The sequence below is a fragment of the Knoellia subterranea KCTC 19937 genome (assembly GCF_000768685.1).
Lineage (GTDB): Bacteria > Actinomycetota > Actinomycetes > Actinomycetales > Dermatophilaceae > Knoellia > Knoellia subterranea.
The window spans coordinates 1-55,274 of the sequence record NZ_AVPK01000009.1; the positions used below are offsets into that span (position 1 = coordinate 1).

The window sequence follows — 55,274 nt, forward strand, 5'->3', positions numbered from 1 at the left end:
CCCGGGACTTGACCGACTGGGTCCCGCGGCCCTGAAGACAGCAGCGGTCTTGGGGCATCCGACCAGCCGGAAGGCCACAGCGACCTCTTAGCCAGCCAGGCACCCAGTCAACCGGCCGGGTCTGGGGCTCCGCGCCCCAGTCGCAGACCCACGGCAGCGGGTACAGGCCACAACGCATCGCCCGACAGTCCCGACGCCTCGCGCATGACGGTTCTCGATCGCCTGGAGCACGCCCTGCCCGGCGCCCATCGCGATCCGTTTCGCCGTCTCCCGCATCCAGCGCTCGATGCTCGAGGCTGACCGCCGGAAACGCGGAGTGTCCGCGGATTGGCAGGCGCGGGAGCATCCCCAGACGGACCCAGTCCTCCAACAGGGTTCCGAAGGCCCTTCAACCGACTTTGCCGTTCGGCAAGCAATGATCGCGGCGCTGCGGCTGGTCGCTGCTGCGGCGGCCGGGCTCGGTCTGGATGGGGCGTTTCCAGGGCTCGGCTGGTGGCCCTTGGCACCGGTCAGCTTGGCCGTGCTGTTCCTCCTCCTGCGCGGACGTGGGGTGGCCCTGGCGAGCCTGGTCGGCCTGGTCTTCGGTCTGGCCTTTTTCGTGCCTCATCTGTCGTGGTCCGGGATCTACGTCGGCCCCGTCCCGTGGCTGGCCCTGTCTGTTCTGCAGGCGCTGTACGTCGCGGCGTTCGGCGCGACGGTCGCTGTCCTGGGTCGCCGGGTACGGACACCGTCGCTTCAGCTCCTTCTGTGCCCCCCGTTGTGGATCGCCCAAGAGGCTGCCAGGGGGAGTACGCCTTTTGGTGGATTTCCGTGGGGACGCGTGGCGTTCTCTCAAGCGGACAGTCCTGCCCTCGGCTGGGCGTGGCTCGGTGGCGCACCGCTCGTGACCTTCGTTGTCGCCGCGGCGGCGGCCCTGTGTGCGATAGCGATGCTGCAGCTGCGGCCTCATCGGTGGGGCGGGCCCGGACAGGTCCGTGCCGGGCTTGCACTGCTTGTGGGCGCGGTAACGCTTGTGGCGGCGGGCGCCCCGCTTCTCGCACTCGGGCAGGATGTGGGCGCCGACGACCTGTCCGTCGCGGCCGTGCAGGGCAATGTCGCAGAACCTGGCCTGGAGTTCAACGCCGAACGCCGAGCGGTTCTGGCCAATCACGTCGACGGCACGCTTCGGCTGGCCCAGGAGGTCCGGGAGGGACGACGTGCCAAGCCCGACATCGTGCTGTGGCCGGAGAACTCCAGCGACATTGACCCCACCCGGGACGCGGTGGCCGAGCGTGAGATCACCAAGGCAGCAGCATCGGTGGGTGTACCGGTGGTCGTCGGAGCGGTCCTAGCCGAACCGGCGCCGAAGGTCTCCAATTCGACGCTCGTGTGGGGCCCGACAGGCCGGGTTGTCGACCGGTACGACAAGCACCGGCCGGTCCCCTTCGCTGAGTACGTCCCGTACCGATCCTTCTTTCGGGCCATCACGCGCACCGTCGACCTGGTTCGCACCGATTTTGCCGCGGGCAACGGCGCCCACATCGTCGACACCGGTCCGGTGCGCCTCGGGGTGGCGATCTGCTTCGAGGTGGCGTTCGATGACCATTTGCGCACGGCAGCGAAACAAGATGCGCAGCTTCTGTTCGTCCCCACCAACAATGCCACCTTTGGCCGTACCGATGAAAGCGTGCAGCAGCTCGCGATGTCACGCCTGAGGGCGGTGGAGCTCGGCCGTTCCGTGGCTCACGTGTCCACCGTCGGAGTCAGCGCCCTCATCCGGCCGGACGGACGGCTCGCCGCCAGAGGTGGTCACTTCACCACGGAGGTCCTGAGCGCATCACTGCCTCTGTCGACGACGATCACCCCGGCCGTGCAGATCGGCCGCGCACTTGAGATCGCGATCATCGCCTCCGGCCTCCTGCTACCTGTTCTGGCCCGCAGCCGGCGCTTACGACCTCGCAGTAGCGCGTCCTGACTCTGTCAGCCTGGTAGGCCACCTGCACGACGGCGATCCTCATCGCTCGCCCCGCTCTCCTTGGTCTCGTCGCTGAGCCGGCCGAGCCGCGCGTTGTAGGCGCGGAGCGCGGCGTCGTCGTCGCGGTCGGCCTGACGGTCGAGCCGCACCGTCTCCTGACGGTCGCGGCTGAACCATTGTCGCGCGACGAGGATCGCGAGGATGAGGGTCGGCGCCTCGCCGAAGCCCCAGGCGATCTCACCCGCCCGCTCCTGGTCGGCGAGCAGCTGCGGCCCCCAGGGGAGGTTGATCTGCTCGAAGAACCCGGGCGCGAGGACGAACTTTGTGCCGGTGAGCGCCACCCCGAAGAAGGCATGGAACGAGATCGTCGCAAAGAGAATGAGGAGCAACATCGCGGGAGACCACTTGGGGGGCCCGGGGTCGATGCCGATGAGCACCCACGTGAAGAGATATCCGGTGATGAAGAAGTGGGCGAGCATGAGCAGGTGCCCGGAGTGGGTCGTCAGGGCCTGCTCGAACAACGGCGACCAATAGAAGGCCGCGAGGCTGCCGAAGAAGAGGGTGGCGGCGACGACGGGGTTGGCGAACACCTTCATGGCTCGTGAGTGCACGACCTGGAGGATGACCTCACGCAGACCCCACGTGCGGTCCGGTCGGGACGGCAACGCCCGCAGCGCCAGGGTCAACGGAGCGGCCGGGACGAGCAGCAACGGGACGATCATCGCGACGACCATGTGCATGACCATGTGCACCGAGAACAGGACCCGACCCCAGATGTCAGGGGCGCCACTCGTGGCCCAGACGAACGCGAGCCAGCCCAGCGTCCACAAGATCGTGCGGTGGACCGGCCACGCGTCACCGCGGCGCCGCAGCTTGGTGACGCCCACGGCATACAGGGTCACGGCGAGGACAGCGATGGCGAGCATGAGCCAGTTGGGGCGCCATGCCGTGAACCAGTCCGCGGCCACCATCGGGCCGGGGTCGGGGAAGCCGGTGAGGGAGAGCACCGCACTGGGTGCGAGCTCGACGTCGGGCACCGGCGGAGGGGTCCGGCTGAGGACCGCCCCGAGCCCGAACGCGGCCCCCATGAGGGCGAGCTCGACGAGAACGAGCCGTGCGAAACCGCTGCCGTCGCGCTCGATGCTGGCGATGACGCGGCGGCGCTGTTGCCAGCCCAGGACACCGAGGGTGACGAGGATGAGGGTCTTGGCGGCGACCATGGCGCCGTAGGCGGAGGCGATGCCCTCGATCGATCCCAGGCGGATCACCGCCTGCTGCAGGCCCGTGAGGGCGACGGCGGCGTAGGCCCACCCGGCCAGCACGGAGTAGCGCGCGACGGTGGCACGGAGGTCGGCTCCGATGCGCGGCTGCATGACCGCGATCGCGAGCAGGCCCCCGACCCAGACGGTAACGCCGACGAGGTGCACACCGAGCGAGTTCACCGCACCCTCATGGCTGGCGCTGCCCGCGGAGTGCCCCGTGAGCGCGACGACGGCGATGCCGGCCAGTGCCAAGGCGGCCAACCAGGCGTATGCCACCCGCGACCGTGCCAGTAGTGCCCCGGTCGCGACGACCAGGGCGGCCCCCGTGGTGATCGACAGGACCCGCGTCACCTCGAGAGACCAGACGAACGTGAGGAACTGACGCGCCAGCTCGGGGTCACCCAGGCGCAGGCCCGCGAGGGACGCGAACGTGAGGTAGGCGCCAAGGCCAGAGGCGACGAACCAGATCACACCGGTGACCGCGGCGAGACGCGAGGCCTGCTCCCGGCGCTCGGTGGTGCGCCGCTCGGGCACGAGGAAGCCTGCGAGCAGCAGCAGGCCCAGGGTCGTTGCGGAGGCGAGGTCACTGACCACGCGGGCGAGAGGCAGCGCCCAACGCACGAGCGGCCCCGGGTCGTCGAGCACCAACGGCGCGACGACCCCCGAGAGGGATGCCGCGACCAGGGTGACGACCAGGGCGCTCAGCGTGACGACCGCCACCGGTCCGGTGGCGGTCCGCGTCTCGACGTGGGTGGAGCTCATGCCCGACACTCTAGGCACGGGACGCGGGCTCGGCCGGCTGCCCCGGCGCCCCGCCGGCCCCGGCGAACACGCCGCACGCAGCGGCGAGCGACCGCCGCGTGACCGACTGTGGCACCGCCTCGGCTGGCTTGAGAGACTGCGACGCATGACCGTTGTGAAGTCGCTGCTGCTGTTCGCGTTGGCCGCCCTCGCCGAGATCGGAGGCGCCTGGCTTGTGTGGCAGGGCGTTCGTGAGCACAAGGGCTGGATCTGGATCGGTGCCGGCGTCGTCGCGCTCGGCCTGTACGGGTTCGTCGCGACCCTGCAGGCCGACGCGAACTTCGGGCGCATCCTCGCTGCCTATGGTGGCGTGTTCGTCGCCGGATCTTTGGCGTGGGGCATGGTCGCGGACGGGTTCAAGCCCGACCGCTATGACATCACCGGCGCGATGATTTGCTTGGTCGGTGTCGCCGTCATCATGTACGCCCCCCGATCAGCGTGACGCGACGCCGAAGCGGGCAGAACACGCCAAAACGGTTGAGAGGTGGCCGATCAGTTGCCAAGCGTCACCCAGTAGTCCCAGAACCGGACGGCGATGAGTCCGGCGATGACCACGAGCCACACGGTGATCACGCTGGGACCGTAGGACACGATGGCGCGCAGCCGTGATGGCAGCGGGATCTGTCCGGTTTTGACGTTGTGGGCTGTGGTGGAAACGAACGCGGTGATGGCCGCGACCCAGACGATCATGCAGTAGGGGCACAGGGCGCCGATGCGGTACAGGCTTTGGAAGATCAGCCAGTGCACGAACACGACTCCGAACGTGGTCCCCGCCTGGATGCCCCACCAGAACCACCCCGGCATCTTGGCGCGGGTCAGCAGGACCACCCCGATGGTCAGCAGGGCAGCGAACCCGGCGACCCCGAGGACGGGGTTGGGGAACCCGAACGCGGCAGCTTGGTCGGTGTTCATGACCGACCCGCAGGACAGCACCGGGTTGATGCTGCACGAGGGCACATATGTCGGGTCCGCGAGCAGGGCGACCTTCTCGACGAGCAGCACGAACGCTGCGATCAAACCGATCAGGCCGGCGAGGGTCAGCGCCCACGCTGTGCCCCGCCCGACAACTCCCGCAGGTTGTGCTGTTGGTTGAGTTGCGGGTCGGGCGGGTGCCGGTTCAGCCATTGAGGGCGGCGTCGATCTGGTCGCGGAAGTCCTGGACCGAGGAAGGTTGAACCTTCTTGCCGTTGAGGAAGAAGGTGGGGGTGCCTTCCACGCCGAGGTCGAGGCCGTCCTGCCGGTCACGCTCCACCCGCTCAGAAGTGGCCTTGGCTGCGACGGCCGTGTCGTAGGCCGCCACGTCCAGACCCAGCTCCTGGGCGAAGCCCCGGAACAGGCCCGCCTTGGAGTCCTGCTGCTCACCCCAGGTGGCTTGGGTGTCGTACATGCGCTTGTACATCTCTTCGAACTTGCCCTGCTGCCCAGCCGCTTCAACAGCCAGAGCGGAGTTGATCGCGTTCGTGTGGCTGGGGATCGGGAAGTAGCGCACGACGAAGTCGACCTTGCCGGCATACGTGGTGCGCAGCTCCTCCACGACGGGGTATGCCGCCCGGCAGGATTCGCATTCGAAGTCCAGGAACTCGACCAGTACGACCTTGCCCGTTCCGGCGGCTCCGAGCCGGTGGCTGTCGTCGCGGATGAGCTTGCCCGTCGCTGGCCCGGTGGCGGCGTCGGCGGGGTCGGCCTTCTTGGGGGCCAGTGCCACGGCGCCGGCGATGAAGGCTACGAAGAGGGCGATCACGACACCGGAGACGATGGCGTTGCGTTGCACGGGTTTCACAGTGGGTCAGCTCCAAGGCAGTCAGGGAAAGGGATGGGGGCTTGCTGGGGCGAACGGGCAGCGGCCCGGTCAGGTTCCGCGGCCGGTCGAGATGTGATTCGGCGTCAGCGGTGGTCGAGGAGTTTGGCGAGGTCGTCCGGGACAGGCATCGGTTTCGTTAGCGGGACGGTGGCGCGACCGGTGTTGCCTTCGGGGTATCGGCCAAGCGCGGATCCGGGCGCGGCGATGAGGAGTCGGAGGACCTGCCCGGCGGCTTCGCGGCGGTCGTGTTCGCTCCATGCGACTCGAAGCATGATGGCGTGCGCGCGGGTGTGCGGCCAGGCCCACGGCTGGGAGAGGATGTGTGCCCGTTCCAGTGCGGCCCACCGCTGCTCACCGGTCGTCGCAGTTCGCGCTGCCCGCAGTTCCGCGTCGAACGCCGCCCGGATCGTGGTGGGCATGCGGCGGCTCACGAGCGGTCCTCGCCCCGCGTGAGTGCCACCGGAGTGGGTGCTGCCTTATCGGTGACATCCTGGTCGACGTCGGTGGCAGAGGGGGTGCAGCAGTCGTCTGCAGCGCAGTCCGTGGACATGGTGACCGGAAGGTCCCCGTCTGCCAGCCCTCGCGCGCGGCGACGGCAGCAATGATCAGGGCCGCGACAGGGTCGGCCCAGAACCAGCCCAGGGTGGCGTTGAGGACCAGCCCGAAGAGCAGTACTGCGGACAGGTAGGTGCACAGCCGGGTCTGGGTGCCGTCGCCTTCGACGGCACCGGAGCCGAGCTCTTTGCCGGTGCGGCGCTGCCACAGGCTCAGGAACGGCATCACCGCCAGGGACGCCAGAGCCAAGCCGATGCCGATGGGGCTGCTGTCCGGTTGGGCGCCGGTGATCAGGGCGTGCCCGGCCTCGACGGTGAGGTATGCGGCGAGGGCGAAGAACGAGATGGCGATGAGGCGTTGCGAGGTGCGTTCCCGGCTCTCGGGCATGGGGTGGCGGAACTGCCACAGGATCACGAGCCCTGAGGAGACCTCGACGATGGAGTCCAGGCCGAACCCAACCAAGGCGGAGGAGCCAGCGATGTTCCCGGCGGTGATGGCGATGACCGCTTCAGCCGAGTTGTAGGCGACCGAGGCTGCGGCCAGGAGCTGGGCTCGGCGCATCAGGGTCGCTCGCCGCTCAGGGGTCGCCAGGGTGGTCCATGCGGTCACCAGGTGACCTCCTTGCATCCGGTGTGGCTGTTGGGTTCGACCTGCAGGGTGGCGTGCTCGACGCCGAAGTTGGTGCGCATCACCGTGCGGGCGTTGTCCAGGACGGCGTGCGCGTCGGCACCTTCATCGGTCATCAGGTGCGCGGTGGCCACGTTCATCCCCGAGGTCAGGGTCCACACGTGCAGGTCGTGCACATTGCTGACACCCGGAACGGCCGACAGTGCTTGCTCGACGTCGTCCGGTGCCATGTCCGCGGGGGCGTGCTGCCCAAGAACGGTGAGGACCTCGCGGCCCAGGATGACGGCACGTACGGCGACGAAGATCGCGATGGCCAGGGCGATGCCGGTGTCCCACCACGCGTTACCGGTCGCACTCACCATGACGCCGGCGACGATGACGCCAACGGATCCGACGGTGTCGGCGACGACCTCTAGGTAGGCGCCCTTGACGTTGAGGCTGTCGCTGGCTCCCCCGCGCAGCAGCAACAGGGCAATGATGTTGATCACCAGTCCGATGCCGCCGACGATCAGCATTGGCCCGGAAGCGATCTCTGCCGTGTCGCCGATGCGCCCGATGGCCTCCACCGCGATGTAGACCGAAACCCCGAGCATCAGCAACACCGCGAGCCCGGAGGCGAAGACCTCGGCGCGGTAGGAACCGAACGTGCGACGACCGGTGCTGTCCGGGCGGGTGGCGATCCGAGTGGCGACCAACGCCGCACCCAGGGCGACCACATCAGCGGCCATGTGCCCGGCATCGGAGAGCAGCGCCAGCGAGCCGGACAGCAAGCCCGCGACGAGCTCGACGACGAAGTAGCCAGCGACGAGGATGAACGCCAACCTCAGCCGCCACCGGTGCGCACCGCCCGCGCTTCCGTGACCGTGCCCGCCACTCATCGGATCACCCCGGCTGACGTCGCAACGCCACCGGCAACACCAGTTGCGTCGTGGGCGATGTGCTCCCGAGTCAGGTCGAGCAGCATCCGCACATGCGCATCCGCAAGCCGATAGAAGACCAGGCGTCCCTGCCTGCGACCCGTCACCACACCAGAGGCGCGCAGCATCCGCAGCGACTGCGACACGGTTGCCTCCTGCGTTCGTGTCGCCGCCGCGAGATCACACACGCACAGCTCACCGGCCTCCAGCAGCGCGAACAACAGGCGCGACCGCGTCAGGTCGCCCAAGAGCTTGAACATGCTCGCCGCCCGAGCCAGATCATCCACCGGCAACGTCGCGTCCAGCACCAACTGCACCTTCTCCGGGTGGACGCACTGATCCGAGCAACCATCCAAACCAACGACCTTCTCATCTGAGCGCATGATCAGATAATAGGCGATGAACGGGTGCTAGACATCGCGGTCTTCAACGCGATCTTCAAGAGCCTGAAGGAACACCTGCTTTGACGCCCACGGCGGACCGGCTGAAGGTCTTCCTCATGACGGTCCAACTCATGGAAGAGGACCTGGACGCGGTCGAGAAAGAGCTAGCCCTGGACCTCGGCCGGGCGCGGGACGCCGCCGCAGATGAAGCGGCCGAGTACTACCCGCAGATCGAGCACGCGTTCCGCGCCGAGGCGAAGAACATGGCCCCGCACTACGAGATCTTCTACTCGCTGGAGCGCACCATCCGCGCGCTGGTCAGGGACTCACTCGCGGACGCGGACGGCCCGGCGTGGTGGGAAAACGCGGCGCGCGTGACGCCAAAGATCAAGGCGGACTGCGAGGCGAGGCTGCAAAAGGAGCAGGACTCCGGTGTGACGGTACGCTCAGACGACCCGCTCGACTTCTCGACCTTCGGCGAACTCGGGCAGATCATCACGGGCAACTGGGACGTCTTTGGGTCTCTGTTCAAGAGCGATAAGGCCGTCGCGCGCATCATGGCGAACCTGAACACGCTCCGCGGGCCGATAGCCCACTGCACGCCCCTCGCGGAGGACGAGGTGGTCCGGCTCCGACTGTCGGTCCGCGATTGGTTCCGCCAGATGGAGTAGCCAGCTCCTCACCCTCGCCAGACGACCTCTAACCGGTCCGGCGTCCAGCGCGCGCCGCGCTCAAACGCAGGCGCGCGGTGTGCCTGCGGCGTGTTTAAGGCCGTCGTGATGCCAGGTCGTCCATCGCGGGGGTCTCCGCCGATGAAACGCACTCATCTGCCGCTGGTCACGCGGTTCAGCGGTGCGTCTATCCGCCGCCAATGACTCACCGTTCAGACCCCAGACTTTCCCCAGATCGCGTTGCCGACCCTCTCTGCCGCCTCGACCCGCATGGTGTCGATGACGTGTTGGTAGCGGGTGAGTAGCGCGGCTTGGCTCCAGCCCATCAGGCTCATGACGACCCGGCCGTCGACGCCTTGGGCGAGGAGGAGGGTGGCGGCGGTGTGGCGGGCATCGTGTAGCCGCGCGTCTCGGATGCCGGCACGCGCGAGCAGGCTCTTCCAAGCGCGGTGGTCGCTGCGCGGGTCGGCAGGGGAACCATCGGGTCGGGCAAAGACGAGGTCAAGGTCCCGCCACGCGGACCCAACCTTGAGGCGCTCCTCGGCCTGGGCGCGGCGGTGTTCAACGAGTTGAGGGACCATCTGTGGGGGAATCGCTAGAACTCGACGGCCGGCCCCGGTTTTGGTGTCGTCGAACCCCAGGCCTCCGGAGTGGCGACGCGGGCATAGTGCGGGGCTATGGCTGGGGTCGGCTTCGTTGCAGCCGTGTTCCCATGGGTGGCGCTGAAGCTGACGGCGGACTGCGAGGGTGCCGCTGTCGAGGTCTATGTCGTCCCACTTGAGTGCCAGGGCCTCGCCTTGGCGCAGCCCCAGCGCGAGCGCGACCGACCACCTGGCCGCGTTGCGGTCGCTCGCGGCAGCCTCTAGGAGGCTCTGCACCTCCGGAAGGGTCAGTGGCTGTACCTCGGCGTGCGGCACCCGTGGGACGGTGGCGTACCTGCACGGATTCGCGGTGATGAGTCCGCGGCGCAGCGCTACCGAGAAGGCGGCGCGCAGGGTGCGGTGCAGGTTGCCAGCCGTGGTCGGGCTAACGGTCGTGGCGACGCGGTCGAGGAGGTCATCGATTTGCCGGACAGTGACGTCGCGCAGCTTGACGTCCCGCAGTTGCCGGCAGTGGGTGCGGATCAGGGCGCCGTATGTAGTGAAGGTCCTCGGTTTCCGGCCTCGCTTGATCTGCACGAGCCATTCCTCGAGCCAGTCCCCGAGGGTTTGCCGACCATTCGCCGCCGAGACGCCCGAACTGCTAGCGCGCTGGTTCTCCAGATCCGCGACGCGCTCGGTCACAGCGGCTCTCGTGCGATCCCGCACGTGCTTGCGCACCGGCCTGCCGTTCTCGCCGCGACCCATGGTGACCCACCCGTGCCAGGTCCCAGCGGAGTCTCGGTAGATCGAGGAGCGGCCGTTGGCGGACCGGGTCCGGCTCATGAGGCGACCTGACGCGCCGCGTAGCTGCGCAGGTCGTCGGGGCGGAAAAGGGTGCGCTTGCCGACCTTGACGTGGCGAAGATGGGTGTCCGTACGCAGCAGCCGGAACATTGTGGCCCTAGACACACCGAGCCATTGCGCGGCGGCGGAAACGTCCAAGAGGTGGTCGTCGGCTGCGGGTGAGGTCAGCGACGCCAGGGCCTCTAGGTCGATACGGATGGCCGCCTCGTGCTCGGCGATCGACTGCAACCGGGCTTCGATGCGCACGGCGATCGAACGAACCTCGGAGTTGGTCATCTCGGTCACACCCCCCAACGCCATGGGCGCGGCCCTGGTGGTCACCAAGAGCGGTACTTGATGGTCCCTGCGACCAGCGGAGACCCTTTGCACCCGAGGGGACCGCACACTGTCTAAACAGCTCAGCGAGTCTCTCAAATGCACCGCCAACTGCACCAAATCCGACCCTCGGCCGTCCATCGGTCCTCTCAATCCCGACCGAGAAACCGTCTGACCTGCGGTGATGCTTGGTGGGCCCCGTGGGACTCGAACCCACAACCTACGGATTAAAAGTCCGCAGCTCTAACCATTGAGCTAGAGGCCCGTGACGAGGCGAGCCCCGCACGACGGCAGACGATACCGGTCGGACGTCAGAGGCGTTCGACCGTCGCGAGGTCCTCGGCTCCGTCGAAGTACGTCTCGAGCACGCCGATGAACAGATCACGGTCCAAAGGCGCCTCGGCGGCACGTGCGAAGAGCGTCATCGACGACCGGAGCTTCATCGCATCGATCGCTCCGAACACGGCAACCGCATCCGACTCCGGCAGCTCCAGCAGCACGTGACAGCACTCCCGCAACCGGTGTCCGAGAACGGAATCGGCGAGATAGGCGCGGGCCTCCGCAAGGTCGCGGACGGCATACAACTGCGCCGTTGCGCTGCGCCCCAAACCCGCGATCTGCGGGAAGACAAACCACATCCAGTGACTCGTCTTGCGCCCGTGCCGCAGCTCGGCCAAGGCGGCGGCATACGTGCCACCGGCGTCCTGGGCAGCGATGAACCGGCTCAGGTCAGAGCGCGCGGTCATGTGTCCCAACGTACGGTGCACCATGGAGGCCATGACAGACAGCGGCCGCAACGTCCCTCGACGACCCATCGCGTTCGGCCCCGACGCGCTGGAGGCCAACGGCGGCACCCTGCCCGGTCCGGCGGAGGTCATCGAGATCGCGCACCAGACCGCAGCCGTCCTCGTCGGCGCCGGCCGCGCGGCCGACGACCCGGAGGTCACGGCGCGTCTGGTCGCGCTCGTGGACGAGCTGGGCCTGTCCACGGTCGCCGACCTCTGGGCCAAGAGGCCGGCCCGCACCCTGCCCGGGGCGCTCTGGCGTCTCTACGCGCTGCGCGAGTGGGTGCGCCGGCAACCCGTGGAGGCGAGTCGGCAGTACGGCGCCGGCATCCGCTTCACCGACGTCGCCCACGCGGTCGCCGGGGTGGCCGAGCCCCCGGGACCCGACGAGGTTCGGGCCCTGGCCGACGAGATCCTCACCGGCGTCTTCGACGGCGACCTGGCGGTGGCACTCGAACGGGCCGCAGCCTTTGCCGCTGTCATCGCCGCCGGCCGTGCCGAACTCGCCCACGACCGAGACCCCCATGACCCCGCCACGGCGGGCGCCCTCACCACGAGCGGCGCAGCCATGCAGCGCACGGGGGAGGACCTCATCGCCAGCGCGAACCTTTGGCGAGACGGCGAACTCGACTGAGACTGGATACCGCAGAGGCGCAAGGCACACGCGGACGGCGAGCACACGGCATACCGAGGGATTGGAAGTCGGGAACACAACGCACCCGCAGCGGCGTTAGGCTTCTCGGTGGTGCCGGGCCGCGGCAGCCCCGGGTCCCAAATTCAGCCGCTACGAGCGGCCACGCGCCGTGAGGCGCTCCCGGCCCGGCACCACTGTCCCCGTTCCGTCACGGTCTCTCCAACGACGGGTGAACCGTCGATGACGACGAGATGGCCGAGAGGCCTTAGCCTTGTCCACGACATCTGTAATCGAGCCGTTCGGAGCGACTCCCGTGGGCTTCAGCCTCACCCCCAAGGACAACGGGTTCTACGAACTCTTCTCCAGTTCCGCCGCACACCTCGTCGAGGGTGCCGCCGAGCTCACCGCGATCCTCGGCGCACAGTCGCAGGAGGAGCGCGAGGCCATCGCCAAGCGCATCGGCGAGATCGAGACCTCGGCCGACGAGGCCACCCACGCGCTCCTGCGCAAGGTGAACTCCTCGTTCATCACCCCGTTCGACCGCGAGGACATTCACGGCCTCGCCAGCGCGCTCGATGACTGCATCGACCACATGGACGCGGCCGCCGATCTCGTGGCGCTCTATCGCATCGACGTCCTCCCCAAGGGCGTCACCAAGCAGGTCGAGATCCTGTCGCGCATGGCCGAGCTCACCGTCGACGCCATGCCGAAGCTGCGCTCCATGAAGGACCTCAGCGACTACTGGATCGAGATCAACCGTCTCGAGAACTCGGCCGACAAGGCCTACCGGCGCATGCTTGCCGAGCTGTTCAACGCCGACGGCGCCGACCCCATCCTCGTGATGAAGCACAAGGAGCTCATCGACGAGCTCGAAGCCGCAGCCGATGCCTTCGAGACCGTGGCCCACAAGGTCGAGGGCATCGCCGTCAAGGAGTCCTGACCACTGTGGAGAGCTGGATCCCGGTGGCCCTCGTCGTCGCGCTGGCGATGGGCTTCAACTACACCAATGGCTTTCACGACGCCGCCAACGCGATCGCGACCTCGGTCTCGACCCGTGCCCTGACGCCGCGCATCGCCCTCGGCATGGCGGCGGTCGCCAACCTCGCCGGCGCGTTCCTCGGCACCAAGGTCGCCAAGACCGTCGGCAGCGGCATCATCGACGCCCCCGCCGGCAAGGTCGGCCTGATGATCTGTGCCGCCGGCCTCGTCGGTGCGATCGCCTGGAACATGCTGACGTGGTGGTACGGCCTGCCGTCGTCCTCCTCGCACGCCCTCATCGGCGGCCTGGGCGGTGCGGCGCTCGCGGCGTCGAGCGTCGTGCACTGGGGCGCCGTGTTCGAGAAGGTCATCATCCCGATGGTCGCCTCGCCCGTCGTCGGCCTGATCGTCGGCTTCCTCGTCATGACCGCGATCCTGTGGCTGTTCCGCAAGGGGCACCCGGGCCGCGTCAACCGCGGTTTCCGCTACGCCCAGACCGTGTCCGCCGCGGCCATGGCCTTCGGGCACGGCATGCAGGACGCGGCCAAGACCGCCGGTGTCGTCGTCCTCGCGCTGACCGTCGGCGGCTTCCACACCGATGGTGACCACGGCATCCCGCTGTGGGTCCTCGTCATGAGCGCTGTGGTCATCTCCGCCGGAACGTATGCCGGTGGGTGGCGGATCATGCGTACGCTCGGCCGCCGCATCATCCACCTCGACCCGCCCCAGGGTTTCGCGGCGGAGACGACGGCTGCGGCCGTGCTCTATGTCGCGACAGCCACGGGTGCCCCCATCTCGACCACCCACGCCATCACCTCGGCGATCATGGGCGTCGGGTCGACGAAGTCGGTCAAGGCGGTCCGGTGGGGCGTGGCCAAGAACATCGTGGGCGCATGGGTCTTCACGTTCCCCGGTGCCGGCATCGTGGCGGTGCTGGCGTTCATGCTCCTCAAGCTTGCCATCGGCGTCTGACCACCCCGCCCCGCTGGGGCCGTGACACGAAATCGTGGGTTGACCCGGTTGCAACCGGGCTAACCCACGATTTCCGCGTCATGCGGCCAGACCAAGCAGCAGGGCACGCCGTGCGCCCCCCTGCCCGCACGGCGTGCCCTGTGCCCGGGCCCCTGCGCCCGGTCCAGCGTCCCTCTGCTCAGCCGAAGCGGCCCGAGATGTAGTCCTCGGTGGCCTTCTCGGTCGGGTTGCTGAAGATCTTCTGCGTGTCGTCGACCTCGACGAGGCGGCCCGGCTGCCCGGTCGCCTTGAGGTTGAAGAACGCGGTCTGGTCGGAGACGCGCGCCGCCTGCTGCATGTTGTGCGTGACGATGACGACGGTGAACTGCGACTTGAGCTCGTTGATGAGGTCCTCGATGGCGAGCGTCGAGATCGGGTCGAGCGCGGAGCACGGCTCGTCCATGAGCAGCACCTGCGGGTCGACGGCGATGGCCCGCGCGATGCACAGACGCTGCTGCTGGCCACCCGAGAGGCCGGCGCCGGGCTTGTCGAGGCGGTCCTTGACCTCGTTCCAGAGGTTGGCGCCCTTGAGCGACTTCTCGACGACCTCGTCGAGCTGCTTCTTGTTCTTGAGGCCGTTGAGCTTGAGACCGGCGGCGACGTTGTCGCGGATGGACATCGTCGGGAACGGGTTGGGCCGCTGGAACACCATGCCGACGGTGCGGCGCACGGCCACCGGGTCCATCGACGGGGCGTAGAGGTCCTGGTCGTCGAGGGCGACCTTGCCCTCCACGCGGCCGCCGGGGATGACCTCGTGCATGCGGTTGAGGGTGCGGAGCACGGTCGACTTGCCACAGCCGGACGGGCCGATGAAGGCCGTCACGGAGCGGGGCTCGACCGTGAGGGAGACGCCCTCGACGGCCTTGAAGTCGCCGTAGAAGATGTTGAGGTCCTTGACGTCAATGCGCTTGGCCATGAGTTGTCGTTTCTCTCGTTTCCAGAAAATTCAGGGGTATGCCGGGTGCTCGCCTGTGCGTGTCCGCTTCAGGCGTCAGTTCTTCACCTTGCTGAACCGTCCGATGAGACGGCCGGCGATGTTCAGCACGAAGATGATGAGGATGAGGGTGAGGGCAGCGCCCCAGGTGCGGTCGATGGCCGGCTGGAGGTTCTCCGTGTAGTTCTGATAGATCATCGTCGGCAGCGTCGGCATGAGCCCGTCGAAGAGATTCGTGGCGATGACCGCGGTGTAGGGGCCGAGGATGATCAGCGGCGCCGTCTCACCCATGACGCGGGCCAGGCCCAGCAGGATGCCGGTGATGATGCCCGAGAAGGACGTCGGGATCACGATGCGCAGGATGGTCTTCCACTTCGGCACGCCAAGGGCGTACGACGCCTCGCGCAGCTCGTTGGGCACGAGCTTGAGCATCTCCTCGGTGGAGCGGACGACGGTCGGGATCATGAGCATCGTCAGAGCGAGGCAGACCGCGATCGGCAGGCGCTGCAGCCCGAACGTCGTCACCCACATGGCGTAGATGAAGAGTGCCGCCACGATGGACGGGATACCCGTGAGGATGTCGACCATGAAGGACACGGCCTTGGCGAGCCGGCCACGGCCGTACTCGACGAGGTAGACCGCGGTGAGGACGCCGATCGGCACCGAGATGAGGGCCGTGACGAGGGCCTGGATGAGCGTGCCCTGGATGGCGTGGACGGCGCCGCCGCCCTCGCGACGGGCGGTGATGCCGGACTGGGACTTCGTCCACCAGTCGATGTCGAGCAGCATGTGGCCGCCCTTGAGGAGGGTGGCTCCGAGGATCCACACGAGCGGGATCAGGGCCACGACGAACGCGACCCACATGACCACGCGGGCGGCTTGGTCACAGAAGGCGCGGCCGCCGGACTTGCCACCGAAGTCGTCGTTCGTGCGAGCGGCGGGCAGGGCCGACTCGTCGACGGTGCTGAGGGTGCTCATTCGCTGAAGGCCTTCCGACGCTCGATGACGACCCGCGCGGCCGCGTTGACGATGAAGGTGAGGATGAAGAGGACGAGTCCGGCGGCGATGTACGCGCCGGTCTTCTGCGCCGAGTCGAACTCACCGGCGTCGTTGGCGATGCGGGATGCGAAGGTCTCGCCGCCACCGAAGATCGACAACGAGAAGGCAGCGCTCGCGTTGAGAGCCGAGAGGAGCATGGTCACCGCGAGGGTTTCACCGAGTGCCCGACCGAGACCGAGCATGGCGGCCGAGATGACGCCGGGCTTGCCGAAGGGGAGCACCGCGGTGCGGATCATCTCCCACTTCGTCGCACCGAGGGCGAGGGCGGCTTCCTTGTGCGCCGTCGGGACCTGGGCGAAGACCTCGCGGGAGATGGCGGTGACGATCGGGAGGATCATGATCGCGAGGATGACCCCGGCGAAGGCCAGGGTGCTCTTGGCGATCGGCGATCCGTTGAACTCGAACACGGGGATCCAGCCCAGAACAGCATCGATGGCCTTCGCGACCGAGTCGAAGTACTGCCCGGCCACACTCAGGCCCCAGAAGCCGTAGACGATGGACGGCACGGCGGCGAGCAGGTCCACGAGCGTGGCGGCCGGCTTGCTCAGCCAGGCCGGCGCGTACTGCGTGATGAACAGGGCCACCGACACCCCGAGCGGCACGGCGATGGCCATCGCGAGGATCGAGGTGATCACCGTGGCCCACAGCAGGTCGACGATGCCGAAGCGCGGGTCGGCGCCGCTGGGCACCCATTCGCGCGAGGTGAGGAAGTTCGCGTTGTTGTTGAGCAGCGACGGAACGGCCTGGATGACGAGGAAGACCCCGACGAGGCTGACGAGGACGATGACGAAGATGCCGGAGCCGGTGGCGAGTCCACCGAAGATCCGGTCGCCGAGGCGCCCGGTGCCGGCCTTGTCCGCATCGAGTGGCGGGCGACCGTCGCCGCTGGGCAGCTCGTCGATCGCGCTGTGCCCGGTGATCGATGACACGAGGTCAGTTCCTCTCAGGGGTGGTGACAGGGGAGAGGGGGCGGGGCCGGTGCGGCCCCGCCCCCTCAGTTGACCAGAGGGTCAACGGTTCTGCTCAGTTCCGCGATCAGGAGATCGCGTCGATCGCCGTGGCGACCTTGGTCTGGACCTCGGCGGGGAGCGGCGCGTAGCCGATCTCCTCGATCGTCTTCTGGGCCTCCTCGGAGGCGAAGTACTTGAGGAACGCCTTGATGTTCTTCTGCTTGTCGGCGTCCTTGCCCTTCGAGCAGACGATCTCGTAGGTCACGAGGTTGATCGGGTAGGCACCCGGCTCCTTCGTGGCGTAGTCGAGCTTGAGGGCCAGGTCGTTGCCCGTGCCGGTCTGCTCGGCGGTGGCGACGGCCTTGCCGACCGACTCCGAGTTGAGCTCGACGGCGCCGGCGCCGTTGTCGATCGCGGCGACACCGAGGTTGTTGTCCTTGGCGTAGCTCCACTCGACGTAGGTGATGCCACCGTCGGTGCTCTTGACACCCTCGGCGACACCGGCCGACTTGGCCTTGCCCTCGCCCTTGCCGTCCCACGTCTTCGCGGGCTCGCCCGGCCAGTTGGCCTCGGCGGCGGCCTTGAGGTACTTGGTGAAGTTCTCCGTGGTGCCCGACTCGTCGGAGCGGAAGAAGACCTTGATGGCGGTGGCCGGAAGGGTGACGCCCGAGTTGATGGCGGCGATCTTCGGGTCGTTCCAGGTGGTGATCTTGCCCTGGAAGATGTCGGCGGCGACGGCCGGCGTCAGGGTGAGCTTGTCGACACCCTTGACGTTGTAGGCAACGGCGATGGGGCCGGTGACCATGGGGATGTTCCACGCGGGCGAACCGCAGGCGGTCTCGGCCTCCTTGGCCTCGATCTTGCCGTCCTTCTCGACCGTCTTGAGGGCGGAGTCGGAGCCGGCGAAGTCGACCTGGCCGCCGATGAACTGCTTGATGCCCGCGCCGGAGCCGGACGGGTTGTAGTTGACCGTGGCACCCGAGCACTTCGCCTTGAAGCCGCTGGCGACCTCTTCGAAGGCGTTCTTCTGAGCCGAGGAGCCCTCGGCGTTCAGGGTGCCCTCGAAGCAGTCCGAAGCGGCCGAGGAGTTGGCCGTGGTGTCGCCGGACGAGGTGGTCTCGCCGGTGTTGTCGGAGCCGCAGGCGGTCAGGGCGATCGAACCCACGAGGGCGAGCGACGCCATCGCGCCGAGACGCTGAATCTTCACTGTGTGTACCTCTCACAAGGAAATGAACTGGAGCCGGACGCAGCGCACGGTGGTGGCCCGACACTGTGAAGGTAGGGACGCCCGGTGTCCGGTCGGCCCGTCGTGGGTGAACGACGCGTGAACGGTGTTCGGCCATTGGCTTTCGCGTTGTTCAAGTGAGAGTCAGGTCACTCGCGCTGAGAGGCTTGTCAGGTGGGGAGGTGGCGCTCGACGGCGACGATGCGCGCTTCGTCGCCCGTCCCGGCCACATGGCACACCAACGCCTCACCCTTGGCGAGGTTCTCGTCCCTGGCCTCGACGAACCGCTCGAGCATCTCGACCGACCCCTCGCCGACGAGTTCGAGGCGGGGGCTCAGCGCGTCGAGGACGGCACCCATGACCGGCCCGTGCGTGCAGATTGCGACCGCCTCGCCGCGCTCGAGGGCCCGTTCGACGTGCTCGCCGGCTCTGTCCGGAGCCGCCTCGTGTCCCTCCTCGGAGAGGCCGCGCTTCGCGCGCGGCGCGATTCCGGACCACACGGCATACGGAGAAATCGTGTCGAGACACCGCAGGGACGGTGACGTGAGAATCCGGGAGATCTGGTATGCCGTGAGCACCGGGATGAGGGCCTCGGCCCGTTCTCGTCCCCGCGCCTCCAGGGGGCGCTGCTGGTCGTCCTTCTTCCAGTCGCCACGGGGGAGCGCCTTGGCGTGACGGACGACGACGAGCGGCCAGGTGTCGAGAGTGCCCTCACCGTGGGCTCGGACGAGGGCTCGCAGCTGGTCGCGGTCGCGGGCGTAGTCGAGGCGGTCATGAGCGACCGCGACGTCGAGCCATTCGATGGCGTCGATCTCGTTCTCGAGTCGACCGTGGCCACCGGTGACCGTCGACGCCCAGTAGCGGACCACCTTCTCTCCGCGGTCACCGGTCTTGGTGAGCATGAGGTAACGCGCGTCGGGCAGGGGACGACCGAGGCGGACCTTGAGCCCGGTCTCCTCGAACGTCTCCCGCGCGGCGGCGGGGGCCCACTCCTCGCCCGGGTCGAGCTTGCCCTTGGGCCACGACCAGTCGTCGTAGCGCGGACGGTGGACGAGGGCGACTTCGAGCACGCCGTCGTGCACCCGCCACGGCAGGGTGCCTGCCGCGGGGATGATCTCGGTGCGAGCCTGGGTGCTCAGCGCCGCCGAGCCTTGCGTCGACGCTTGGCGTGCATCTCGATGAGGTCGGCCTGGATGTCGGGCAGCGGCGCGCCCTGGGCATCGAGGTGGTGTCGGCTCCACCGCCCGTCGCCCGCGAGGGACCAGTGCGAGTAGTCGCCGCTCATGCCCTTGCCCATCAGCGAGGTGAGGTCGGCGATGTGGCGCGGGTCCTCCAGGCGGACGAGGCACTCGACGCGACGGTCGAGGTTGCGGTGCATCATGTCGGCGCTACCGATCCAGGCCTCGACGTCGTCGCCGGTGCCGAAGAGGAAGACGCGAGAGTGCTCGAGGAAGCGACCAAGGATCGAGTGGACCGTGATCGTCTCCGACAGGCCCTCGACGCCGGGACGGATCGAGCTGATGCCGCGCACCCAGACGTCGACCTTCACACCGGCCATGGAGGCGCGGTAGAGGGCGTCGATGATCTGCTCATCGACGATCGAGTTCACCTTGATCCCGATGTAGCCGCTGCCCTTCTTGGACCGCTCTGCTTCCACCTGTCCCTCGATGCGCTCGATGAGTCCGGTGCGGACCGATCGGGGGGCGACCATGAGGCGCTTGAACTTGCTGCGCGGCGCGACGCCGGAGAGCTGGTTGAAGAGGCGGGTCAGGTCGTCGCCCACCTGCGGGTCGCAGGTGAGGAGGCCGAAGTCCTCATAGATGCGGGCGGTCTTGGGGTTGTAGTTGCCGGTGCCGATGTGGCAGTAGCGGCGCAGCCCGTCCTCTTCCTGGCGCACGACGAGGCTGAGCTTTGAGTGGGTCTTGAGGCCGACGATGCCGTAGACGACGTGGACGCCGGCGCGCTCGAGTTTGCGGGCCCAGGAGATGTTGTTCTGCTCGTCGAAGCGGGCCTTGATCTCGACGACGGCGAGGACCTGCTTGCCGCTGTCGGCTGCGTCGATGAGGGCGTCGATGATCGGTGAGTCGCCACTCGTGCGATAGAGCGTCTGCTTGATGGCGAGGACGTTCGGGTCGCCGGCGGCCTGCTCGATGAACGCCTGCACCGACGTCGAAAACGAGTCGTAGGGGTGCTGGAGCAGCACGTCCTGCTTGCGGATGCTCGCGAAGAGGTCGCGGGCCTTGGCGCTCTCGGTCGGGGCGAGGTCGCTGTTGGTGCGCGCGACGAACGCGGGGTAGTGCAGGTCGGAGCGTTCGAGGTCGGCGATGATGTTGAGGCCGCGCAGGTCGAGCGGTGCCGGGAGGCGATAGACCTCGGCGGCGGTCACCCCGAGCTCGCGGACGAGCAGGTCCATGACGTGGTCGTCCATGTCCTGGTCGACCTCGAGGCGCACGGGCGGGCCGAAGCGGCGGCGGGTGAGTTCCTTCTCGAGCGCCGTGAGGAGGTTCTCCGCGTCGTCCTCCTCGACCTCGAGGTCCTCGTTGCGGGTGACCCGGAACGTGTAGTGCTCGTGCACCTCCATGCCCGGGAAGAGCTGGTCGAGGTGCGCGGCCATGACGTCCTCGAGCGGCACGAAGCGCACGTCGTAGACGTCGTCGCCGTCGGTGGCCTCGTCGACCCGGAGCAGCCGGGGGAGGAGCGGCGGCACCTTGACGCGGGCGAAGTGCTCCTTGCCCGTCTTGGGATTGATGAGGAGCACCGCGAGGTTGAGGGAGAGCCCGGAGATGTAGGGGAACGGGTGCGCCGGGTCGACGGCGAGCGGGGTGAGGACGGGGAAGACCCGGTCGGTGAAGAGCTGGCCGAGACGAGCCTGCTCGTCCTCCGACAACTCGTCCCAACGCACGACCTGGATGCCCTCGGCCTCGAGCGCCGGCTGGACGAGGTCGTCGTAGACGCGGGCCTGCATGTCGAGCAGTTCGTGGCTCACCGTCGAGATCTGCTGGAGGACCTCGCGCGGCTCGAGCCCCGAGGCCGAGCGGACCGCCAGGCCCGTCGCGATGCGCCGCTTGAGACCGGCCACGCGCACCATGAAGAACTCGTCGAGGTTCGACGTGAAGATCGCGAGGAACCGAGCCCGCTCGAGCAGCGGCACGTTCTCGTCCGCGGCGAGCTGGAGGACCCGCTCGTTGAACTGGAGCCACGAGATCTCGCGGTCGAGGAACCGGTCCGCGGGCAGTCCGGCCTCGTCGGCAACCCCGCCGGGGCCGGTCACCGGTCGAACGAACCGACCGTTGCTGGCTCGCGGCTGCGAAGCCCGCGCCTCGGTGGCGGAGGCGCTCGCGATGGAGACTTCCTTGACGAAGCTGGCCTCAGCGGCAGCCTCGGCCGCGGCGTCGGCGGCCTCGAGTTCGAGTTCGGTGTCCTGGCTCATGGACGTCGTCATACCTGCATCGTCGCAGCGTCAGGTGAACAGCAGGAGACGAATCGGTGCATCAGGACTCACCGCCCGTCGGCCCCACGCAACCGCCCTCCGGCGAGGGTGACCGTGCGGGCAGCCAGCGCGTCGAGCGAGTCGATGACGTCGGCGTCGGTGACCTCGAGGTCGGTCTGGAGGATCGACAGTTCGGTGCAGCCGAGCACGATCGCCTGGGCACCCTTGGCGCGCAGATGGTCGACCGCCGCGTCGAAGCGGTCGCGCTCGACCGGCATACCGGCTTTGACTCCGTCATAGATCATCGACATGACGTCCTTCTGGACGACCTCGTCGGGCTCGACCGGCGTGAGGCCGCGCTCGATCGCGGTGTCGTGATAGATCCGGGAGCGGAGCGTGCCGTCGGTGGCGAGGATGCCGATCGTCGTCAGGTCGGGAACGGCGGCCTGTGCCGCGCTGGTGGTCTCGGCGACGATGTCGAGGACGTCGATGTCGACCGCTGCCCGGACCTCGTCGAGGAACGCGCGGGCCGTGTTGCAGGGGATGGCGATGAACGTCGCTCCGGCGCGCTCGAGCTGGCGCGCGTCGTCGGCCATGACCGGTCCCGGGGACTCGTCGCTGTCGCCGACGATGTATGCCGTCCGGTCCGGGATGCTCGCGTGGTTCCACACGAGCATGTCGACGTGGTCCTGGTCGCGGCTGGCATCGGTGGCCTCGAGGATGCGCTGCATGAAGTAGACGGTGGCCATCGGGCCCACCCCGCCGAGGATCCCGACCGGTTCGTTGCGCACCCATCGAGCGTAACCGCGCCACAACTTTCCCGCCGGAAGTGGGTTTCTCTCACCTCGCCTCATCGCCGCGATCAAGCGAAGTGAGAGGTCCTGGTCCCCAAACCTGCTCGACGAACCCCCGACGGACTGGCCGATAGACTCCGAGACGATCCCTGACCGGCCTGACGTAGGAGTTCCGTGGCCCTGGCTGCCCTCGACCTCACCGACCGCGAGCACGACGACTTCGTTCGCGACCACCCCAACGGTCACCTCATGCAGACGACTCCGTGGGGTCGCGAGAAGGAGCACACCGGCTGGACCTGGCGCACGGTCGCCGTCGGCCGCAAGGGTGCCGGGCCGGATGGCACGGACGAGATCGCCGGTGCCGCGCTCATCCTCTTCCGCCGCACGCCGGTCCTCCCGATGGCCCTCGCCTACTGCCCGCGAGGGTTCGTCGTCGACTGGGCCGACGGGGAGGCCGTCGACGCTCTCCTCGCCGAGGTCACGAAGGTCGCCAAGGCCAACCGCGGCGTCCTGCTCCGCATCGACCCGGCCGTGCGCATCGACAACCCCGACATCCGCCCCGCCCTCGAGTCGCGCGGCTTCACCCGCACCGACCCCGGGGATGACGCCGCCAAAACGCTCGCCCAGCCGGCGCTGCGCATGGTCACTGACATCGGCGACCTCGACCAGCTCCACAAGGACCTCTCGCAGGGCACCCGTCAGTCCATCCGCAAGGGTGAGAAGTCGGGCCTCGTCTACGAGTCGGCGGGTCGTGAGGGCGTCGACGCGTTCTACGAGCTGATGCGCATCACCGGCGAGCGCGACGGCTTCGGCATCCGCAGCAAGGACTACTTCACGACCCTTGTCGACGTCCTCTCGCCGACCGACGACATCGTCATCTCCCTCGTCAAGCTCGACCACGGCGCCGCCGCCGACAAGGCCCGCGCGGCCGTCGCGGACACGCGGGGCCAGCTCGAGAAGGCGCAGGCCAAGCGCGAGAAGTACCCCTCCGACAAGGCCGACCGCCAGGTCTCCCAGCTCGAGGAGCAGATCGCGGCCAAGGAGAAGTCGATCGCCGAGTTCGATGCCGAGCACGCCAAGCACCCGGACGGCCAGTACCTCGCCGGCTCCGTCTTCGCGACGTGCGGCACACGCGGCTCCTACCTCTACGCCGCGTCGTCGAACGAGCACCGCAACCTGCGCCCCAACTACCTCATGGTCTGGCGGATCATGCAGGACGCCGCGGCCAAGGGTGTGAAGACCTTCGACTTCGGCGGCATCGATGCCTCCGAGGGCCTCGAGGAGTTCAAGCGCCAGTGGAACCCGGAACGACGCGAGTATGCCGGTGAGTTCACCAAGCGCGTCCGTCCCCTCTCGGGTCGGCTCATCGACCTGGTCGTCAAGATCTACAAGCGCCGCTGAAAGGCCGAATTCCGTTGTCCCAGAACCTTTCTGCGTCCAAGGCTTCGTACGAATCGATCGCCGACCAGCCGTTCGTGCCGGTCATCGTCGGTGCCCATGTGGGCGGCTATTCGCTCGTGCGCGCCTTTCACGAGGCGTATGCCGTCCGCTCCCTCGTCGTGACCGGTGCGACGTCGTGGGTGGTCGAGGACTCCGCGATCCTCGAGGTGGTCAATTGCGCCGACGCGCACGACCCCGAGGTCCTCGCCGCGACCCTCAAGGCGTCGCCCTTCGCTGAGCTGTCGCAGCCGAAAATCCTTCTCGCGACGTCGGATTCGCTCGTCGACGTCATCGCGCTCATGCGCGACCAGCTCGACGACTCGTGGAAGGTGCCGTACGCCGGCGCCGACGCGCTGGCCCGCGCCACGCGCAAGCACACCTTCGAGGAGGCGGCGCAAGCCGCCGGCGTCACGACTCCGGCGACGACGTTCATCGATCTGGGCGACCCGGCATACGACGTCGTGTCGGCCGATCTCCCGACTGACGGCTACCCGCTCATCGTCAAGCCAACGGCTCCGGCCGCGTGGAACCGCGTGAAGTTCGACGGTCAGGCCAAGGTGCACACGGTCGCGACTCAGGACGAACTGCGCGACCTCGTCGGGCGCGTGCAGGCAGCGGGCTACCGCGAGACGCTCATCGTCCAGGACATGATCCCCGGCGACGACACGGGCATGCGGATCCTGACGTGCTACTGCGACAAGGACTCTCGCGTGCGGTTCGCCTCCTACGGGCGCACGCTCATCGAGGAGCACTCGCCGGGTCTGCTCGGTGTGCCGGCGGCGATCCTCACGGGGCAGAACCGCGAGATCGTCGACGAGGCGGTGCGGTTGCTCGCCGAGCTCAAGTGGGTCGGCTACGCCAACTTCGACCTCAAGTACGACCCGCGTGATGGCAAGTCGAAGTTCTTCGAGCTCAACCCGCGGCTCGGCCGCTCGAACTACTACGTCACGGGGACGGGCTTCAATCCGGTGACCTGGTATGTCGACGAGTACGTCCACGACAACCTGCCCGAGGACTTCGAGCTCCTCGAGGCCAACACCGAGACGGTCTATTCGGTCGTACCGGTGCGCACGATCAAGTGGGCGATCAAGCGCCACCCCGACCTGTGGGAGCGGACGCGTCGGGTCATCAAGGCCGGTGGGCTGCGCAACCCGCTGCACTACAAGGTCGAGAAGAACCCGAAGCGCTGGGCCAAGATCCTCGCAGCCGGCGTGAGCTACGACCGCAAGTTCCACCAGTACTACGACCCCGAGGCGGCCTACCACCCCGGCGGCGAGCCCGCCGACAGCGACATCCCCCGCTGACCAAGGGCAGAGTCGGTCAGCGGGCGCCGGGGATGGGGAGGCGGCGCAGGATCGGCGCGAGCACGTCGTCGACCTCGCGGATCCGCAGCACCTTGGCCAGGACGAGGAACACCAAACCCAGCACGGCCCCGCCGACCAGGAGCGCCAGAGCGTGTCGACCCAGCGAACTCGACGGGTCGAAGACCAGCGTCGACGCGGCCCACGCGGCAAGGCCCGCGACGCCGGATGCCACGGCAAGCCGCACCCACAGCCGGACCACCTCGCCCATGCCCAGTCCGTTGAGCTGGCGTCGGGCCACGACGAGGAACGCCGCCGCCGAGACGATGTTGGCGATGCTGGCACCCGCAGCAATGACGGCCACGATGTATTTCGTCGGGGTCATCCAGGCCGCCACGGCACAGGCCGCGAGGTTGATGACGGTCATGACGGCCACGAGCCAGAAGTTCATCCAGCCATCCCCCCGGGCGAAGCAATAGCGCTGCTTGAGGGCGGTGATGCCGAAGGGCATGAGCCCAATGGCCATGAGCGCCAACACGAACGCGATGTTGCCGGGCTCGTCGATGCCCCGACTGGGGTTGTAGCGCGTGCCCCAGAACAGGGTCTTCGCGATCGGCCGCCCCAGCGCGATGAACGCCGCAACCGCCGGCAGCAGCAGGACCGCCGGGCTCTTGAGCCCGCTCACAACACGCCGCCGCATCTCGGCGAGGTCACCCGACTCGTGGGCCCGCGACATCGCCGGGAAGAGCGCAGTGACGATCGACGTCGTGATGATCGAGTGGGGGAGGATGTAGAGGCTGTAGGCATACGAGCTGACGGCGTTGCCCGCGACCGAGGGCCCGTCGGCGTTCTCGGGCGACATGACCGCCGTGCTCACGAACCCGTAGAACTGCGAGATGAGGAGCGCGGCGACGGTCCACCCCGTCATCCGCGACATGTCGCCGAACCCATATCCGCGCCACCCGAACCGCGGACGGTAGCGGAACCCCGACCGCCACAGCGGCACCGCGAGGCTCAGGCCCTGGATGATGATGCCGAGCGTGGTGCTGATGCCCAGGACGAGGATCATCTCGGTCGTCCACGGCGCCACGTCCGGCTGCTTGCCCCACTGCCAGATGAACCAGCCGAGACCCGCGATCTGGATGATGTTGGCCCACGCCGGCGCCCACGCGAACGCGAGGAAGTTGCCGCGCGCCTGCAACACCTGGCCGAGGACGGCATACAGGCCGTAGAAGAACAGCTGCGGCATGCAGATATAGGCCATGAACGTCGTGAGGTTGATGAACGCCTGTCCGGCGTTGTCCTTGGTCAGCCACTGGACGATCCACGGCGTCGCCGCGACCGATAGGAGCGTCGCGACGCCGAGCACGAGCAGGCACAGCGTGATGAGGCGGTCGCTGAAGTCCTGTCCGCCGTCCTTGCGCAGCATCGCCTTGGTGAGCTGCGGGATGAGCAGCGCCGAGATGAGGCCGCCGTTGATGAGGACGAACAACTGCGTCGGAAGCGTGTTGGCGATGGTGAACGAGTCGGCCGCCACGCCCGCGCCGATCGCGGCGGTGAGCATGGCCGCGCGCACGAACCCGAGGATGCGTGACCCGAAGGTCCCGATCGCCATGACCGCACTGTTGCGGGCGACGTTGTCGACCTTCGCGGCGATCCCGGGCGGGGCCGCGCCTTCGGGGTCGGCCTCTGCGCCCTCGGGGCGGATGTCGGTCACGGGTGGTGCTCCCTCGCGGGTTGCCGTCGGCTGGACCGGCCCACTCTACGGCGCGGTCGGCCGCCCGTAGACGACGTGCACGGCCACGTCCTCGAACCCGGCTCGCCGGTACGTCGCCAGCGCTCGCGTGTTGTCGCCATCGACGTAGAGCTCGACTTCGGTGCAGCCCTGACGGGCCAGGTATGCCGTTCCGAGTCCCGTCAGCGGTCCGGCCAGTCCCTTCCCTTGGTATGCCGGGTGCACACCGACGACGTAGACCTCGCCTGTGTCGGGTTGGCTGGGTTCGCGCTTCGTCCAGTGGAACGCGGCGAGCGGGTGCTGGCCCTCGTCGTCGGTCTGCGTGGTGTCCTCGACGAGGAAGAAGCCTTCGGGGTCGAACCAGTCCTGCTCCATGCGCTGACGCAGATCATCGAGGGTGATCGAGCCCTGCTCCGGGTGGGTGGCGAACGCGAGTCCATTGACCTCGAGCCAGGCCTGCTCATCGCGGCCCGGCTTGAACGTCCGGGCCGAGAAGCCCTCTGGCAGAACGGGATTGGTGCCATCGGCATCGGTCAGAGGTCGTTTCATGACGTGCAACTCACGCGTCGAAACCAGCCCCGCGTCTGCGGCGAGCGCGCGGGCGGCTGGCAGGTCCCCGTGCGCCCACACCCCGGTTGCCCCGGCCTCGAGGACCGCATCGAGGAGCGCGCGGCCGACGCCCTGCCGCCTCGACCCGGGTTCGACGACGAGCTCGGCCGAGCCGGAGGAGTCCACGGCCGCATAGCCGAGCAGGTCCGCGGAAGGCGACTCACCGGCATACGCGACGAAGTGGGTGACCCCGGACCGAGGTGAGACGAGCGCGAGGCGAAACGCCTCCGAGATCGCCTCGACCCCATCCTCCTCGACTGCCCGACCGACGACGGCCCGGATGTCGTCGACCACTGCCTCGTCGAGTTCGGCGAAGACCTCCACCGTGGGACTCACGACGGCACAGCCTCGGTGTCCACGTCCTCGGCCTCCTCGGGCACGAACCGGTAGCCGACGTTGCGCACCGTCCCGATGAGGCTCTCGTAGTCGACGCCGAGCTTGGCGCGCAGCCGTCGCACGTGGACGTCGACGGTGCGGGTGCCTCCGAAGTAGTCGTAGCCCCACACCTCCTGCAGCAGCTGGGCCCGGGTGAAGACACGTCCGGGGTGCTGCGCGAGGTACTTGATGAGCTCGAACTCCTTGTAGGTGAGGTCGAGCGCCTTGCCGCGCAGCTTGGCCGAATACGTCGCCTCGTCGATGACCAGCGCGCCCGCGGTGATGCGGACCTCCTCGTCCTCGCCGTCGCCGTCCATGGCCCGGGCGATGGCCAGCCGCAGCCGAGCCTCCACCTCGGCAGGACCGGCGCTGTCGAGGAGGACGTCGTCGATGCCCCACTCGGGCGTGAGCCCGGCCAGTCCGCCCTCGGTGAGCACCGCGAACAGCGGAGCCGACAGCCCCGTCGTGCGGATGACCCGGCACAGCGAACGAGCCATTGCCAGTTCGCGGCGGGCGTCGACGAGCACCGCGTCCGCCGCGGGTGCGTCGATCAGGGCGGTCGGCTCGGCCGGGAGGATGCGAACATGGTGGCTGAGCAGGCCCAGAGCTGGCAGCACCTCGGCGCTCGGCGCCAGGGCGTTGGTCAGCAGCAGGAGATGGGCCATCCAGCACAGAATAGGTGGACATGACCACGATGGACGGCTCTCACCGGCCCCTGAGACCGGTGACACTGCGCTACTGGGCCGGCGCGCGCGACGCCGCCGGCGTCAGCGAAGAGACGTTCGACGCAGGGCCGAGCGTCGGCGACATCCTCGACGCAGCCGTTGGGGCGCACCCGGCGCTGCGACCGGTGGTCGCCGTCTGCTCCGTCCTCGTGGACGGTCGCGCGGTCGGACGTGACGTCGTGGTCGGCGACGACCAGGTCGTCGAGCTCCTGCCGCCCTTTGCCGGGGGCTGACGCGCGTGGACGATCGCACTGCCGAACGCGTCGCCGATGACCGCAGGGATGGCAGGATGCCGACCGTGGATGCGACCGAACCCGTGAGTGAGTCGCGCGCCGCCCGGCGTGCGGCCCGTGAGGAGCGCCGTCGCCACCCGGTCCTGCCGCCCATCGCGACCGAGCGCCGGATCACGCTCGTGCTGGGGACTGTCGTCTTCGCCTTCCTTCTCGCCGTCGCGATGATCGCCGACCCCGTCATCGGCGCTGCTGCCATCGCCTGGGGCGCACTCGTCGTGGCCTGGGGCTGGCCGGAGCTGCTCGGGTCGCCGAGCTCGTTCGGCTCCTCGCTCGCCATCGGCATCGGCGGAGTTCTCGCGCCCACGGTCGTCGCCCTGACCTCCGACGAGCCCTTCCTGCGGCACGTCCCGGTCGTGGTCGTCGTGGCCATGTTCGCGATGTTCGCCCACCAGTTGGTTCGCAAGGACGGGCGCGCTCACCTCACTCAGTCCGTCGCCATCAGCGCCGCCGGGATCGCGATCGCGACGATCGGCGCGACGTGGGTCCCGTTGGGCCGCACCGTCGGCGGCTCGGCCACGGTCGTTGTCGCCTGCATCGCGCTCGCGGTCTCTGCGGCAGCCGACATCGGAGCCCCCTTCAAGCAGCTCCGCCCGTTCATGCTGCCTGCCGCCGGTCTGCTCGGTGCGCTGTCCGGTGGCGTTGCCGGCCTCCTCTCCGACGAGGTCGGCGTGCTCGCCGGCTTCCTCGTCGGCGGGGTTGTCGGTGGGCTGGCCCATATCACCCGACGTGCGCTCGGCACGCTGACACCGATCCGCGGCATGCGCGGCCAACTCACGGCGGCCGCCGCATCGGTCCTGGTCGCCGGCTTGCCCGTCTATCTCCTCGCGCGCGTTCTCGTCGGCTGACCCATCCGACCGGGAAGGCGAGTCGTCCGCGCAGGGCGGGCGGACGGCATACGGGATGGGTCAGTTCGTCAGTAGACGATCGCCTGGGCGTTCGGCCGCAGGATTTCTTCCACGTATGCCGCGGCGCCCCGGATCGTGGCCCCCTCCAGGAGGTCGTTGGGCGTGAGTTCACGGCGGGCCGCGCACTGGCCGCAGACCGTGACCGTGGCATCCGTCAGGAGGGCGTCGCGCAGGTCCTCGAGCGGGGCGCCGTGGGGGAGCGCCAGCTCCTCCGCTCGACCGGCCACCGCCATCCACGTGGCGTCGCCGGTGAGCCACACGCTCACCTCTGCGCCTGCCGCCAACGCCGTCGACGCCACAGTCATCGCCTGGTTGAGGCGTTCGAGGGCCTCGGCGCCGCAGGTGATCTTGACGACGAGCGGTCGGAGGCCAGGGCTGGTGCCGGCCTCAGAGCTCTCGGCGGCTGCCGGGCTGCTGGTCATTGGGACTCCCTTCGCGTGCGACTACGATCCCATCCGTGGCATTCCACCTCGACACAGACCTTCCCAAGGAGCTCGCTCCCCTCGCTTGGCTCATCGGCAAGTGGGCCGGTGCGGGCGTCGTCGGCTACCCGACGATCGAATCCGCCAACTTCGGGCAGGAGATCGTCTGCTCGCACGACGGCCGCCCGTTCCTCGAGTGGCGGAGCAAGACGTGGCTGCTCGACGAGGCCGGCGAGAAGGTGCGACCGCTCGCGACCGAGGTCGGCTTCTGGCGACCCGTCCCCGAGACGCCCGACGGCACCAACGTCGAGCTGCTCCTGACCCACCCGACCGGCATCGTCGAGATGTATGCCGGGCACGCCCAGCCCGCCAAGGTCGAACTCCGCACCGACGGCGTGATGCGCAGCCCGCACGCGAAGGAGTACACGGCGGGGCACCGCATGTACGGCTACGTCCAGTCCAACCTCATGTGGGTCATGGACATGGCGGCGGTGGGTCAGCCGCTCCAGTCGCACCTCAGCGCCGAGCTCAAGCGCGTCGAATAACCCCCGCCGCGCTGCACCAACATTTGCTCCCCATGAGGGAACCTGAAGGGTCCGGAGGCTTCATAGCCCTCCGGTCCCTTCATCTTCCCTCCGGTCGCCGGGCCAAAGCCCCTGCGTCAGGGGGTGACGGACACGTCGGCGTAGTCGTCCATCTTGTCGTTGCGGAGCGCATCGCCGAGCGCCTTCATCCCGGGCTCGTCGACGATGTCGATCGATGCGCCTCCGGGCGAGGTGCCGAAGCCGGTGAACGGCGCCGTGATGAAGACGACGTCGCCGCTGCGCAGGTTGCGCAACGAGATCGCCTCGCTGCGCATCGTGCCCACGTCGAGCGCGTTGTCGACGGTGAGGTTGCTCGTCGCGGCGTCGATGAACTTCGTCAGCGTGATCGGGTTGGTGATGACCTCGCGGCTCAGTGTCTTGAGCATGAGCGCCTTGATGAAGGCCTGCTGGCGCCGGCCACGCGAGATGTCGCCCTCGGAGAGGGTCTTGCGCTCGCGGACGAAGGCGAGGGCCTCGGTGCCGTTGAGGTCGTTCCAGCCCTCGCGCACCTGGAAGAAGCCCTCGTCGCTGGCTTCCTCGGCATAGACCCGGACGCCACCGACGGCGTCGGTCATGTTCTTGAAGCCCTCGAAGTCGGTCTTGGCGACGTGGTCGATCTTGATGCCGAGGAGGGTCTGGAGGGTGTCGACGAGGAGCGGGGCGCCGCCATAGGCATACGCCGCGTTGATCTTGTCCTTCCCGCGCCCGGGAATGGTGATGTAGAGGTCGCGCGGGAAGTGGATGAGCTGGACCGCCGACTTGTCCTCGGGGACGTGCGCGATGACGATGACGTCGGAGCGGCTGGCCGTCTCGCCGGGGCGGGCGTCGGAGCCGACGATGAGGTAGTTCTGGCCGGCGTTCGTGGGCACCGGCTTGCCGTCGGGGCCGGTCGGTTGCGTCGTCGGCAGGAGGTTCTCGTGCGTGATGTTGCCGGCGACCTTGCGGTCGAGGAAGACGACGAACCCTCCCGCAGCGGCCACGGCGAGGGCCACGAGCGCGGCCACGATGATGAGGAAGCGGCGTCCCCAGCCGCGCTTCTTCTTGGGGCGGCGGTCCGCTCGGGGCGCGTCCTCGGAGGCGAAGTCGTCTAGCACCCGGTCAGTCTAGGTGGGTCGTCCGAGTGAGCCCGCCGAGCGGCATACATTGGAGGGGTGAGCGATCTCGGCACGCGACTGCGAGCGTCTGGGCGGCGGCTGACGCCGCAGCGCCAGGAGGTGCTCGACGCCGTCGAGCGCCTCGGTCACGCGACGCCGGAGCAGATCGTCGAGTCGGTCGCGACGACGGGCGGCGCGCCGATGGCGCTCTCGACCGTCTATCGCTCGCTCGAGGCGTTGCAGGACCTCGGCCTGGTCGGCCACACCCATGTCGACCACCGCGTGCCGAGCTATCACCTCGCGTCGCACGCCACCCACATCCATGTCGTATGCCGTGAGTGCGGGTCCGTGGGCGAGGCACCGATCGAGGTGGCCGAGGAATTCGTGGCGCACCTTGATCGTTCCCTCGGATTCGAGGCGGACGTCACGCACGCCGCCATCCACGGCCTCTGCCGCGAGTGCAGGAACCCGTCCAGGAAGAAGTCATGACCGACACGACGATCGCCCCGCCGAACTCCCCCCTGCTGGCCCGCCCGGGCGCGGTGGCCGCCGAGGGGCTCGATGCCGGGGTGGCCGCGCACTACGGCGACCCGGGGCGCGAGCAGCGGCTCCTCGAGGAGGGGCTGGCGGTCGTCGACCTGTCGCACCGCGGCGTCGTGCGCGTGTCCGGGCCGGACCGGCTGTCGTGGCTGCACTCGATCACGTCGCAGCAGTTGACCGGACTCGCGCCACGCGTCTCGACCGAGTCGCTCGTCCTCTCGCCCAAGGGTCACGTGGAGCACGCCCTGCACATCGTCGACGACGGCGAGGCCACGTGGATCACGGTCGAACCGGGCACGGCGCCGGCGTTGGCCGCGTGGCTCGATTCGATGCGGTTCATGCTGCGGGTCGAGGTCGCCGACGTGACCGACGCGTATGCCGTTCTCGGAGAACCGCTGTCGGCCGCCAGCGCCGAGGGTGAGCACCTCGCCTGGGTCGACCCGTGGCCGAACCTCGTGGGCGACACCGCGGCATACGGGCCGGAGACCGGGCACCCGGGTGAGGCGCGTCGCTGGCGCGAGTTGATCGTCCCTCGCGACGAGCTCGAGGCTGCTGTGGGGGACCGGCCGCTCGCGGGCATCTGGGCCGCCGAGGCGTTGCGGGTCGCGGCCTGGCGCCCCCGGCTCGGCCTCGAGACCGACCACCGGACGATCGCCCACGAACTCGACTGGCTGCGCACCGCCGTGCACCTGCACAAGGGCTGCTACCGCGGGCAGGAGACCATCGCGCGGGTTCACAACCTCGGCCGACCGCCGCGGCGCATCGTCTTCCTGCACCTCGACGGGTCGGGGCACGTGCTGCCTGAGGCCGGTGCGGAGCTGTTCGTCGCCGGCGCCGATGGTGCCGAGGGGCGCGCGGTCGGGCGGCTCACGACCGTCGCCCGGCACCACGAGGACGGCCCGATAGCGCTCGCGGTGGTCAAGCGCAACATCCCCACCGACGTCGATCTTGTCGCCGGAACGGTTGCTGGCGCCCAAACCGTCATCGTCACCCCCTGACCCCACCTCAACTTGCCCACGCAGAGCGTGGGACCCGCCGCCTGAAGTGGGTTCCTCTCACTTCGCTTGGTCGCGGCGGTCAAGCGAAGCGAGAGCCCGTCAAGCGAAGTCGTCTGCGGCTGACACACTGACGCCATGGCCACCGCATCGTCCGCGACCCTCATCACCGTCGCGCCCACCGGCGCCGAGCACGCGAAGGCCGATGTGCCCCAGCTGCCGACCACTCTCGACGAGCTCGTCGAGACCGCGCGCTCCTGCGAGGCCGCGGGCGCCGCCCTCATCCACCTCCACATCCGCGACCACGAGCACCGGCCCACCCTCGATGGCGGCCACCTCAAGGCAGCGGTCGACGCCATCCGCTCCGAGACCGACCTCATCGTCCAGCTGTCGACGGGTGGGTCTGTCCACGATCCCCTCGAGCAGCGGCTCACCGTCCTCGACGCCGAGCCGGACTCGTGCTCCCTGACGTGCGGCACGACGAACTTCGGCGACGACGTGTTCCTCAATCCGTGGGGCTTCATGTCGGACCTCTACGTCCAGGCCCAGGAGCGCGAGGTCGTGCCCGAGTTCGAGTTGTTCGAGCTCGGTCACGTGCACGCGCTGCGCCGGCTCATCGACACCCACGGGCTGCCGTTCGGTGGCAAGGTGCACGTCGACTTCGTCCTCGGCGTGCCCGGCGCGATGCCCGGCACGGCGGCTGCGCTCATGGCCGGCGTCGCGATGCTGCCCGAGGAGGTCACGTCGTGGTCGGCCACCGGTATCGGCCGCACCCACCTGCCGGTCCTCGCTGCGGCACTCTCTGCCGGTGGTCACCTGCGCGTCGGCATGGAGGACAACATCGTGTTCGCCCGCGGTCAGCAGGTGCAGCACAACTCCGAACTCGTGGCCCGCGCCGCCGAGCTCGCGACGACGATGCAGCGCCCGCCGATGTCGACCACCGACGCCCGCGAACTGCTCGGCATCAAGCCCCGCCGCTGAGCGAGCCCCGGGTCAGACGGGCTGCGCGACCTTCTGCCGAAGGGTGATGTCGTTGCAGGCCGCGCAGGTCTCCTCGGGGATGACGCCCAGGCGCATGAGCTGACCGAACGCCCAGCAGCCCGCGCAGAACCCGAGCGCCGACTCGAGCAGCGCGAAGACGACGAGCACCGCGAGCAGCACACTCGCCACGGTCGTCGCCCCGAACCCGAGGGCCGCCACCGCCGCCACGCTGCTCACGACGAGACCGACCGTCTGGGCGAACCGCTTCGGCGGCCCCGGCACGAGCCGCGCCTCCCCGAACAGCGGCGCGACGACATGCACCGCGAGCCGACCGAGCGGGCTGTAGCGCGGCCCGCCCGCGACGCGCAGCGCAAACCCCAGCGCGAGAACGGCCGCGAGCCACCACCACTGGGTGAGCAGGGTGAGTCCGGCGAGCAGCACGACGCCGCCCGCCACGGAGCGGGCGGCCTTTTCGTTGACCGGGTTTGGGAAGGTCAGGAACTCAGCCACAGACATAACGAGAGATTATCGCAGTACCAAGCACACGGCATACGCGATCTTGTATGCCGGTCGCTCGCCGAACGCCGTGTGTTCACCGTCACGCTTGCCCCAGTTTGCATTCTGCTAACTAGAGCAAGCACAATGGATGCATGAGCCGGAACCCGCTGAACGACCTCGCCGGACTGGGCGACTACCTGCGTGAGCAGCGTCTGTCGCACCGTCTGTCGCTGCGTCAGCTCTCCGAGCTCGCCGGGATCTCGAACCCCTACCTTTCGCAGATCGAGCGCGGCCTCAAGCGCCCGAGCGCCGAGATCCTGCAGCAGTTGGCCAAGGGGCTGGAGGTGTCGGCCGAGACGCTCTACGTCAAGGCCGGGATCCTCGAGCACCACCCCGAGGCCGAAAGCACGACCAGCACCGTCCGGGACGCCATCGCCGCCGACCCGAACCTCACCGATCGTCAGCGAGCAACCCTCCTCGACATCTATGAGTCCTTCACCGGCGCGGACCCCCAGCGCTGATCGCACCCCCACCACCTTTCGCAACCAGCACCACCAAACATCAGGAGTGAACATGGCCACCAAGACCGCCACCCAGACCCCCGCCACCCCGTTCTTCGCCGTCGTCGGCGCCACGGACCTCGCCGTCGAGCGCGCCCGTGAGGCCCGCACCACCGCGGACAAGGCCGTTGCCGACGCCCGCGCCCGCGCCGACAAGGCTGTTGCCGACGCCCGCGTCCGCGCCGACAAGACCGTCGCCGACGTCCGCACCGAGCTCGCCCCCGCCGCCGTGCAGAAGCGCGCCGAGATCGTCCTCGACGACATCAAGGCCCTCCCGACCAAGGCCCTCAATGAGGGTGTCGCCCGCGTCGACGCCGTGACGAAGTCCTACGAGGGTCTCGCGACCCGCGGCGAGAAGCTCGTCACCCGCATCAAGAACCAGAAGGCCACCAAGGACCTCGTCGAGCAGGCCGAGACCACGATCTCCCTCGGCAAGGGTGCCGTCACGACCGCCCGCAAGGCCGTCCTCGACGTCCGCAGCTCGGCCCTGGCCACCTTCACCACCGGCCGCAAGGAGGCCGTCAAGGTCGCCGAGACCCTCGTCGACACCGTCGAGGACACCACCGAGGTCGCCGCGACCGAGGTCAAGGCTGCCGCGAAGCGCACCCGCACCGCCGCCAAGCGCACCACCACGACGGCGACGAACGCTGCCAAGCGCACGACCACCTCCGCCAAGGCCACCACCACGTCGGCCCGCAAGACCGCCGCCACCTCGACCAAGGCCACGAAGAAGGCCGCTGCCAAGGTCGGCGACTGATCACACCCCCCGCGGACCTAGTCTGGAGCGCGTGAGCACCCAGACCTTCCGCACCCCTGCAGTCCTCGAAGCCGCCCCGGTCCTCGCCCACGCGATCCGGGGCGGCTTTGTCGAGTCCGTGCACCGGGCGAGCGTCGCCGTCACCGCCCCCGACGGCAGCGTCGAGCTCGAGCTCGGCAGCGCGACCGACCCGATCTTCCCGCGCTCGTCGAACAAGCCGATCCAGGCGCTGGCCATGGTGCGCCACGGCCTCGACGTCGCGCCCCACCACCTCGCCCTCGTGTGCTCGAGCCACTCGGGTGAGCCGTTCCACCTCGACGCGGCCCGGGAGATCCTCGACGGCGCCGGCCTGACCTTGCGTGACCTCCAGAACACGCCCGACTTCCCGTACGACGACGCCGCCCGCCTCGACTGGATCCGGGCCGGCCACGACAAGGAGTCGCTGGCGCAGAACTGCTCGGGCAAGCACGCGGGCATGCTCGCGACGTGCGTCATCAACGGCTGGGACCACACGGCATACCTCGATCGGGACCACCCGCTGCAGCGCGCCTGCGACGCGACGCTCGCGGAGCTCGCGGGGGAGTCCGTCGCCGCGGAGGCGGTCGACGGCTGCGGCGCGCCGGTCATGGCCGTCTCGCTCGCGGGTCTGGCGCGTGCTTTCGGCCGCATCGCGAGTGCCGAGGCGGGCACCGACGAGGCGCGCATTGCCGACGCGATCCGCAGCCACCCGCAATACCTCGGCGGCACCCGCCGCGACGTCACCACCTTCATCCGGGAGACTCCCGGAGCGATCGCCAAGGACGGTGCAGAAGCCGTGTATGCCGTGGGGCTGGCCGACGGTCGCGGCATCGCCCTCAAGGTCGCGGACGGCGGGCAGCGGGCTCGCACGGTGATCCTCGCCGCCGTCCTGCGTCGCCTCGGCGTCGAGACCGGCGCCCTCGAGGCGCTTGAGGACGCGCCGATCCTCGGTCACGGCGAACCCGTGGGTTCCGTTGTGGCAGTGGGCATCTGAGCTTCGGAGGAAGCCAGTGCGCGCTGTCATCCAGCGGGTCCGGCGCGCTGCTGTGCGCGTTGAGGATGCCGTCGTCGGGGAGATCACGGACCCCGGGCTCTTCGTCCTTGTCGGTGTGGGGCACGACGACGGCCCGGCCGAGGTCGAGTTCATCGCCCGCAAGATCGCCGACCTGCGCCTGCTCGACGGCGAGCAGTCCGTCACCGACGCACGCGCGCCCGTGCTCGTCGTCAGTCAGTTCACCCTGCTCGCCGACACCCGCAAGGGACGGCGCCCGTCGTGGAACGCGGCGGCTCCCGGCGATGTAGCGGAACCCGTTGTGGCACAGGTGGTTTCGGCGCTGCGCGCTCGGGGTCTCACCGTGGCGACGGGGCAGTTCGGTGCGCACATGGACATCGACCTCGTCGCGGACGGGCCCGTGACGATCGTCGTCGACACCGAGTCCCCGTAGGCTAGGGGTCATGTTCGGACTCGGCTCAGCCCAGTACTACGTCACCCTGGTGCTCACCATCGCGGCACTCGCCATCGAGGTGTTCGCGTTCATCCACGCCGCCCGGACGCGCCCCGACGCCTTCGCGGCGGCGAGCAAGCGCACGAAGAACTTCTGGATGGCCGTGACCGGCGTCGCCGCGCTGCTCGGCTTCGTCTCGCTCGGCGGGCTCGGGTTCCTCGCAATCATCGGTGTCGTCGCGGCCGGGGTCTACCTCGCCGACGTGAAGCCCGCGGTCGAGTCGGTCCAGGGCCGGGGCCGCGGCAACAACCTCCACCAGGGACCCTACGGACCCTGGTGACGCAGGCTCCCTGACGCCGGAGCGACTGCGCTCCAGTCGACGGTGAGCTCGCCGAGTCGCCATCGGCTCGGTCCGTCGAGGAGTGGCCAGCCGCTGTCGCGCATCGCCTGCGCCGTGGCCAGGAACCGTTGTCGCACACCGTATGCCGCGTGCCCGGCGCTACGTTCCCAGTGCCGATCGAGGTCGGCCAGGTAGCCGTGGACGGCTTCCCCGGGGATGTTGCGGTGGATGAGCGCCTTGGGCAGTCGCTCGGCAATGACCGAGGGCTGGGCCAGACCGCCTAGGTGCCAGGAGAGGGAGAGGCTGACTGGTCCCGCGTCGGGTTCGACGGCGACCCACGTCGAGAGCCGGCCGAGTTCGTCGCAGGTGCCGTCGACGAGCAGCCCGTCCGGATTCAGCCGATCGCGGACCGTGGCCCAGGCATCGGCGACCTCCTCCTCGGCGTATTGCCGGAGCACGTTGAACGCGCGGACCACCGTCGCGCGTCGACCTCCCTCGAGGGGCACCTCGAAGCCGCCACGGCGGAAGGTGAGTCCTGGGCGTTCGAGCGGTCGACCCGCGGCGACCCGCTCGGGGTCGATCTCGATGCCCACGACCTCGACGTCCGGGCGGACGCGCCGCAGCCGGTCGTGGAGCTCGACCGCCGTGACGGGAGAGGCGCCGTAGCCGAGGTCGACCACGACAGGAGGTCTCCCCGTGGCTCGGCGCAGTCGCCAGGCCGCAGGACCGGCGAGCCAGCGGTCGCAGCGGCGCAGGCGGTTGGGGTTCGTCGTACCGCGGGTGATCACCCCGATCGGTTTGCTGCTCGCCACCCGGCCAGCCTACGAGGCAGTCGAAGCACGCAGCGGGGCCTTGTTGCGGTCCCTGTGGGTGTGCTGTTTCGACTGACAGCGCCGGTCGGTCGGGAGGATGCTGAGCCCGTGATGCTCGTGGAGCGTGACACGCAGCTCCAGACCCTGATGTCCTACCGCGACGAGGCCGCCGACGGCCACGGTCGTGTCGTCTTCGTCTCGGGTGAGGCGGGCATCGGCAAGTCCGCCCTCGTCTCGGCCTTCGTCGAGGCATCGCGGGGCAGCACCCGGACGGGGATTGCCTATTGCGATGGGTCCGCCACCCCAGGTCCCCTGGCGCCGCTGCGTGAACTGCTGCCCTCCCTGCCGTCCGGCATCTGGCCCGACGAGGAGGTCCACTCGGCGGCAGGGGCGAACTCGATGTGGCTCACCCCGCTCGGGCCCTCACGGCAGGACCTGTTCAACCGGTTGTTGGCCGCCCTGCAGGGACCGGCAGGCGATACGAACGAGGGCGACCCGCGTCCGCTGCTCCTCGTCGTGGAGGACATCCACTGGGCCGACCAGGCCACCCTGGACCTGCTGCTCTTCCTTTCGCGCCGGATCCACACCTGCCGGGCGCTCGTCATTGCGACCTATCGAAGCGACGATCTCGACACCTCGATCGGGCTCCGGCTGCTGATGGGGGAGGCCGCCTCGGCGACCGGCAGCAGACGGATGAGCGTGCCACCGCTGACGCCGGGCGCGGTTGAGAAGCTCGCGGAACGTGCCCACCACTCAGCGCATGGCGATCTGTACGAACTCACTCAGGGAAACGCGTTCTACGTCACCGAAGTGCTCGCGAGTGGGGCGACGTCCGTTCCGGAGCAGTGTCGGGACGCGATCCTCGCGCGGATGGCCGTGCTCTCCCCGGCTGCCGTGCAGGCGCTCGAGATCGTCGCGCTCGCTGGTGCCCGGGTCGAGGTCGACCTGCTCGAGGTGCTGCTCTCCGGCGGCCTGGCAGCTCTCGACGAGGCCCTGGTGCACGGGATGCTCGTCGAGTCGGACGGGCTGATCAGCTTCCGGCACGAGCTCGCCCGGATCGTCGTCGAGGAGCACGTGACTCCCGGCAAGCGCACCCACCAGCACCTGCACGCCGCACTGGCGTCCCGTGGAGCCGACCCCGCCCGGTTGGCGGCCCACGCCGACCTCGGCGGGCTGAGCGAGATGGCGGTGGAGCACGCGACCGCCGCAGCCCACAACGCCTCCGCGTTGGGCGCGCACCGTGAGGCGGTGCGCCAGTTCCAGCGCGCCCTGCGGCACGCGGATCGAGTGCCCCACCTCGTGGGCGACGCCGCCCGGGCCGACCTGTTCTGGTCGCTCGGCTACGGGCTCTACATGACCGGGCGCACGGGCGAGGCGGCCGACGCCGTGGTGTCGGCGCGGGAGATCTGGGAACGGCTCGGGAGCGCGGTGCGCGTCGGCGATGCGTGGCGCTGCCTCTCCCGGCTTCTGTGGTTCGAGGGCCACAACGGAGAGGCGAACGACGCCGCTCGGACGGCTCTGTCGGTCCTCGAGCGGGTCGACGGTCCGACGACGCCTCAGCTCGCCTATGCCTACGGCAACATGACGCAGCTCGTCATGCTGACGTCCGACGGTGAGGCGACGCGTCGGTGGGGTGCCCGGACCCTTGAGCTCATCGAAGACCTCGTCGACGATCCTGCCCACACTGAACTGCGATCCCACGCGCTGACGAGCCTGGGCACGATGGAAGTCGTCGAGGGGGACGCACCCCGGGGCATCGCCCTGCTCGAGGAGGGTCTCTCCATGGCCCGCCTCGCCGACCTCCACGAGCACGCAGCCCGGGCCTACGTGAACCTCACGGCGACAGCCCTCTCCCAGCGCCGTCTGGCCGACGCGCGCCGCCACATCACCGAGGGGCTCGAATACTGCACCGAACGAGACCTCGACTCGTGGACCCACACCCTGCTCGAGGCGGAGGCCGACCTCCTCCTCTTCGAGGGCGACCTGGCTGGGACCGAGAGTCGCGCCCGCTCGCTCCTCGACCGGCCGTCGCTCCCACGGCTCCACGCCTTTGCGCCGTTGCTCCTCCTGTCGTCCGTGGCTGGCCGCCGCGGCGACGAGGACCCGGCCCCGCACGTCGAGCGAGCCCGGTCGCTGGCCGAGGAGACCGGCGAGATGCAGCGGATCGCGCCGGTCACTCAGGTGCGCTGCGAATTGGCGTGGCTGGCAGGAAGGGACGACGAGGCATCGGCGCTCGCGCTCGAGCAAGTTGAGCTCGTCGAGACGGCGGACTGTCGCTGGAACCGTGGCGCCGTCCTGCGCTGGCTCGCGCCCGCGGACCGGGCGGCGATGCATCGCGAAGTGGCGCCGCCGTTCGCAGCAGAGCTCGAGGGTCGTTGGCGTGACGCCGCGGACCTCTGGCGAGAGATCGGCTGCCCCTTCGACGAAGCGCTGGCGTTGGCCCGCAGCGGGGAGCCAGACCTCCTTGTCGAGGCCTGCGGGATCTATGAACGACTCGGTGCGTATGCCGGTGTGTCCCGTTGCCGGGACGACCTGCGGCGCCGCGGTCGTCCCGTCCCTCGGTCCCCGCGGTCGAGCACTCTCGCCCACCCGCAGGGCCTCACGGCGCGAGAGGCCGAGGTGGCCGAGCTGTTGCGAATGGGCCTGTCGGACAACGAAATTGCCGATCACCTCACGATCTCGAAGCGGACGGCGGAGCACCACGTCTCCTCGATCCTCACCAAGCTCGGCGTGTCGTCCCGACGCGCGCTGGTCGATCGGCCCGTGGCCCAGTCCTGATCCCGACGTGGGTACCCACCCAGCCCAAGATGGGTACTCAGCCCCCTGACCGGCATACCCCTGTTCTCGTGACGCTGGACCCGTCAACCAGCCGCACCACTCCCGAAAAGGACAGGCCAATGCCACTCTTCATGGACGTCCACAGCCTCGGTGACGGGGTCACGATGGACGACGTCGCCAAGGCCCACGCCGCGGATCTCGCCACTCAGGGCGAGCACGACGTCAACTACCTCCGCTACTGGGTCGACGAGCAGGCGGGTCAGATCTTCTGCCTGGTCGAGGCCCCCAACGCGGAGGCCGCCAACACCGTCCACCGCGATGCCCACGGCCTCGTCGCGGACCGCATCTTCGCCGTGCAGGAGGGCAGCTGAGATGCGCGCCCGTTCGACCGCGCTGGCCGGCAGCGTTGCGGCTGGACTGGGGGCCACTCTCCTCCTCGCCACACCCACGGCGGCGTCCGCGCACGACACGAAGACCCACGGACACACCCAGAAGCTGGCCCAATTGCGCGAGGCGACGAGCGCCTACCGCAACGGCCCGGCAGCGCCGTGGTCAACGCAGGTCTTCGACAAGGACAAGATCACCTGCATCGAGGACCCGCACGGCACGGGGACGATGGGCATCCACTTCGTCGACGTCGGCAACCTCACCGACGGCAGGATCAGCCGGCTGGCCCCGGAAGCGCTCATCTATGAACCCGGCGCAGGCGGGTCGATGACCCTCATCGCAGCGGAGTACCTCGTCCTCGCCGACGCGTGGGATGCCGATCACGCACGCCCACCGATCCTCTACGGCCACCGCTTCGAGCGGGTCGAGGCGGGCAACCGTTACGGACTCCCCGCCTTCTACGAGCTGCACGTCTGGCACGAGAAGGCCAACCCCCACGGCACCTTCAACGACTGGAACCCCACCGTCCACTGTTGAGACACCCGCACCCCGACTTCTTGCCCTCGTGGGACACGCTCGCTGGCGCTCGCTGTGTCCCACGAGGGCAAGAAGTCGAACGGCGCAGAAGCCGGGGTGTGAGCACCGCGCGCGGCTCCCAGCCAGCGCAAATATCCTGAACCCGTGCGCCAGTGGGGAGTGAGCGGCAAGCGTCGCAACGTCAGCCGGAGCATGGTGGCGCTCGTGGTCTCCGTGGCTGCGGCGGCCGTGCTCGGGCTCGTCGCGTGGCTGCCCGGGGTTCTGCGCACCGACATCGGCCTCGTCGAGGTGTCGCCGGGTCTGTTCACCCTCGACCCCGCCGCCAAAGGGGTCGCCACCCTGGGGCGCGGCTACACCGTCGCGGCCTACCAGTCGGGCTTCCGGGTCTCGGCCTCCAGCGGACCGCTCGTCGACAGCATCACGAGGGGCTCGCCCGTGAGTGCACTCCTCGGCGACCTCGGGGAGCGGGCCGACCACCCGGTCGAGCACGTGCAGGCGTCACTGGACCACGTCCACATCGCCGCGGTCGACATCGAACCGGGGCGGACGGCATACACGGGTGAGGTCTATGGCGACGTCGACGGGCAGCGCCGCGCGCTGCCCTTGACCCTGACGTTCATCCTCACCACCGCCGGGGTGCACGTCACGGCGCATGCAGAGGGCGCCGATGGTGTCGTCGTGCACCTCGACGCGATGCCGGCGACGACCGGCTTCCCGCCCGCGCTTCCGGACGGCAACCTCCGCATGAGGGGCTGGTGGATCACGGGGGGAGGCGGTGAACAGCGCGCGTTCACGTCGGCGCGGCGCAGCGTCGTCGGTGTCGGTCCGGCCACCGCGCACCGTGGCGTGGACCTGCGCCCGGACGGGCGACTCGACATCCACGTGTGGTCCGAGCGGGCGACCCTCACGCTCAGTGGTGTTCCGCGGGCGGGCTGATCGGCGCGCCGGATCCGTGCGTGCCAGACTGATCGGATGACGATCGAGCCGCGCCGCCGCAGGGTCGCGATGGTGTCGGTCCACACCTCACCGCTTGCCCAGCCCGGCACCGGTGACGCCGGGGGTATGAACGTCTATGTGATCGAGACGGCAAAACGGTTGGCGCGCAGGGGAATTGACGTCGACATCTTCACGCGTCGCACCACCGCGGCGGAGGAGCCTGTCGTCGAGGTCGAGCCCGGTGTCGTCGTGCGGCACATCGCGGCCGGGCCCTACGAGGGCCTCGACAAGGAAGACCTGCCGGGCCAGCTCTGCGCCTTCGCCGCGGGCATGATGCGCGTGGCCGCTCACGCACCGGAGGGCCACTACGACCTCGTGCACTCGCACTATTGGCTGTCCGGCCAGGTCGGCTGGCTCGCTGCCGACCGTTGGGACGTGCCGCTCGTCCACACGATGCACACGATGGCCCGGGTCAAGAACCTCCACCGCGCCGAGGGTGACGTCGAGGAGCCCAAGGGTCGCGAGATCGGTGAGGCCCAGGTGGTCGAGGCCGCCGACCGCCTCGTCGCCAACACTCGTGACGAGGCCCAGGAGCTCATCGACCTCTACGGCGCCGACCCCGAGCGGGTCGACATCGTGCCGCCCGGCGTCGACCTCGACACCTTCCGCCCGGGGGACCGCGCAGCCGCCCGGGCAGACGTCGGCGTCGCAACAGACGCCGTCCTGCTCCTCTTCGTCGGTCGCATCCAGCCGCTCAAGGCCCCGGACGTCCTCATCCGTGCCGCCGCTAACCTCGTCCGCCGCAACCCCGCCCTGCGTGACCGGCTCGTCGTCGGCATCCTCGGCGGCGCGAGCGGGGGAGCGGTGCGCAGCCCGATGGCCCTCGACTTGCTCGCCGAGGACGAGGGCATCGCCGACCTCGTGCGCTTCGTGCCTCCAGCCGACCGGGGCACCCTTGCGAAGTGGATGCGAGCGGCCGACGTCGTCGCCGTCCCGTCGCACAACGAGTCGTTCGGGCTCGTCGCCATCGAGGCTCAGGCGTGCGGTGCCGTCGTCGTCGCGACGAACGTGGGCGGCCTGCCCACTGCCGTGGGCGACGGGGGGATCCTCGTCGACGGCCACGACTCCCACGACTGGGCCGACGCCATCGAGTCCGTCGTCGACGACCCCGACCGTGCCGCTGACCTCTCTGCCCGTGCCGTGGCCCACGCGGCCCGGTTCGGCTGGGAGGTGACCGCGCAGCAGTTGGCGACCGTCTACGAAGCCGCGTTGGCGACCCCACTGCGAGCCTCCATCAACGACTCCGGCGAACTGGCCGGCATACCCCGAGCGGTGATGCCTTGAACACCCAGCCGACCCCACGAGAACTGGCCGCGACGATCGAGGCCTTCCTCGGGGACAACGACCTCGAGTGGGAGGCGGGCGCGCGCGATGGCGAATTCGTCGTCACGCTGCCCGGCGAGAAGAAGCTCAAGACCGTCGTCTCGCTCGTGGCGGGGGACAGTGACCTCTCGATCTCGGCGTTCGTCATCCGCAACCCCGACGAGAACCACGAGGAGTTCTACCGCTCGCTCCTGCGGCGCAACCTGCGGCTCCCGGGGCTGGCCTACGCCATCGACGGCAGCGGCGACGTCTACGTCACCGGGCGCGTGCCGGCAGCCGGTGTCGACGTCGAACGCCTCGACCAGATCCTCGGTGTCGTCCTCGAGGCCGCCGACGCGCCGTTCAACGAACTCCTCGTCATCGGCTTCCTCACGTCGATGCAGAAGGAGTGGGACTGGCGCGTCTCGCGCGGTGAGTCGCTGCGCAACCTCGAGGCGTTCCGTCACCTTCTCGACAAGGGCTGAACGACCTTTCCCGTTTGCCGGGTGCGCGCCGTCCGCGTCCGGCGCGCCTCGCTAGGCTGCGGACCATGGCTCACACCCTCATCCTCCTGCGTCACGGCCACTCCGAGTGGAACGCCAAGAACCTCTTCACCGGATGGGTCGACGTCGACCTCAACGACCAGGGGCGTGAGGAGGCGGTGCGCGGTGGCCAGCTGCTGCGCGACAAGGGGGTCCTGCCCACCGTCGTCCACACGTCGGTGCTGCGTCGCGCGATCTCCACGGCGAACCTCGCGCTCGACGCCTCCGACCGCCACTGGATCCCGGTGCGTCGCGACTGGCGACTCAACGAGCGTCACTACGGTGCGCTGCAGGGTCTCGACAAGGCGGCGACGCGCGACAAGTACGGCGACGAGCAGTTCATGCTGTGGCGTCGCTCGTTCGACACCCCGCCGCCGGCGATCGAGGTCGGGTCGGAGTACGACCAGACGAACGACCCGCGCTACGCCGGCATCGAGGTGCCGCGCACGGAGTGCCTCAAGGACGTCATCGAGCGGTTCATGCCCTACTGGGAGGGTGGCATCCGTGAGGACCTCGTCGCGGGTGAGACCGTCCTCATCGTTGCTCACGGCAACAGCCTGCGGGGCCTCGTCAAGCACCTCGACGGCATCTCCGACGACGCGATCGCGGAGCTCAACATCCCGACGGGCCAGCCGCTGGTCTACGAGCTCGGTGACGACTTCATGCCCACGAAGCCGGGCGAGTACCTCGACCCCGAGGCCGCTGCCGAGGCTGCCGCCGCCGTCGCCAACCAGGGCCGCTGACCCACCCCAACTTTTGCTCCCCATGAGGGAACGTGAAGGGTCCGGAGGGTTATTAACCCTCCGGACCCTTCACGTTCCCTCCGGTCGTCAGGCCTGTGGCTCCGAGGGGAGCGCTGACGCGTCCTCGTCGTCCTCGTGGCTCGACTCGCTGTCCGGGTTCTGCTCGCCCGTGACGAGGAAGACGACGCGTCGGGCGACAGAGACCGCGTGGTCGCCGAAGCGCTCGTAGTAGCGGCCGACGAGTGTGATGTCGACCGTCGTCTCGACCGGCTGGTTCCACGAGTCGGAGGCGAGGCGCTCGAACAGGCGCCGGTGCAGGTCGTCCATCGCGTCGTCGTCCCGCTCGATCTGCTTGGCGGCCTCGACGTCGCGGGCGGCGATCACGGATCCGGCCTTGGTGACGATGCGCTCGGCGACCTGACCCATCTCGAGGATGATCGACCGGAGCTCGGCGGGGACGGCGGAGTTGGGGTAGCGCAGGCGGGCGACCTTGGCGACGTGGCGCGCGAGGTCACCCATCCGCTCGATGTCGGCGCTCATGCGCATGGAGGTCACGACCATGCGGAGGTCCGTGGCGACCGGCTGCTGCAGCGCGAGCAGGTCGAAGGAGAGGAGGTCGAGCTCCTCGCGGAGCGCGTCGATCTCGGTGTCGGCGCCGATGACCGACTCGGCGAGCTGGACGTCGGCGTCGAGGAGCGCCGTCGTCGCGCGCGACATGGCCGAACTCGCCAGCCGTGTCATCTCGACGAGGCCCTCGGTGACCCGGTCCAACTCCTCGTGGAATGCCTTGCGCATGTGCTCCCTCTCGAACGTGTCGACCCAGCCCTCGGCCCGGCGGGCACGCAGACGCGGTGGATCGACGTCGGCAGCGTGACACGGGGTGGTGAATTCCCGCCACCGTGAAGGTGAACATCTGCCTCCATCCCCCCACTGCTCACCCTGGAGTGGGTCTGGGTTCACCCGCTGTCCGTTTAGGCTGATCGAGTGGATGCGTCGGTCGCGGGAATCGTGGGCGGCGGCTTGGGGCTCGTCATCGGTGCCGTCGCCGTCGCCGCCAGTCGGCTGAGCGAACGACGGTTCACGACGATCCCGCCGTCGGCGCCCCCCGCCCTTCCGGCCGGGGTGAGCGACGTGCTGGCCGTCCTGCGGTCGATCGCGATCGTCCTCGATGCGTCCGACGCCGTCGTCAACAACTCGGCCTCGGCCGTCAGCTATGGCCTGGTTCGTCACGGTGAGGTCGTGCACGCGGAGTTGCGGCAGCTCGCCCGGCAGGTCCGTCGGGACGGGGAGATCCGCGAGGTCGAGCTCGAGTTGGCGCGGGGCTTCGGCACGACGACCAACACGTTGATGACCGCTCGGGTCGCACCGCTGGGTGCGTCGCACATCCTGATCCTCGCCGAGGACCACACGCACGCCCGTCGGGTCGAGGAGGTGCGCCGCGACTTCGTCGCGAACGTCTCCCACGAGCTCAAGACGCCTGTCGGCGGCATTGCCCTGCTCGCCGAGGCCGTGCTCGACGCCCGCGACGACCCCGAGGCGGTGTCGAGGTTCGCCGAGCGCATCCAGGTCGAGTCCACGCGGCTCACCCGCCTCGTCAAGGAGATCGTCGACCTGTCCCGGCTGCAGACGGCCGACACCCTCCACGAGCCGGAACTCGTGGAGATCCCGCAGGTCGTCGCCGAGGCGGTGGACCGGCTGCGGGTTGCCGCGGAGTCGCGTGACATCACCCTCGAGACGAGCGTCGACCAGCGCGCGAGCGTGTTCGGGGACGCCGAACTCCTCGCCACCGCGGTGGGCAACCTCGTGTCCAACGCCATGAACTACTCCGAGCCCGGCACCCGTGTCGCCGTCGCGGCCCGCCGCGTGGGGGACACCGTCGAGATCACGGTGTCCGACCAGGGGCAGGGCATTCCGGCGACCGAGCAGAGCCGCATCTTCGAGCGGTTCTATCGCGTCGACGCCGCGCGCTCACGCGCCACGGGCGGCACGGGCCTGGGCCTCGCCATCGTCAAGCACGTTTGCGCGACCCACGGTGGCGACGTCGCCGTGTGGAGCGAGGAGGGGCACGGCTCCACCTTCACCATGAGACTTCCGGCCGCATCGGATCGGACTGCGGCAGACTCCGATCGTCCCCAGGTCGGTTCAGCACAAGGAGAACAGCACGGATGACCCGTATTCTCGTCGTCGAGGACGAAATCTCGTTCTCCGACCCCCTGTCCTACCTGCTGCGCAAGGAGGGCTACGAGGTGAGCGTCGCCGAGAACGGCAACGACGCCCTGGCCGACTTCGACAGTGCCGGGGCAGATCTCGTGCTGCTGGACCTCATGCTCCCCGGACTTTCCGGCGTCGATGTATGCCGTGCGCTCCGCCAACGCTCGAACGTTCCGGTCATCATGCTCACCGCGAAGGACAGTGAGATCGACAAGGTGGTCGGCCTGGAGCTCGGGGCGGACGACTACGTCACGAAGCCGTACTCATCGCGCGAGCTGCTCGCCCGCATCAAGGCCGTGCTGCGCCGCCTCAGTGAGCCCGAGGAGCTGTTGCCGACGACCCTCGAGGCCGGGCCCGTGCGCATGGATGTGGAGCGTCACGTCGTGACCGTCGGTGGCACGACGACCCAGTTGCCGCTCAAGGAGTTCGAGCTGCTGGAGATGCTCCTGCGCAACACCGGCCGCGTCCTAACGCGCATGCAGCTCATCGACCGGGTGTGGGGCAGCGACTACGTCGGTGACACCAAGACGCTCGACGTCCACGTGAAGCGACTGCGTGCCAAGGTCGAACCCGACCCCGCCAACCCGAAGCACATCGTCACGGTGCGCGGCCTGGGCTACAAGTTCGAGGCCTGAGACCGAGCCCCCGGCAACCGACGAGCCCACCGGCGCGCACAGCGCTCGGTGGGCTCACGGCATACGCCGAAGGGTGTGCGTCAGTGGCTGGCGCTGGCCGACGCGCTCGCGCTCGGAGTGGCTGCCTCGGTCACCGCGGGGGCGCCGGCCGGCTTGTGGCTCTCGTAGTAGGCGGTCGCCGGGAGGACCGGGACCTGGACGACGTTGACGCCGGTGCCGGCCGTCGTCACCTGAAGCTGGAGCACGTCACCGGGGGCGACGCCGACCTTGGGGAGGACGAGGGCCGTGTCGTCGCCGAGGGCGAGCGAGGAGTGGCGGTCGACCGTCACCTGGCCGCCTTCGCCGCCGTCAGCGGCGAACGAGACGTCGATGTCCTCATTGCTCGTGTTGACGAGCTGGCCGACGATCTGGCCCTCGGAGTCCTTGGCGTTCGACACGACGACGACACCGCGCACGTCGAGGTCGCCGAAGGTCGCGTTGACCCCGTCCGCTGCCTGGTAGTCCTCGTCCGTCTGCATCGGCGAGAACACGGCGCAGCCGCCGAGGAGGGTCGTGCCGATGGCCGCGGCGGCGAGGGCAGCACGAAGGCGTCGGCGGGGAGTCGTCACAGGTGCGGTCGTCACGGGGGACAGCGTAGCGAGCGCCGCCGGTCCGCGTGTGCGCAGTGGTCGTGACTGGCGGTACGGGCGCGTTGGCACGAGGGCTCGGGAGGCATGACAACGGCGTTGTGTCAAGACCCAATGTGACTGCCCTTCAACGGTTTTCGGGTCTCTGACCTGCACGTATGCCGTCCGCTTCGATTCCGTCTGCGGCCCTCGGCGTGTTAAACTTGCCCTCGCGAAAGGGGCAAGTTGCATATGGTTTTCAAGGTCGGCGAGACGGTCGTGTACCCCCACCATGGGGCTGCGCGCATCGAAGAGATCAACAAGCGCACCATCAAGGGCGAAGAGAAGCTCTACCTGAAACTCAAGGTGGCTCAGGGCGATCTCATCATCGAGGTTCCTGCAGAGAACTGTGATCTGGTCGGCGTGCGTGACGTCGTCGACAAGGCCGGTCTCGAGAAGGTCTTCGACGTTCTTCGGGCCCCGTTTGCCGAGGAGCCGACCAACTGGTCGCGTCGCTTCAAGGCGAACCTCGAGAAGCTCGCATCGGGCGATGTCATCAAGGTCGCCGAGGTCGTCCGCGACCTGTGGCGCCGTGACAAGGACCGCGGACTGTCGGCCGGTGAGAAGCGCATGCTCTCCAAGGCTCGTCAGATCCTCGTCTCCGAGCTGGCTCTGGCCGAGAAGACCGACGAGGACAAGGCCGAGACCATCCTCGACGAGGTCCTCGCGTCCTGAACGCTGCTGGCACCCACGCCGTGAACACTCACGTCGGTGTCATCCTCGTTGCCGCAGGTTCGGGCACGAGACTTCGGGCAGCGCAGCCCAAGGCCTTCGTCCGCGTGGCGGGCCACACGCTCCTCGAGCATGCCGTCGCGCGTGCGTTCGAGGCGGCTGACACCACTCAGATCGTCGTCGTCGCGCCCGCCTCCCACCTCGTGGAGGCGGGCGCGCTCGCGTCCGCGCACCCTCGCGCTGCCGACGTGACGGTCGTCGCCGGAGGTGCCGAGCGGACCCACTCCGTCGCGGCCGGTCTGGCAGCCCTCCATGATGACATCGGCGTCGTCCTCGTCCACGACGCGGCGCGATGCCTGGCCCCGGCAGGCCTCTTCGACCGTCTGGTCGAGGCCGTCCGTACAGGCCACGACGCAGTCGTTCCCGGTCTGGCCGTCGCCGACACGATCAAGCAGGTCGATGCATCGGGTCAGGTCGTCGCGACGCCCGACCGGTCGACGTTGCGGGCGATCCAGACACCCCAGGCCTTCACTCGTCACGTCCTCGCCGACGCCCATGCCTCGGGCGTCGAGGCCACCGACGATGCGGCCCTCGTCGAACGGCTCGGCACGACCGTGCTCGTCGTCGACGGAGACGAGCTGGCCTTCAAGGTGACCACGCCGACCGACCTCGAGCGGGCCGAACGTATTCTCGGAGGGTGAGCCAGACCCCCGTCGCCCTTGTCACCGGAGGCGGCACCGGCATCGGTGCCGCGATCACCCGCCGCCTCGTCGAGGACGGGTATGCCGTCGTCATCGGCGGTCGGCGCCGCGAGCGACTCGAGGCGGTCGCAACCGAACTCGGCAACGCCGTGACGGCCGTGCAGCTCGACGTGACCGACCCGGGCAGCGTCACGGCCGTGATGGGGACGCTGGACCGGCTCGACGTCCTCGTCAACAACGCCGGCGGAGCCCTCGGGGTGAGCTCGGTCGAGGAGGGCGACCTCGCCGAGTGGGAGCAGATGTATGCGACCAACGTCCTCGGCACCGTCCGCATGACCCAGGCGGCGCTGCCGCTCCTGCGGGCATCGGCAAGCGCCACGATCGTCAACGTCAGTTCCATCGCGGGGGAGCGGGTCTATCCCGGTGGGGGTGGCTACACAGCGGCGAAGCACGGCGAGTCCGCGGTGTCCGAGACCCTTCGCCTCGAACTCAACGGCAGCCACGTCCGTGTCATCGAGATCCGGCCCGGCATGGTCCACACCGAGGAGTTCTCGCTGACGCGCCTGCACGGTGACCAGTCGGCGGCGGACAAGGTCTATGACGGCGTCGACCGTCCGCTCGTGGCCGACGACGTCGCGGCCTGCGTCGCCTTCGCCGTCGGCCTGCCGCAGCACGTCAACATCGACACCCTCGTCGTCAAGCCCGTCGCCCAGGCCGCGCCCCACCTGCTGCACCGCGGCCCGATCGATTGGCAGGACGAGTCATGAACGCGATGCCGTTGCCGCGCACCGGGATCGGCGTCGACGTCCACGCCTTCGCGCCCGAGGGTTCGGACCGCCAGCTCTGGATCGCGGGCCTGCACTGGCCCGGAGAGCGGGGGCTCGACGGACACTCCGACGCCGACGTGGCAGCCCACGCTGCCTGCGACGCCCTCTTCTCGGCGGCCGGGATCGGCGACCTGGGCCAGCACTTCGGAACGGATCGGCCCGAGTTCGCCGGAGCATCCGGTGTCACCCTCCTCGCCGAGGCGGCGCGACTCGTGCGCGAGGGCGGGTTCGAGATCGGCAACGTCGCGGTGCAGGTCGTCGGCAACCGACCCAAGATCGGAACGCGTCGCGCCGAGGCCGAGAAGGCCCTGTCCGATGCCTGCGGGGCGCCCGTGTCCGTGAGTGGCACGACGACCGACGGGCTCGGGCTGACCGGACGCGGCGAGGGGATCGCGGCCATCGCCACCGTCCTCGTCGTGGCCGCACCCCCTCGCTGACCTGCAGCGACACCCGGTAACGTCGCTCGGGAACGAGCAACGAGAACGCGAGCGACCGGCATACCGCCTGGTCGACACCACTGGAGGTGGGGCACGTGCCGCAGATCGTCAAGGGAGTCATCGCCAGGTCCAAGGGGGCCGACGTCGAGCTTGTCGACATCGTCGTGCCGGACCCCGGTCCGGGTGAGGCCGTCGTGCAGGTGCAGTCCTGTGGGGTCTGCCACACGGACCTGCACTACCGCGAGGGCGGGATCAACGACGAGTTTCCGTTCCTGCTGGGCCACGAGGCTGCCGGTGTCGTCGAGGCAGTCGGCGAGGGCGTGACCGAGGTCGCCCCCGGCGACTTCGTCATCCTCAACTGGCGCGCCGTCTGCGGACAGTGCCGCGCCTGCCTCAGGGGCAAGCCGTGGTACTGCTTCAACACCCACAACGCCAAGCAGAAGATGACGCTGGCCGACAGCGGCGAAGAGCTGTCGCCCGCACTCGGCATCGGTGCGTTCATCGAGAAGACGCTGGTCGCCGCCGGTCAGTGCACCAGGGTCGACTCGGAGGCGGATGCCGCGGCCGTCGGCCTTCTCGGTTGCGGCGTCATGGCCGGATTCGGAGCTGCCGTCAACACCGGTGGCGTGACACGGGGCGACTCGGTCGCAGTCATCGGCTGCGGCGGCGTGGGCAACGCCGCCATCGCGGGCGCGACCGTCGCCGGAGCGACCACGGTCATCGCCGTCGACGTCGACGACCGCAAGCTCGAGGGCGCCAAGGCCTTCGGCGCGACCCACACCGTCAACGGCCGCACCGAGGACGTCGTCGAGCGGATCCGTGAACTCACCGGCGGCTTCGGGGCCGACGTCGTGGTCGAGGCGGTCGGCCGCCCCGAGACCTATGAGCAGGCGTTCTATGCGCGCGACCTCGCCGGCACGGTCGTCCTCGTGGGCGTCCCGACGCCGGACAAGCAGGTCACGCTGCCGATGATCGAGATCTTCGGTCGGGGAGGGGCGCTCAAGTCGAGCTGGTACGGCGACTGCCTCCCCAGCCGTGACTTCCCCATGCTCGTCGACCTCTATCGACAGGGCCGCTTCGACCTCGACGCCTTCGTCTCCGAGCGGATCGGACTCGGCGACGTCGAGGGCGCCTTCGACAAGATGGAACGCGGCGAAGTGCTGCGTTCCGTGGTGGTGCTCTGATGTCTCAACCCGACTCCGGCAGCTCCGGCACGTCCATCGACCACCCGCGCACGCATGACGGCGTCCGGGTCGACCGCGTCGTCACCTCCGGCACCTTCGAGCTCGATGGCGGATCCTGGGACGTCGACAACAACGTCTGGGTCGTCGGTGACGATCGGGAGTGCGTCGTCATCGACGCGGCCCACGATGTCGACACCATTCTTGGCGCCGTCGGCGGACGGGCCGTGCGCGCCATTCTGCTGACCCACGCCCACAACGACCACATCAACGTTGCGAACGACCTGGCCGCGGCCACCGGGGCGCCGCTCCACCTCCACCCAGACGGCCGGGTCCTGTGGGCCCTGAGCCAGGACGGGCCGCCGCCCGAGCAGACCCTAACGCAGGGGCAGGAGTTCCACGTCGGCCACGTCGCGATCCGGGTGCTGCACACCCCAGGCCACGCGCCGGGTGCCTGCTGCTTCCACGTGCCGGCCCTGCACGTCGTCTTCACCGGCGACACGTTGTTCTCCGGCGGACCGGGGGCGACGGGCCGCTCGTTCAGCAGCTTCGACCAGATCATCGAGTCGATCCGCGAGCACCTGCTGACGCTCCCCAGCGGAACGGTCGTCCTCACGGGTCACGGTGACTCGACGACGATCGGCGCCGAGGCGCCGCACCTCGACGAGTGGATCGCCCGCGGCCACTGACCGCGCCCCAACATTTGCTCCCCATGAGGAAACCTGCGGGGTCCGGAGGCCTATGAACCCTCCGGACCCTTCACCTTCCGTCATGGGGAGCAAATGTGGGGATGGAGGGGGTATGCCGGGTGGTCCGGAGAGGGGGTCGCCCGCCGGTACCCTTGGGCGGGTGACTCTCAGATTGTTCGACTCCCAGTCGCGCGCCCTGCGTGACTTCGTCCCACTGCAGCCTGGTCGGGTCGGGATCTACATCTGTGGACTCACGACCCAGGCGCCGCCACACATCGGCCACGTCCGATTCGCCGTCGCCTTCGACGTGCTCCGACGCTGGCTCGTTCGGGGCCACGGCCTCGACGTGACGCTCGTCCGCAACGTCACCGACCTCGACGACAAGATCCTGCGCAAGTCGGACGAGTCCGGCGAAGACTGGTTCGCCCTGTCCTACCGCAACGAGATCGCCACGGCCGACGCCCTGCGTCTCCTCGGCGTCCTGCCCCCGACCTACGAGCCCCGGGCAATGGGCCACATCACCGAGATGGTCGAGCTCATGCAGCTCCTCATCGACCGCGGCCACGCCTATCCGGCGGAGGACGGCTCGGGTGACGTCTACTTCGATGTCCGCAGCTGGCCGGCATACGGGGAAGTGACGAACCAGAAGATCGACGACATGGCTGCGGCCGAGGACGCCGATCCGCGCGGCAAGCGCGATCCGCGCGACTTCGCCCTGTGGAAGGGACGCAAGGACGGTGAACCCGAGTCGGCCAGCTGGCCCACTCCCTGGGGGCGCGGTCGCCCCGGCTGGCATCTCGAGTGCTCGGCCATGGCCCGCAAGTACCTCGGCGACGCGTTCGACATCCACGGCGGCGGCGTCGACCTGCGCTTCCCGCACCACGAGAACGAGCAGGCGCAGTCGCGTGCGGCCGGGCTGCCGTTCACCTCGATGTGGATGCATAACGCCTGGGTGACCATCAGCGGCGAGAAGATGAGCAAGTCGCTCGGCAACAGCCTGCTCATCCACGAG

At 69.0% G+C, this 55,274-nt stretch carries 61 protein-coding genes and 1 tRNA gene (1 of these 62 running past the window's edge); 35 read left to right on the forward strand and 27 right to left on the reverse strand.

Annotated features, from left to right (window positions below):
* Positions 1–415 precede the first annotated feature (415 nt).
* Positions 416–1,954, forward strand: coding sequence for an apolipoprotein N-acyltransferase (lnt, locus tag N803_RS13880; RefSeq protein WP_035906366.1), 1,539 nt, complete (start codon positions 416–418; stop codon positions 1,952–1,954).
* A gap of 5 nt (positions 1,955–1,959) precedes the next feature.
* Here lnt and N803_RS13885 read toward each other — a convergent pair whose 3' ends face one another.
* On the reverse strand, positions 1,960–3,978 hold the full coding sequence (locus N803_RS13885; RefSeq protein WP_052112308.1) for a bifunctional copper resistance protein CopD/cytochrome c oxidase assembly protein: 2,019 nt from the start codon (positions 3,976–3,978) through the stop codon (positions 1,960–1,962).
* A 145-nt stretch (positions 3,979–4,123) separates the two neighbouring features.
* Between N803_RS13885 and N803_RS13890 the strand changes: the two genes are divergently transcribed.
* Positions 4,124–4,459, forward strand: coding sequence for a YnfA family protein (locus tag N803_RS13890; protein WP_035906585.1), 336 nt, complete (start codon positions 4,124–4,126; stop codon positions 4,457–4,459).
* A gap of 50 nt (positions 4,460–4,509) precedes the next feature.
* Here the strand turns inward: N803_RS13890 and N803_RS13895 are convergent, their stop codons facing one another.
* From N803_RS13895 to N803_RS13920, 6 genes are all read right to left on the reverse strand, one after another.
* Entirely contained in the window at positions 4,510–5,142 is a 633-nt protein-coding gene (locus N803_RS13895; protein WP_035906371.1) for a vitamin K epoxide reductase family protein, read from the reverse strand.
* Positions 5,135–5,797, reverse strand: coding sequence for a DsbA family protein (locus N803_RS13900; RefSeq protein ID WP_211253524.1), 663 nt, complete (start codon positions 5,795–5,797; stop codon positions 5,135–5,137). Before N803_RS13900 ends, N803_RS13895 begins: the two co-directional genes overlap by 8 nt.
* A 104-nt stretch (positions 5,798–5,901) precedes the next feature.
* A complete protein-coding gene (locus tag N803_RS13905; RefSeq protein ID WP_035906372.1) occupies positions 5,902–6,237 on the reverse strand; it encodes a DUF3703 domain-containing protein in 336 nt (111 codons plus the stop codon).
* Positions 6,170–6,982 carry a cation diffusion facilitator family transporter gene (locus N803_RS13910; protein ID WP_342666695.1) on the reverse strand — a complete coding sequence of 271 codons (813 nt, stop codon included), beginning with the start codon at positions 6,980–6,982 and terminating at the stop codon, positions 6,170–6,172. The genes N803_RS13905 and N803_RS13910 overlap by 68 nt, the downstream gene beginning before the upstream one ends.
* Positions 6,979–7,878 carry a cation diffusion facilitator family transporter gene (locus N803_RS13915; RefSeq protein WP_035906373.1) on the reverse strand — a complete coding sequence of 300 codons (900 nt, stop codon included), beginning with the start codon at positions 7,876–7,878 and terminating at the stop codon, positions 6,979–6,981. Before N803_RS13915 ends, N803_RS13910 begins: the two co-directional genes overlap by 4 nt.
* A complete protein-coding gene (locus tag N803_RS13920) occupies positions 7,875–8,300 on the reverse strand; it encodes an ArsR/SmtB family transcription factor (protein WP_052112309.1) in 426 nt (141 codons plus the stop codon). The genes N803_RS13915 and N803_RS13920 overlap by 4 nt, the downstream gene beginning before the upstream one ends.
* Positions 8,301–8,416: 116 nt before the next feature.
* Between N803_RS13920 and N803_RS13925 the strand changes: the two genes are divergently transcribed.
* Positions 8,417–8,971 (forward strand): Swt1 family HEPN domain-containing protein, encoded by a 555-nt coding sequence (locus tag N803_RS13925; RefSeq protein ID WP_035906595.1) that lies wholly within the window; start codon positions 8,417–8,419, stop codon positions 8,969–8,971.
* Between the two features lie 212 nt (positions 8,972–9,183).
* On the opposite strand, the gene N803_RS13930 is transcribed toward N803_RS13925, so the two are convergent.
* The 4 genes from N803_RS13930 to N803_RS13945 form a co-directional block, all read right to left on the reverse strand.
* Entirely contained in the window at positions 9,184–10,254 is a 1,071-nt protein-coding gene (locus N803_RS13930) for a tyrosine-type recombinase/integrase (protein WP_169743098.1), read from the reverse strand.
* Positions 10,255–10,391: 137 nt separating this feature from the next.
* On the reverse strand, positions 10,392–10,691 hold the full coding sequence (locus N803_RS18600) for a helix-turn-helix domain-containing protein (protein WP_245617295.1): 300 nt from the start codon (positions 10,689–10,691) through the stop codon (positions 10,392–10,394).
* Positions 10,692–10,919: 228 nt separating this feature from the next.
* Positions 10,920–10,995 (reverse strand) — tRNA-Lys (locus tag N803_RS13940).
* Between the two features lie 46 nt (positions 10,996–11,041).
* Positions 11,042–11,476: a DUF1810 domain-containing protein gene (locus N803_RS13945; RefSeq protein WP_035906387.1), complete on the reverse strand. Its 435-nt coding sequence runs from the start codon at positions 11,474–11,476 to the stop codon at positions 11,042–11,044.
* Between the two features lie 31 nt (positions 11,477–11,507).
* On the opposite strand from N803_RS13945, the gene N803_RS13950 reads away from it, so the two are divergent.
* The 3 genes from N803_RS13950 (at position 11,508) to N803_RS13960 (ending at position 14,099) form a co-directional block, all read left to right on the forward strand.
* Positions 11,508–12,149, forward strand: coding sequence for a hypothetical protein (locus N803_RS13950; RefSeq protein WP_035906597.1), 642 nt, complete (start codon positions 11,508–11,510; stop codon positions 12,147–12,149).
* Between the two features lie 313 nt (positions 12,150–12,462).
* Positions 12,463–13,089: a DUF47 domain-containing protein gene (locus N803_RS13955; protein ID WP_035906390.1), complete on the forward strand. Its 627-nt coding sequence runs from the start codon at positions 12,463–12,465 to the stop codon at positions 13,087–13,089.
* 5 nt (positions 13,090–13,094) lie between these two features.
* Positions 13,095–14,099 (forward strand): inorganic phosphate transporter, encoded by a 1,005-nt coding sequence (locus N803_RS13960; protein WP_035906391.1) that lies wholly within the window; start codon positions 13,095–13,097, stop codon positions 14,097–14,099.
* 178 nt (positions 14,100–14,277) lie between these two features.
* Here N803_RS13960 and pstB read toward each other — a convergent pair whose 3' ends face one another.
* The 7 genes from pstB to cuyB all read right to left on the reverse strand — a co-directional run bounded on the left by pstB (position 14,278) and on the right by cuyB (position 22,527).
* Entirely contained in the window at positions 14,278–15,054 is a 777-nt protein-coding gene (pstB, locus tag N803_RS13965) for a phosphate ABC transporter ATP-binding protein PstB (protein ID WP_035906393.1), read from the reverse strand.
* Between the two features lie 75 nt (positions 15,055–15,129).
* Positions 15,130–16,050 (reverse strand): phosphate ABC transporter permease PstA, encoded by a 921-nt coding sequence (pstA, locus tag N803_RS13970; RefSeq protein WP_035906395.1) that lies wholly within the window; start codon positions 16,048–16,050, stop codon positions 15,130–15,132.
* Entirely contained in the window at positions 16,047–17,060 is a 1,014-nt protein-coding gene (pstC, locus tag N803_RS13975; RefSeq protein WP_035906398.1) for a phosphate ABC transporter permease subunit PstC, read from the reverse strand. Before pstC ends, pstA begins: the two co-directional genes overlap by 4 nt.
* Positions 17,061–17,166: 106 nt before the next feature.
* Complete coding sequence (gene pstS, locus N803_RS13980) at positions 17,167–18,288, reverse strand: phosphate ABC transporter substrate-binding protein PstS (protein WP_035906401.1); 1,122 nt, start codon at positions 18,286–18,288, stop codon at positions 17,167–17,169.
* Positions 18,289–18,476: 188 nt separating this feature from the next.
* Positions 18,477–19,388, reverse strand: a complete 912-nt coding sequence (locus N803_RS13985) for an NUDIX hydrolase (RefSeq protein WP_084764538.1) — start codon at positions 19,386–19,388, stop codon at positions 18,477–18,479.
* 53 nt (positions 19,389–19,441) lie between these two features.
* Positions 19,442–21,748: an RNA degradosome polyphosphate kinase gene (locus N803_RS13990; protein ID WP_035906403.1), complete on the reverse strand. Its 2,307-nt coding sequence runs from the start codon at positions 21,746–21,748 to the stop codon at positions 19,442–19,444.
* A 56-nt stretch (positions 21,749–21,804) separates the two neighbouring features.
* A complete protein-coding gene (gene cuyB / locus N803_RS13995; RefSeq protein ID WP_035906404.1) occupies positions 21,805–22,527 on the reverse strand; it encodes a cysteate racemase in 723 nt (240 codons plus the stop codon).
* Between the two features lie 177 nt (positions 22,528–22,704).
* Here cuyB and N803_RS14000 point away from each other — a divergent pair, with 177 nt between their 5' ends.
* A complete protein-coding gene (locus N803_RS14000) occupies positions 22,705–23,931 on the forward strand; it encodes a lipid II:glycine glycyltransferase FemX (protein ID WP_035906406.1) in 1,227 nt (408 codons plus the stop codon).
* 14 nt (positions 23,932–23,945) lie between these two features.
* A complete protein-coding gene (locus N803_RS18055) occupies positions 23,946–25,274 on the forward strand; it encodes a carboxylate--amine ligase (protein ID WP_052112310.1) in 1,329 nt (442 codons plus the stop codon).
* A 16-nt stretch (positions 25,275–25,290) separates the two neighbouring features.
* On the opposite strand, the gene murJ is transcribed toward N803_RS18055, so the two are convergent.
* From murJ to N803_RS14020, 3 genes are read right to left on the reverse strand one after another with little or no spacing between them, the layout of a single operon-like run.
* Positions 25,291–26,988, reverse strand: coding sequence for a murein biosynthesis integral membrane protein MurJ (gene murJ / locus N803_RS14010; RefSeq protein WP_052112311.1), 1,698 nt, complete (start codon positions 26,986–26,988; stop codon positions 25,291–25,293).
* A gap of 45 nt (positions 26,989–27,033) precedes the next feature.
* Positions 27,034–27,951, reverse strand: coding sequence for a mycothiol synthase (mshD, locus tag N803_RS14015; RefSeq protein ID WP_035906408.1), 918 nt, complete (start codon positions 27,949–27,951; stop codon positions 27,034–27,036).
* Positions 27,948–28,655 (reverse strand): winged helix-turn-helix transcriptional regulator, encoded by a 708-nt coding sequence (locus tag N803_RS14020; protein WP_035906410.1) that lies wholly within the window; start codon positions 28,653–28,655, stop codon positions 27,948–27,950. Before N803_RS14020 ends, mshD begins: the two co-directional genes overlap by 4 nt.
* 20 nt (positions 28,656–28,675) lie before the next feature.
* Here N803_RS14020 and N803_RS14025 point away from each other — a divergent pair, with 20 nt between their 5' ends.
* Both N803_RS14025 and N803_RS17635 read left to right on the forward strand, forming a co-directional pair.
* Positions 28,676–28,948: a MoaD/ThiS family protein gene (locus tag N803_RS14025; protein ID WP_052112312.1), complete on the forward strand. Its 273-nt coding sequence runs from the start codon at positions 28,676–28,678 to the stop codon at positions 28,946–28,948.
* 65 nt (positions 28,949–29,013) lie between these two features.
* Positions 29,014–29,853, forward strand: a complete 840-nt coding sequence (locus N803_RS17635) for a hypothetical protein (RefSeq protein WP_169743100.1) — start codon at positions 29,014–29,016, stop codon at positions 29,851–29,853.
* Between the two features lie 68 nt (positions 29,854–29,921).
* Here N803_RS17635 and N803_RS14035 read toward each other — a convergent pair whose 3' ends face one another.
* Positions 29,922–30,335 carry a DsrE family protein gene (locus tag N803_RS14035; protein WP_052112314.1) on the reverse strand — a complete coding sequence of 138 codons (414 nt, stop codon included), beginning with the start codon at positions 30,333–30,335 and terminating at the stop codon, positions 29,922–29,924.
* A gap of 35 nt (positions 30,336–30,370) precedes the next feature.
* Here N803_RS14035 and N803_RS14040 point away from each other — a divergent pair, with 35 nt between their 5' ends.
* A complete protein-coding gene (locus N803_RS14040) occupies positions 30,371–30,880 on the forward strand; it encodes a heme-binding beta-barrel domain-containing protein (protein WP_035906414.1) in 510 nt (169 codons plus the stop codon).
* 116 nt (positions 30,881–30,996) lie between these two features.
* Here N803_RS14040 and N803_RS14045 read toward each other — a convergent pair whose 3' ends face one another.
* Positions 30,997–32,013: an LCP family protein gene (locus N803_RS14045; RefSeq protein ID WP_035906416.1), complete on the reverse strand. Its 1,017-nt coding sequence runs from the start codon at positions 32,011–32,013 to the stop codon at positions 30,997–30,999.
* A gap of 57 nt (positions 32,014–32,070) precedes the next feature.
* Here N803_RS14045 and N803_RS14050 point away from each other — a divergent pair, with 57 nt between their 5' ends.
* The 3 genes from N803_RS14050 to N803_RS14060 all read left to right on the forward strand — a co-directional run bounded on the left by N803_RS14050 (position 32,071) and on the right by N803_RS14060 (position 34,529).
* Positions 32,071–32,502 (forward strand): Fur family transcriptional regulator, encoded by a 432-nt coding sequence (locus N803_RS14050; RefSeq protein ID WP_084764543.1) that lies wholly within the window; start codon positions 32,071–32,073, stop codon positions 32,500–32,502.
* Complete coding sequence (gene ygfZ, locus N803_RS14055) at positions 32,499–33,551, forward strand: CAF17-like 4Fe-4S cluster assembly/insertion protein YgfZ (RefSeq protein WP_035906420.1); 1,053 nt, start codon at positions 32,499–32,501, stop codon at positions 33,549–33,551. Before N803_RS14050 ends, ygfZ begins: the two co-directional genes overlap by 4 nt.
* 135 nt (positions 33,552–33,686) lie before the next feature.
* A complete protein-coding gene (locus tag N803_RS14060) occupies positions 33,687–34,529 on the forward strand; it encodes a beta-keto acid cleavage family enzyme (protein ID WP_035906423.1) in 843 nt (280 codons plus the stop codon).
* A 12-nt stretch (positions 34,530–34,541) separates the two neighbouring features.
* On the opposite strand, the gene N803_RS14065 is transcribed toward N803_RS14060, so the two are convergent.
* Entirely contained in the window at positions 34,542–35,045 is a 504-nt protein-coding gene (locus N803_RS14065) for a DUF4395 domain-containing protein (RefSeq protein WP_035906427.1), read from the reverse strand.
* A gap of 134 nt (positions 35,046–35,179) precedes the next feature.
* Between N803_RS14065 and N803_RS14070 the strand changes: the two genes are divergently transcribed.
* From N803_RS14070 to N803_RS14090, 5 genes are read left to right on the forward strand one after another with little or no spacing between them, the layout of a single operon-like run.
* Positions 35,180–35,548 carry a helix-turn-helix domain-containing protein gene (locus tag N803_RS14070; protein ID WP_035906428.1) on the forward strand — a complete coding sequence of 123 codons (369 nt, stop codon included), beginning with the start codon at positions 35,180–35,182 and terminating at the stop codon, positions 35,546–35,548.
* A gap of 52 nt (positions 35,549–35,600) precedes the next feature.
* Entirely contained in the window at positions 35,601–36,344 is a 744-nt protein-coding gene (locus N803_RS14075) for a hypothetical protein (RefSeq protein WP_245617287.1), read from the forward strand.
* A gap of 31 nt (positions 36,345–36,375) precedes the next feature.
* Positions 36,376–37,356 carry an asparaginase gene (locus N803_RS14080; protein WP_035906433.1) on the forward strand — a complete coding sequence of 327 codons (981 nt, stop codon included), beginning with the start codon at positions 36,376–36,378 and terminating at the stop codon, positions 37,354–37,356.
* 16 nt (positions 37,357–37,372) lie between these two features.
* Positions 37,373–37,807: a D-aminoacyl-tRNA deacylase gene (gene dtd, locus N803_RS14085; RefSeq protein WP_035906436.1), complete on the forward strand. Its 435-nt coding sequence runs from the start codon at positions 37,373–37,375 to the stop codon at positions 37,805–37,807.
* Between the two features lie 10 nt (positions 37,808–37,817).
* Entirely contained in the window at positions 37,818–38,147 is a 330-nt protein-coding gene (locus N803_RS14090; protein ID WP_035906442.1) for a DUF2516 family protein, read from the forward strand.
* Here the strand turns inward: N803_RS14090 and N803_RS14095 are convergent.
* Positions 38,132–38,959 carry a class I SAM-dependent methyltransferase gene (locus N803_RS14095; protein ID WP_169743101.1) on the reverse strand — a complete coding sequence of 276 codons (828 nt, stop codon included), beginning with the start codon at positions 38,957–38,959 and terminating at the stop codon, positions 38,132–38,134. The genes N803_RS14090 and N803_RS14095 overlap by 16 nt on opposite strands.
* Positions 38,960–39,070: 111 nt before the next feature.
* On the opposite strand from N803_RS14095, the gene N803_RS14100 reads away from it, so the two are divergent.
* The 7 genes from N803_RS14100 to N803_RS14130 all read left to right on the forward strand — a co-directional run bounded on the left by N803_RS14100 (position 39,071) and on the right by N803_RS14130 (position 46,244).
* On the forward strand, positions 39,071–41,737 hold the full coding sequence (locus tag N803_RS14100) for an ATP-binding protein (protein WP_035906445.1): 2,667 nt from the start codon (positions 39,071–39,073) through the stop codon (positions 41,735–41,737).
* 119 nt (positions 41,738–41,856) lie between these two features.
* A complete protein-coding gene (locus N803_RS14105) occupies positions 41,857–42,108 on the forward strand; it encodes a DUF4242 domain-containing protein (protein ID WP_035906446.1) in 252 nt (83 codons plus the stop codon).
* A gap of 1 nt (position 42,109) precedes the next feature.
* The gene (locus N803_RS17640) at positions 42,110–42,661 is read left to right on the forward strand and encodes a hypothetical protein (protein ID WP_052112315.1); all 552 of its coding nucleotides are present in this window, start codon (positions 42,110–42,112) and stop codon (positions 42,659–42,661) included.
* Positions 42,662–42,805: 144 nt separating this feature from the next.
* Positions 42,806–43,597, forward strand: a complete 792-nt coding sequence (locus N803_RS14115) for a hypothetical protein (protein ID WP_156969795.1) — start codon at positions 42,806–42,808, stop codon at positions 43,595–43,597.
* A gap of 36 nt (positions 43,598–43,633) precedes the next feature.
* Positions 43,634–44,941, forward strand: coding sequence for a D-inositol-3-phosphate glycosyltransferase (mshA, locus tag N803_RS14120; protein WP_035906448.1), 1,308 nt, complete (start codon positions 43,634–43,636; stop codon positions 44,939–44,941).
* Positions 44,938–45,444, forward strand: a complete 507-nt coding sequence (locus N803_RS14125) for a YbjN domain-containing protein (protein ID WP_052112316.1) — start codon at positions 44,938–44,940, stop codon at positions 45,442–45,444. Before mshA ends, N803_RS14125 begins: the two co-directional genes overlap by 4 nt.
* 65 nt (positions 45,445–45,509) lie before the next feature.
* Positions 45,510–46,244, forward strand: coding sequence for a phosphoglyceromutase (locus N803_RS14130; RefSeq protein WP_035906449.1), 735 nt, complete (start codon positions 45,510–45,512; stop codon positions 46,242–46,244).
* An 87-nt stretch (positions 46,245–46,331) separates the two neighbouring features.
* On the opposite strand, the gene phoU is transcribed toward N803_RS14130, so the two are convergent.
* A complete protein-coding gene (gene phoU, locus N803_RS14135; protein ID WP_035906450.1) occupies positions 46,332–47,039 on the reverse strand; it encodes a phosphate signaling complex protein PhoU in 708 nt (235 codons plus the stop codon).
* 189 nt (positions 47,040–47,228) lie between these two features.
* Here phoU and N803_RS14140 point away from each other — a divergent pair, with 189 nt between their 5' ends.
* Positions 47,229–48,413, forward strand: coding sequence for a sensor histidine kinase (locus N803_RS14140; protein WP_035906451.1), 1,185 nt, complete (start codon positions 47,229–47,231; stop codon positions 48,411–48,413).
* A complete protein-coding gene (locus tag N803_RS14145) occupies positions 48,410–49,090 on the forward strand; it encodes a response regulator transcription factor (RefSeq protein ID WP_035906452.1) in 681 nt (226 codons plus the stop codon). Before N803_RS14140 ends, N803_RS14145 begins: the two co-directional genes overlap by 4 nt.
* Positions 49,091–49,170: 80 nt before the next feature.
* Here the strand turns inward: N803_RS14145 and N803_RS14150 are convergent, their stop codons facing one another.
* Positions 49,171–49,713, reverse strand: coding sequence for a hypothetical protein (locus tag N803_RS14150; protein ID WP_156969796.1), 543 nt, complete (start codon positions 49,711–49,713; stop codon positions 49,171–49,173).
* 234 nt (positions 49,714–49,947) lie between these two features.
* Here N803_RS14150 and N803_RS14155 point away from each other — a divergent pair, with 234 nt between their 5' ends.
* From N803_RS14155 to cysS, 7 genes are all read left to right on the forward strand, one after another.
* Positions 49,948–50,430: a CarD family transcriptional regulator gene (locus N803_RS14155; RefSeq protein WP_035906457.1), complete on the forward strand. Its 483-nt coding sequence runs from the start codon at positions 49,948–49,950 to the stop codon at positions 50,428–50,430.
* Positions 50,431–50,450: 20 nt separating this feature from the next.
* Positions 50,451–51,128 carry a 2-C-methyl-D-erythritol 4-phosphate cytidylyltransferase gene (gene ispD / locus N803_RS14160; protein WP_035906458.1) on the forward strand — a complete coding sequence of 226 codons (678 nt, stop codon included), beginning with the start codon at positions 50,451–50,453 and terminating at the stop codon, positions 51,126–51,128.
* Positions 51,125–51,895, forward strand: coding sequence for an SDR family NAD(P)-dependent oxidoreductase (locus N803_RS14165; RefSeq protein ID WP_035906461.1), 771 nt, complete (start codon positions 51,125–51,127; stop codon positions 51,893–51,895). The genes ispD and N803_RS14165 overlap by 4 nt, the downstream gene beginning before the upstream one ends.
* Positions 51,892–52,392 carry a 2-C-methyl-D-erythritol 2,4-cyclodiphosphate synthase gene (gene ispF / locus N803_RS14170; RefSeq protein ID WP_035906462.1) on the forward strand — a complete coding sequence of 167 codons (501 nt, stop codon included), beginning with the start codon at positions 51,892–51,894 and terminating at the stop codon, positions 52,390–52,392. Before N803_RS14165 ends, ispF begins: the two co-directional genes overlap by 4 nt.
* Positions 52,393–52,487: 95 nt before the next feature.
* The gene (locus tag N803_RS14175) at positions 52,488–53,576 is read left to right on the forward strand and encodes an S-(hydroxymethyl)mycothiol dehydrogenase (RefSeq protein ID WP_035906463.1); all 1,089 of its coding nucleotides are present in this window, start codon (positions 52,488–52,490) and stop codon (positions 53,574–53,576) included.
* Positions 53,576–54,262: an MBL fold metallo-hydrolase gene (locus N803_RS14180; protein WP_084764545.1), complete on the forward strand. Its 687-nt coding sequence runs from the start codon at positions 53,576–53,578 to the stop codon at positions 54,260–54,262. The genes N803_RS14175 and N803_RS14180 overlap by 1 nt, the downstream gene beginning before the upstream one ends.
* Before the next feature lie 160 nt (positions 54,263–54,422).
* On the forward strand, positions 54,423–55,274 hold the 5' portion of the coding sequence (cysS, locus tag N803_RS14185) for a cysteine--tRNA ligase (protein WP_035906464.1). Its footprint extends 582 nt past the window's final position; the window shows 852 of its 1,434 coding nt (coding positions 1–852); the start codon lies at positions 54,423–54,425; the stop codon falls past the right edge of the window.

What these genes read in the sequence shown, in the direction of transcription:
- lnt (WP_035906366.1), top strand. Translation starts at nt 416, where the DNA reads ATGATCGCGGCGCTGCGGCTGGTCGCTGCTGCGGCGGCCGGGCTCGGT.
- N803_RS13885 (WP_052112308.1), bottom strand. Translation starts at nt 3,978, where the DNA reads ATGAGCTCCACCCACGTCGAGACGCGGACCGCCACCGGACCGGTGGCG.
- N803_RS13890 (WP_035906585.1), top strand. Translation starts at nt 4,124, where the DNA reads ATGACCGTTGTGAAGTCGCTGCTGCTGTTCGCGTTGGCCGCCCTCGCC.
- N803_RS13895 (WP_035906371.1), bottom strand. Translation starts at nt 5,142, where the DNA reads ATGGCTGAACCGGCACCCGCCCGACCCGCAACTCAACCAACAGCACAA.
- N803_RS13905 (WP_035906372.1), bottom strand. Translation starts at nt 6,237, where the DNA reads ATGCCCACCACGATCCGGGCGGCGTTCGACGCGGAACTGCGGGCAGCG.
- N803_RS13915 (WP_035906373.1), bottom strand. Translation starts at nt 7,878, where the DNA reads ATGAGTGGCGGGCACGGTCACGGAAGCGCGGGCGGTGCGCACCGGTGG.
- N803_RS13920 (WP_052112309.1), bottom strand. Translation starts at nt 8,300, where the DNA reads ATGCGCTCAGATGAGAAGGTCGTTGGTTTGGATGGTTGCTCGGATCAG.
- N803_RS13925 (WP_035906595.1), top strand. Translation starts at nt 8,417, where the DNA reads ATGACGGTCCAACTCATGGAAGAGGACCTGGACGCGGTCGAGAAAGAG.
- N803_RS18600 (WP_245617295.1), bottom strand. Translation starts at nt 10,691, where the DNA reads ATGACCAACTCCGAGGTTCGTTCGATCGCCGTGCGCATCGAAGCCCGG.
- N803_RS13945 (WP_035906387.1), bottom strand. Translation starts at nt 11,476, where the DNA reads ATGACCGCGCGCTCTGACCTGAGCCGGTTCATCGCTGCCCAGGACGCC.
- N803_RS13950 (WP_035906597.1), top strand. Translation starts at nt 11,508, where the DNA reads ATGACAGACAGCGGCCGCAACGTCCCTCGACGACCCATCGCGTTCGGC.
- pstB (WP_035906393.1), bottom strand. Translation starts at nt 15,054, where the DNA reads ATGGCCAAGCGCATTGACGTCAAGGACCTCAACATCTTCTACGGCGAC.
- pstA (WP_035906395.1), bottom strand. Translation starts at nt 16,050, where the DNA reads ATGAGCACCCTCAGCACCGTCGACGAGTCGGCCCTGCCCGCCGCTCGC.
- N803_RS13990 (WP_035906403.1), bottom strand. Translation starts at nt 21,748, where the DNA reads ATGACGACGTCCATGAGCCAGGACACCGAACTCGAACTCGAGGCCGCC.
- N803_RS14020 (WP_035906410.1), bottom strand. Translation starts at nt 28,655, where the DNA reads ATGGCCCATCTCCTGCTGCTGACCAACGCCCTGGCGCCGAGCGCCGAG.
- N803_RS14025 (WP_052112312.1), top strand. Translation starts at nt 28,676, where the DNA reads ATGACCACGATGGACGGCTCTCACCGGCCCCTGAGACCGGTGACACTG.
- N803_RS14035 (WP_052112314.1), bottom strand. Translation starts at nt 30,335, where the DNA reads ATGACCAGCAGCCCGGCAGCCGCCGAGAGCTCTGAGGCCGGCACCAGC.
- ygfZ (WP_035906420.1), top strand. Translation starts at nt 32,499, where the DNA reads ATGACCGACACGACGATCGCCCCGCCGAACTCCCCCCTGCTGGCCCGC.
- N803_RS14060 (WP_035906423.1), top strand. Translation starts at nt 33,687, where the DNA reads ATGGCCACCGCATCGTCCGCGACCCTCATCACCGTCGCGCCCACCGGC.
- N803_RS14065 (WP_035906427.1), bottom strand. Translation starts at nt 35,045, where the DNA reads ATGTCTGTGGCTGAGTTCCTGACCTTCCCAAACCCGGTCAACGAAAAG.
- N803_RS14070 (WP_035906428.1), top strand. Translation starts at nt 35,180, where the DNA reads ATGAGCCGGAACCCGCTGAACGACCTCGCCGGACTGGGCGACTACCTG.
- N803_RS14075 (WP_245617287.1), top strand. Translation starts at nt 35,601, where the DNA reads ATGGCCACCAAGACCGCCACCCAGACCCCCGCCACCCCGTTCTTCGCC.
- N803_RS14090 (WP_035906442.1), top strand. Translation starts at nt 37,818, where the DNA reads ATGTTCGGACTCGGCTCAGCCCAGTACTACGTCACCCTGGTGCTCACC.
- N803_RS14100 (WP_035906445.1), top strand. Translation starts at nt 39,071, where the DNA reads ATGCTCGTGGAGCGTGACACGCAGCTCCAGACCCTGATGTCCTACCGC.
- N803_RS14105 (WP_035906446.1), top strand. Translation starts at nt 41,857, where the DNA reads ATGCCACTCTTCATGGACGTCCACAGCCTCGGTGACGGGGTCACGATG.
- N803_RS17640 (WP_052112315.1), top strand. Translation starts at nt 42,110, where the DNA reads ATGCGCGCCCGTTCGACCGCGCTGGCCGGCAGCGTTGCGGCTGGACTG.
- mshA (WP_035906448.1), top strand. Translation starts at nt 43,634, where the DNA reads ATGACGATCGAGCCGCGCCGCCGCAGGGTCGCGATGGTGTCGGTCCAC.
- N803_RS14130 (WP_035906449.1), top strand. Translation starts at nt 45,510, where the DNA reads ATGGCTCACACCCTCATCCTCCTGCGTCACGGCCACTCCGAGTGGAAC.
- phoU (WP_035906450.1), bottom strand. Translation starts at nt 47,039, where the DNA reads ATGCGCAAGGCATTCCACGAGGAGTTGGACCGGGTCACCGAGGGCCTC.
- N803_RS14145 (WP_035906452.1), top strand. Translation starts at nt 48,410, where the DNA reads ATGACCCGTATTCTCGTCGTCGAGGACGAAATCTCGTTCTCCGACCCC.
- N803_RS14155 (WP_035906457.1), top strand. Translation starts at nt 49,948, where the DNA reads ATGGTTTTCAAGGTCGGCGAGACGGTCGTGTACCCCCACCATGGGGCT.
- ispF (WP_035906462.1), top strand. Translation starts at nt 51,892, where the DNA reads ATGAACGCGATGCCGTTGCCGCGCACCGGGATCGGCGTCGACGTCCAC.
- N803_RS14180 (WP_084764545.1), top strand. Translation starts at nt 53,576, where the DNA reads ATGTCTCAACCCGACTCCGGCAGCTCCGGCACGTCCATCGACCACCCG.